This window comes from Halomonas sp. Cn5-12, from assembly GCF_021532545.1.
GTDB classification, from domain to species: domain Bacteria; phylum Pseudomonadota; class Gammaproteobacteria; order Pseudomonadales; family Halomonadaceae; genus Vreelandella; species Vreelandella aquamarina.
Genome location: NZ_JAKGAY010000027.1, coordinates 1 through 45,188 on the forward strand (window position 1 = coordinate 1; position 45,188 = coordinate 45,188).

Sequence of the window (45,188 nt, forward strand, 5' to 3'; positions counted from 1 at the left end):
GGATGCACCGGTTGACGGCGGGCTGAGGGCTCGCCGCGCCCAACCGGCCAGCAGGCAAGGCGTCAGAACCGCCTTGCAGAAGCTGAGGGGCAGGTTAAGAGCCACACAACAGCACCAACACCAACACAGGGGGGGTGAAGAACCCACGCCTCAGCTCATCCATTAACCTCAAGTCCGACAGACTGCTAGCAGTGGCTTTATCGCTTCTATCCCCAAATAGTCGTTACGCGGCTGAAGGACTTCTTCTAAAAGTGCCTTATGCTTAGTGGTTTCATCCATGAAGGTAGTCGCCTCTAATACAGCCGTCGATTAAGGCCAAAAGCATCACAGAAAGTGGTCTTATTGCTGAAGCGTTCGGACACATCCATTAATAATGCTGGTTGATCAGACATGAGCTCATTCCATAGAGCAGCTACGTAATGCCCTGCCTCATTGGGAGAGAGTGCATGGCACGCTTCCGCAGATAACGCGAAAAACAGAGCAACCGCATTTGTTTGTTGACTGGGCGGTGCTTCTACCAGTGTGACGCGCACCTTTTCACTGTCGCGAAAACGGTTTTTCGCTATATACAGGGCGTTCAGGTTGGCAAGACAAAATAGCGGATCGCCATGCGCGCTTCTCTTCGCTTCGTAAACCACCGGCGGGTGCTGCATGAGATAGGCCTTTAGCGCCTCATCAGTCATGTCCTGGATTTCCTCCAAAAAAGGGGGGCGAGCCAACAGCAGGCGGCGTACCTGGGGCGATAAATATCGGCTTACCTCGACACGCGACAGTGAGACCCTCCTTGAACCACACTCTTTTAGCATTAAGCCACCTGGTTTATTTGCATTGTGTAACGTCGTTAACTCTCTTAAGGCATCCCTTTTAGCCTTTCCTTACTATATGATTACCATGTTTTTTAATCGGCGCAACCCTTTGTATATGAAAAAGTTATGCGTGAATGTGCCATGGAGAAGCTTCGTTTATTAAGTTTAATGTGTTTTCATGGGTAATTGTCTTCAATTGCTTATTTGTTGATAGAGACTCCATGGGTAAATTGGCTATGTAAGTTGATTGAAGGGGTTGTTGTCTGCGGGAGTATGTTGTTAGGCCCCTCTTTATATAGTTGGCGTCAATTTAAACGTCTCCGTGTAGACTCCATTGAGAGCGTTTGAAATGTTTAAAGAATGTTTGGATTGGATGATGCACCTACCCCGCCTTTTTTGCACCGCGATAGTGCAAAAAAGGCGGGGTAGGTGCAAGCAGCGCACTTGTAAATTCGAACATGCGCCTTGTTATGACGCATTTTCCATTTGCATACCCCATTTAAGGGCGCATCAATCTGGTATGGGCTTGCACAGTCCGGGATTAAACACTCTGTAGCACATCACATTACAGCTGCAGGGGTGTCTATAGATCAGAGCCCAGGCGCCTTACACTTAACCCACCGTGACACCGCCACAGACGAAAAGCGTCTGACCAGTGATAAATCCACTATGTTCGTCGCAGAAGAAGCTTACTGCCTGGGCTACATCCTCAGGCTGGCCCATGCGTTTTAACGGAATATTTTCGACTATGCGTCGGGCACGCTCAGAATCGGGTGGATTGTTTTGCCAGAAAGCGCTTGTGGCAATAGGCCCAGGAGCAACGCAATTAACTGTAATACCGTGTTCAGCGAGTTCTAGGGCCCATGTTCTGGCCATAGATTGTAGCGCTCCTTTAGTGGCGCTATAGATGGTGCGCGCCTCTTTTCCAAGTACCACTCGGCTGGTATTCAGAACGATGCGCCCCTTGCCGTTCGCCTTCATATTAGGCAACAACGACTGTGTGCAGATCAGTGCCGAACGCACGTTCAGGTGCATCAATTTGTCGAAGTCTTCAAGCTGTGCTTCTTCAATCAGTGCCGGGGCAACAATGCCGACATTGTTGATCAGTCGTGTCACCTGAAAACGCTCGGAAATATCCAACATAACACGGCGAGTCGCATCGGCATCAGAAAGGTCGACTTGGTGGGAATCTGCTTGCAGTGATTGGGCTTCGGGTTCGACGATATCCACCACAACCACGCGATAACCATCTTTCTGTAAACGCAAGGCGATCGCCTGGCCGATGTTTCTCGCCCCGCCAGTCACCACAGCGCAGTGGATTTGATTTGCTTGGCTTTGAGCGGCGTCTTGACTCATTAGAGTTCCTCGGCATAGGCACGGTGATTGAGTATGAAGTTGGTAGGAAAGTCAGCCTCGCCGACAGTTCAGCGAGGCGATGGGGCTTAGTTATGTGTTGTCCTCACGTATTGAGGAGGGATGGCGGCATAGCGGTTTTACTTGGATATCCATGTAGGGGAACAAGGGTAAGCCGCTGATGACTTCTTGCAGTTCGTCGTTGTCATTGACGTCGAAGATGCTGACGTTGGCGTAACTGCCGGCGACTCGCCATAGATGGCGCCATTTACCCTGTCGTTGTAGCTCTTGTGAGTAGGCTTTCTCTCTTGCTTTGATGTCAGCCACTTGATCGGCCGGCATGTCGGGCGGGAGCTTTACTACCATTTCTACATGAAACAACATCGTATTTCTCCATTGTATTGTCGCGATAAGATTGTGCCTGCCCTAAAGGGTGTTCTTTCGGTTCAGGTAGGCCTGCCGCCAACGCACGATCTTGACCTCGTCGAATAGTGCCGCTTGGTGGAATGGGTCGCCCTCAATAAAACGCTCAGCTTCCTCTCGACTGTCCAGGTCGAGCAGGTAGATGCCGCCTGATGCCGTTTCACCGTCATCGGAGAGCTTGGCCCCGCAGGCCAGCAGAATATCCACGTTGGCATCCAGATATTCTAGATGTTGTTGACGTACCTCCAGGCGCAAGGCCTGGAGATCGGGCTTGTCGAAGGTCTCTATCAAAAAAGGCATTTGCAAACCTCAGTTAGTAAACGTGGTTAAGCGCTGAGGTAGCCCCAAATAAGCATGGCGCTGCCGTAGATGATTCCCAGGTAGATCAGGATCAACACCATATAGCCCATCACATCGCGCAACTTCAAACCGGAAATGGCCAGCACCGGAAGGATCCAAAACGGCTGGATCATGTTGCTCCACTGGTCGCCAATCTGCACGGCGAGCGCGGTGGCCGCTTGGGAAGCGCCGATTTCAGTGGCGGCTTGCACCATGACCGGCCCCTGGACTGCCCATTGACCGCCGCCGGATGGTGCCAGCAGGTTGATGATGGCACCGCTGATGAATGACCAAATAGGCAAGGTTTGGGCACTGGAGATATCAACGAAGATATTCGCAAACGAAACCACCAGGCCTGAGCTCACCAGAATTCCCATGATCCCCGCGTAGAAAGGGTACTGCACGATAATACCCGAGACGATGCGGATCCCGTCAGCCAGTGCGGCCAAGTAGTTGGCTGGTGATGCAAAAAGGAGTATCCCCAGGAACAGAAAGGCGAAGTTGACAGTGTTGAGGTTCAGCGAGCCTCCGTCGACTGTGTACAGCGCTATATACAGCATGCCCAGCAAGCCAATGCCGATACCTACCACCCGGCTACGATTCAAGCGCTCTGCAATGGTGACTTTCACGTCGCCGGGTAAGGGCGCTGCAGTAGGCTTTGCGACAGTGCTGGGGTCGATTTCAACGATATCCTTGTCCAGCTTGGGGTGCAGCCAAGCATTGAAGAAAGGCAAGGTGAGCAGAATCAGAGCACTGGTGATTAAGAGGATGGGCGAGAAAATCGTTTCGCTTAATGGGATCAGGCCGATGGCATCTTGAAGAAAATGCCCCTCAGTGGCGATTAGCAGCGGGACACTGCCTGACAGGCCGATGCCATAAAGGGCGAAACCCGAGTACGCCGCGGCGATCACAAGGGGGTAGTGTAAGCCTTTTACGTTGAGTGCCAGCTTCTGAGCCACGATACCGCCTATTACCAAGCCGAACCCCCAATTCAGCCAGCTGCCAATGCCGCCCACCAGGGTGGCGACGACAATCGCCATGAACGGTGTTTTGACGCGTGCGGCGAGGCGGTTGAGAGCACCATCCACCAAAGGCGTCTTGGCGAGGATATAGCCTGCCAGAAGGATGACCGTCATCTGCATGCTGAAGGCCAGCAGATCCCAGAAGCCATCGCCCCAGTAACGCACCGCATTCAGTGGGCTAGTGCCTTGAACTAGCACCGCCAGGAGCATAGTGAGTACGGTCAGGAGGATAGCGATGACCAGAGGATCAGGCATGTACCGGTTAACGAGCCTAGTGAAGAAATTAGCCAGCGCATTCATAGAAAGCGGCCTCTTATTGTAGGTATGTTGGTCATGGTTTATTGTGTGCGTATAGCGAACACAAGTTCGTAATGTGAGATTATATTTAACCTGCGAATCATTTTATTCAATGCGACATTTGTCTATGCCGTTTGAGATAAGTCGCCATTCCAGGCTAGGGGAGAGAGCTGATGCAAGAAAAAGCTTTGCGAGCAGTCGTGGTGGGTGCTGGCACCATGGGCACCACACTGGCTAAGTTGATGGCGGTGAATGGTGTCAAGGTCACCGTTGTGGATACCAATCCGCAAGTGTTGGAGACCAGCCGTCAGCGTTTAGCAACCCATGCGGCGACGACTTGCTTCGCTACGGATTTGAAGATGACGGAGGTCCCCGATTTCGTCATTGAGAGCGTGACCGAAAATGTCGAGGTCAAACAGAAGGTCGTGGCGCAAATCGAGGCCAGCGTGAATGACGCCACCATCATCATGACTAATACGTCGGGGATACCGATCGACGAAATAGGCAGTATCATGCGCGTTCCGCAACGCTTCGTGGGGACTCACTTCTTTAACCCCGCGGACATTGTGCCCACTGTGGAAGTCGTTCCCGGTAGCCACACAGAGGCTGAGACAGTGGAAAAGGCTTGCGGTTGGCTGACGCAGTTGGGAAAACGGCCAGCGGTGTTGAAGACTTGCGTGCCCGGTTTCGTTGCCAATCGGATCCAGCATGCGGTCATGCGTGAATGCCTCTCCCTGCTGGAGAAAGGCGTGGTAGAGACTGAAGCGCTGGATGACATCGTGCAGTACTCCATCGGTGTGCGGCTGGCTTTGAATGGCCCCTTGTGCCAGCGCGATCTCAACGGGCTGGACACACATCTGCATATTGCTCGATATCTCTATCCAGATCTCGATGCAAGTCAGCAGCCTGCAGCGCTTCTTGAAGAGTATGTAGCCAAGGGGCGTCTAGGTGCCAAGGTAGGGCGAGGATTTTACCGCTGGAGCGACGAGTCGCTTGCGCGTCACCAGGCGCATGAGCGGAGCAAACTGAAGCGCATCATTGAACTCGCTGCACAAGACTCACATGGAGATGAACCATGAATCAGCCGCGCTGGAAGAAACGTCCCGAAGGCAGCAATTGGGGAGATTTCGGGCCCAATGATCAATTGGGGCGTGTCAACTTGATCGGGACAGAGCAGGTCCTCAAAGGCGTCCAGGAAGTCCAGGAGGGCGTAACGTTCTGCTTATCTCTGCCCTTGGATATCCCCGGTGGGAAAGTACTGAATCCTCGCCGTTCACCACCGAAATTGACCCCGACGGCGCTTGATGAAGACCAGTACATCAACTTTCCCCTCTCCACTCATAACCCCAAGCTGAACGACATCATCAGTGACGACCAAGTCCAGCTATCGTTACAGTATTCCACTCAGTGGGACTCCTTGGCCCATGTGGGAGCTCTTTTTGATGGTGATGACGACGGCTCGCCTGAGCGGCGCTATTACAATGGCTACATGGCGGCGCAAGATGTGCTGGATTTAAGCGCAGAGCCTTCCCAGCGTCACGATTCCTATGCTAGACGCCTTGGCATTGAGACACTGGCCGCGCATGGCATGCAGGGCCGGGGTGTTTTAGTGGACCTGGTGCGAGCCTTCGGTTCGGGAAGAACGTTGATAGGGTACAGAGATCTGCTTGAGGCGCTGGAACAGCAGAGCGTAGTGTTGGAGCAAGGTGATATGCTGGTATTGCGCACAGGGTTTGCCGAAGCATTGCTAGACATGAAGGGAACTCCCCAGCCGGACGTTCTAAAAAACACTGGGGCAGTACTTGATGGCAGTGATCCGGCGCTACTTGAGTGGATTACCTCGAGTGGTATCGCGGCGATCTGTGCTGATAACTACGCGGTGGAGAACCTTGATCGCGAACTGGAACCTGACTGTTGCTCTAAACTTCCGCTGCATCTCCATTGCCTATTCAAGCTAGGTTTGCCCCTGGCCGAACTCTGGTACCTGAAAGACTTGGCAGATTGGCTACATAGTCGAGGGCGTAATCGTTTCTTACTGACGGCTCCACCTTTGCGCTTGCCAGGTGCGATTGGCTCACCGGTTACTCCAGTGGCAACTGTATAGGCGCTAATCACTAAAAAGCGTTTATGAATTAATTAAAATTTTAGCTTAAAAACTCTCTTCCAGAGAGTGAGTGTAGCGAACTAGCTCCAGTGTATTAGTTATTGCCCAAATAAAAAATTTACGATGTAAAACTAAAGTTGGATACCTGGCTTTCGCTCTTTCCAAGTAACCTGTGAACGTATTGCGAATAAATGTACGCATAGTAAACAATTATTAGATCAGGGGTAATTATGAACAAGCTACTCAATGTCCTAGCATTAGCCACCTGCGGTGTTGCTGCACTTTCCCTTTCGGTGTCTACTGCCCAGGCTCAAGACTGGCCCACTGACGACGTGCGTCTTATAGTTCCTTATGCGCCGGGTGGTACCACCGATGTGCTATCACGTCGTGTCGCTAACCTGCTACAGGAAGAACTCAATGCAAACGTTGTGGTGGAGAACCGACCTGGTGCCGGCTCTACGGTGGCTACGGGTCGTTTGGCTCGCGGCGGTCGAGACGTTGACCATACAATTATGATGGCTTCACCAGGTCACGCCATCGGTGCTGCCATTTACCCCAATCTTACCTATGATCCTGTCGAAGATTTTGTGTTCATTCAGAACTTGATCGACATTCCCAACGTCATGGTGGTTCCGGCTGATAGCCCCTATAACAACGTATTGGAGTTTGTCGAGGCAGCTAAAGAGCAGAATATGACCTTTAGCCACAGTGGTGTGGGAAGTTCTATACATATGTCAGGTGAGCTTTTCAAGACTCTGACCGGTACCAATATGACGGCAGTGCCTTTCGCTGGTAGTGGTGCAGCCCTACCTGCGCTATTGGGCGGAGATGTCGACGTCTCTTTCGAGAACATGCCCACTGTTTTCTCGCATATTCAGTCTGGTGATCTGAAAGCGCTGGCGGTTACTTCCGCTGAGCGCTCCGAGTACTTGCCCGACGTGCCGACCCTAGAAGAAATCGGTGAATATAACCTTGATCAGTTCACCACTACCGCTTGGTTTGGTCTGATTGCTCATGAGTCCTTTCCAGAAGAAGCTATGACGGTCATGCAAGAAGCACTGCAGGAAGTAATGAAGCGTGAAGAGTTTACTAGCTTCGTTGATCAGTTGGGCGCCGAGCCGGGCGCGGTTGCTGGTGACGAGTTCAAAGCGTTCATCGCTGAGGAAGTGGCCCGCTGGGATGAAGTAGCGGCTGAAGCGGGTATTCGCCAAGAATAATTCATTGTTGAATACACTGCATGATGAGGCGAGGGTTACACCCTCGCCTCAGTTGGTTTACTTCCGGAGCTTTTTACGTCGAGAGGGAACCCCCGATGACGAAGTCGCACTCTACTAGTGGCACGCTGATCAAAGATTCGTGGGATGTGGTCGCTGGGGTTATATTGCTGGGCTTTGCCCTGCTTCTACTGTTCTACCTAATTCCCAACTACATTGGCCAGCCGCCTATCATGCAGAATCCGATGATGTCGCCGCGTTGGCTGCCGACCATCGTTGGCTGGCTGCTGTTGGTGTTTTCTCTGCTAATGATCGTCCAGGGTGTATTAGTTGCTGATGATGCTGAGGATAGTGGGCGCCGCTTCGAGCGTGGTGCGTGGTTACGCTTTGTCCTGATGGTCGTGGCCCTGGTTGTCTACGCAGGTTTGTTCGAGATGTTGGGAGCGATAATTAGCGGGATCCTCGCCACCTTTATACTGTTCATTGCTCATCCAGTGCGTACTTTATGGGTCTACGGTCTAGCCATCGTCTTCCCTGTAGGCATCACGCTACTGTTTACCGAGGTCATGAACGTACCGCTGCCGATGTTGCCGTTCTGACCCAGCGGCCATCTCTCAAGATCTGGTGACTTATGGATAATATTACAGAAGTACTGCAGCTATTTCTGGCCACAGAGAATTTCGTGGCAATAGCTATAGGTGTGATTATTGGCGTGACCGTTGGCTCCATCCCGGGCCTCACTGCCACGATGGCAGTGGCGTTGGCGCTACCGTTTACTTTTTCAATGGAGCCGGTTGCGGCCATACTGTTGTTGGTAGGTATTTACAAGGGCGGTATGTATGGTGGTTCTATTACGGCGATCTTAATCCGTACACCTGGATCGCCTGCGTCGGCTTGTACATTACTAGATGGTTATCCGCTAGCTCAGCAGGGCGAGGCAAAGAAGGCGCTAAAGATGGCGCTCTACTCATCGGTAATCGCTGATTTTATATCTAACATTGCACTGATCTTTTTCGCCGCTTATTTGGCGAAAATCGCCCTTAATTTCGGCGCGCCGGAGTTCTTCTGGCTGATCTGCTTTTCATTGACCATCATTATATCCTTGGCCAGTGGATCAATGATCAAGGGTCTGATTGCGGCGTTTCTAGGCATCTTGCTTTCACTGGTCGGGCTGGATTCTGTGTTTGGTTCACAGCGGCTGACCTTTGGCAATTACAACTTGATGGACAGCATTTCGTTCATTCCTCTGTTAATCGGCCTTTTTGCAATACCAGAGATCATGGAGTTTTATCGTAAAAAGGTGGTGCCTCATATCCGGGCGAAGGCTAGCGGTGCCGGTGTGTCTTTCGTTGAGCTTAAACGCAGCCTTAAAAGCATCGTGCGCGGCAGCTTGATCGGTGTGATTATTGGTGCTATTCCGGGCACCGGTGCTACTGCTGCTGCCTTTATTTCTTATAGTGATGCCAAGCGTCGTTCGCCTCACCCAGAACGCTTTGGCAAAGGGGAGATAGAAGGTGTAGCTGCTTCTGAAGCGGGTAACAATGGTGTAGCAGGGGCCACACTGATCCCATTATTGTCGTTAGGTATCCCTGGTGATGTGATCACCGCCATTATCTTGGGCGCCTTCATGGTACATGGATTGACCCCGGGTCCACTCCTGTTCCAGGAAAATCTGCCGCTTATCTATGCCCTCTTCCTAGGTATCATGCTCAGTTCAGTGATCCTATTGTTCGTGGGTAGTGCAGCAATCCGCTACTTCTCCCTGATCGCGGATATCCCCAAGTCGATTCTGTTTCCTATCGTATTGATGTTCTGCATATACGGTGCTTATGCGGTCAATAACGACACATTCGATGTCTGGTTAATGTTGGCGTTTGGGCTTATGGGCTATGTGTTTAATCGTACGGGCATTCCGGCTGCCCCTTTCCTAATTGGTTTCATTTTGGGGCCGATGTTCGAGGACAACTTGCGACGATCACTGCTGATCGGTTCTAACGACCTGTCGATTTTCGTACGTGGCCCGATCACCTGGTTCTTTATTGCCCTAACAGTAGGCTCTATATTGCTGGCCATTTATCGCTTTATGTCTTCACGACACAAAACGAAACAAAGTGCCAATGAGTCAGAGGCGGGCACTTGACGCTGCGGGCCTTGCTATAAATGACGACTTTCCTTAAGCCCGCAGGGTGGGCTTAAGGCTCAAGTAAATCGAGCCGACTTCTTGGTGGGGGTCGGCTCGATTTATATCAGGGAGGTGGGGATAACCATGCATCTCGGCAGACATGAATCAGTTGCAAACGTCTGGTCTAGCCGTTTGCTCGCTGGTGTGGCAGTGCTGGCTGTAGTGCATTTATTGAGTGGTGTAACGTGGGCCGAAAGCTTGGCTCAACTTATGTTGACGGGCTTTCTAATGCTAGGCTGGCCGCGTTTCAGCTTCATGGCGCGCATGTTAGCTTTGGCCTGTGTCGTAGCTTCGTTCTTTGCTCTATGGAGGCTTCCTTCACCTTGGGCTGTGCTCCATGAGGCAGCAGGTGGCTTTGTATTCCTGGCGGCGTTCATGACGGCACTTGCGGTGCTTCGCCTGCCAGCTTACCGTTCAAAACTCATCCGTCGCTGCGGTCATAGCCTGCTGTTGCAGCCACCCACCTGGCGTTATCCGATCCTTTCATTGGGCTCCACCCTTTTCGGAATCGTGCTCAACTTCGGTGTGTTGAACTTGTTCATGTCGATGATCGACAAGTCCAACACTCTTGGCTCAGCTCAGGGGAGAGTGTGGCTGCAAGAGGTGCGTCGCCGACGCATGCTTCTGGCAACCTTGCGCGGTTTCACTCTGGCGCCGCTGGTTTCTCCTCTAGGTATCGGTGTCGCGGTCGTTTTGGCTAATCTTGAAACGCTGACCTGGGGTGAGCTCTTTCCCTACGTATTGTTGTCGGCCATCATTCTATTTCTGTTGGGCTGGGCCTGTGATCACGTTGCAGGGCCTCCCCCAAGAGCGCGGGTAGCGCTAGTCGCACGGCCCTCACTGATGCCGCTGGCAGCTTTTAGCTTGATGCTGCTTGCGTTAGTGATGCTGGTTTTTGCGCTTGCAACGGTGCTTTCGCTACGGTTGCCTCAGGCGGTTGTGATTGGTGTCCCTTTGGGAGCCTGGATTTGGCTGGCTTGGCAGTGTCGTGGCATTAGCTATGCGGGCGTTAGGCCCGCTACTGTCATGCTAGCCCGTCGCTTGCCTGAGGTGTTGGGTGGCATTGGTAATGAAGTCGTGGCGCTGGGCTCGGGGGCCTATCTCGGCTATCTCAGCGTGGCGCTGCTTGATCCTGCCCAACTGGGCGGGGTGGCCTTCTTGCTTGTTGCCCTTGGCAACTGGTTGCCGGCAGTCGTGCTCATGCTGATCGTTATTCTTGCCCAGGTCGGCGTTAATCCGATTATCAGTGTGACCTTCTTGACCAGTATGGTGGCCCAAGTGGGGCTGGAAAACGTGTCGTTGCCGCTGCTGGCGGCTGCGATGCTGTCGGGCTGGTCGTTGACGATGGTGTCGTCGCCGTTCACGGCCGCGATGATGATCATGTCACGTTTTACAGGGATGACGGCGGGACAGATCGGCCTGCGTTGGAATGGCGCATTTCTTGCGACATCGTTGATGATGGCCGCCGTCCTCTTTCGATTAGCAAGCTGAGGGGGTCAAGTACTTCGCTGGTTTCAAGCTCCGGCTTGTGCGCAAGTCCTTGCCAAATAGCTTAGCGGATCGGCAAGGGATCTTGGCACAAGTAGGGAGCGCTGTGTGTGCTTATTATTAGGCGTTGCGGATCATGTTACGCGAAATGATCACCTGCTGAATTTGAGTCGTCCCCTCATAGAGCCGGAACAGGCGCACATCACGGTAAAACCGCTCAACGGCATAGTCGCTGATATAGCCAGCGCCGCCATGAATCTGCACACCGCGGTCGGCCACACGGCTACACATTTCCGTTGCGAACATCTTGGCGCAAGAGGCCTCGGTACTGACGTTGTGGCCATCATCGCGCTGGCGAGCGGCATCGAGCACCATGCAGCGGGCAGCATAAATCTCGGCTTTGGAATCGGCCAGCATGCCTTGGATCAGCTGGAACTCGGCGATGGGGGTGCCAAATTGTTTGCGTTCCATGGCGAAGCGTAGAGAGTCCTCTAGGATTCGCTCAGCGGCGCCGACCGCAATGGCGGCAATGTGCAGGCGACCCTTGTCCAGAACCTTCATGGCGGTCTTGAACCCCACTCCTTCTTGCTTACCAATCAGTGCGTTGGTCGGTACCCGCACATTGTCGAAGATAACATCCGCAGTATGAGCGCCTTTTTGGCCCATCTTCTTATCGCGCTTACCGATAGTAATGCCGGGGGTATCGGCTTCTACGATGAATGCACTGATGCCCTTGGCACCCTTGATCTCGACATTCGTACGTGCCATGACGGTGAAGATGCCAGCATGTGGTGCATTCGTGATGTAGCGCTTGGTGCCGTTGATCAAGTAGTCATCGCCATCCTTCACCGCCGTTGTGCGCAGTGAGGCCGCATCCGAACCTGAGTCAGGCTCGGTTAGACAGAAGGAACTTATGATATCGCCGCTGGCTAGCTGGGGGAGGTAGTTGGCCTTCTGCTCATCGGTGCCGTCGACCAGGATGCCGATTGAGCCAATACCGTTGTTAGTGCCAATGAAAGAGCGGAAGGCGGGAGATGTCCGTCCAAGCTCGAACGCGATATTGACTTCTTCTTCCATGGTCACCCCAAGTCCACCGTACTCCTCGGGGATGGTGAGGCCGAAGAGCCCCATATCGCGCATTTGTGAAACGATGTCCTCGGGGATTTCATCGCTTTCAGCGACTTCTTCCTCACGTGGAATCAGCTCTTCTTGAACAAAATTACGGATGGAGTCGAGCAGGAGCTGCATCGTTTCCTGATCACGAATCATGTGCGTGCCTCTTGATATGAATTTGTACGTCGGAAAATGTGGTGTGGCTTATGAGATTTGGGTCTTTATATCGTTGACCAGTTGCACTAGCTGCGGCCCGATAGACTCTTCCAGCTTTTCACGTGATATCTGAAATTCGGGGCCACCACAATTGAACGCGATAACTCCAAGCTGAGGATGATGGAGGGGCACTGCAACGGCATTAACCTTGCGTTGCCATTCACCAATCGATAGGCAGTATCCGTGATCAGCGTAGTCTCGAAAAGCACGCTCCAATGATCTTCGAATGGCTGGCCACTCTGTAGGGTTCAAGTCCCGTAGGTGATTCATCATCACATCAGACTCTTGAGTGGGCATGGCAGCGAGACATGCGCGCCCCGCCGAACTCTGGTGGATGGGCAGGCGTGTACCGATCTGACGACGGATGGTAGAGCGAAGAGCACTCTGGACCACGTCGAGATAAACCATGTCTAGTCGGTCACGTGCAGACATAGCCACCGTTGCACCCACCTCGTTAGCAAGGTTTACCATCAAGGGTTGGGCAATCGCGCGAACTGGTAGGTTGGATATCATCGAATAGCCAAAGGACATGACGCCCACATCCAACTGGTATTTCCCACGTTGCAAAGGGCGCAGATAGCCCAGTCGAGCTAGCGTGTGGGTAAGCCTGCTGACGGTAGGGCGCGGCAAACCCGACTTCTTCGCTAGGTCAAGATTGCTAAGGGCGCTTTCGCTGGGCGTAAAGCAGCGTAATAGCTCAAGCCCTCTGGCCAGCGCCGTCACAAACTGCCGGTCCTCCTCCTGCTCGCCTGCTGTGTTCATCGGGTCCACCACGATCTGATAGTCACCCTGACTGTCTGTTGTCTTCACCGAGTTATGCTCCACTCGTGGCTTGCTTATTGAATCGATTTTGCGTTTACCGATGAAGATATGTCAAGTATGCGGACTAAAAGTCCGCAGTGCGGACTTTGGGTTTTAATGTCTTATGCAAGATATAAAAAACTTTTTTAGTATAAATATTTGATTAATAAGATTTTTATAGTAAGGCTGTTTTGGCCTAATTGACAGTTGTTCGATGAGCTGTGTAAAAATAACCTCATTAGCAAAACAAATGTTTGCAGTGCGGACATAATGACGAGGTTTATATGACGGACAAACAGTCGCCCGCCGAGGTCTATCTTGCTTCGCTTGATGATGGAGTGGCGGTGGTTCGAATCGATCGCCCAGATGCCAAGAATGCCCTCAACGGTGCTGTTCGGTGTCAGCTTGCCGAGATGTTTTTATCTTTAAGCCAAGATGACGAAGTTAGAGCCATCGTGCTGACGGGAGGTGAGCAGGTATTTGTAGCCGGTGCTGACGTGAAGGAGTTTGCCACTGCCTCTCCGACCGAAATGTATTTACGACACAATGAGCGCTTTTGGGAGCCGATCGCGCACTGCTTTAAGCCTGTCATAGCGGCGGTCAACGGATTCGCTTTAGGAGGAGGCTGTGAGCTTGCCATGCACTGCGACATCATCGTTGCTGGAGAGTCTGCTCAGTTCGGACAGCCGGAGGTCAAGCTTGGTTTGATGCCCGGCGCTGGTGGGACGCAACGATTGGTTCGAGCCGTCGGCAAATTTAAGGCCATGCGTATGCTGATGACCGGCTGCATGGTACCGGCCCCCGAGGCGTTTGGCATGGGTTTGGTAAGCGAGGTGGTGGCCGACGATCAAACGTTGGAACGCGCAAAGACACTGGCTAAAGAAATTGCTCGTTTGCCAGCACTGGCACTAGAGCACATTAAGGACACAGTTCTCACGGGCGAAGATTTGCCTTTGCAGAGTGCCTTGGTTCTTGAACGGAAAGCTTTCCAGATGCTTTTTGACACGGCGGACCAGAAGGAAGGGGCCGCTGCTTTTGTCGAGAAGCGCAAACCGAACTATCGAGGAGCGTCGTAATGGCGAGAGACGTGAACCGGCTAGGCATTGTCGGAACCGGCGTGATGGGGGCGGGGATCGCCCAAATTGCTGCCCAGTCTGGCCTGAATGTTGTGCTGTTTGACAAGAATGAAGGGGCAGCCCACAAGGCTCGTGATGGCCTAAAGGCAACGTTCGATAAACTAGTGGGGAAGGGCAAAATAACTCGGCAATCGGCTGAGGTAGCGTTATCTCATCTTTCTGTCGTCGAATCTTTGCCGGCTTTGGCAGATTGCGACGTGGTGATCGAGGCAATTGTTGAGGATCTGGGAATCAAGCAAGCGCTATTCGCTGATCTGGAAGCAATTGTTGACCGAGAGTGCATTCTGGCGACTAACACTTCTTCACTCTCGGTCACATCAATTGCCGCTGACTTGAATTGTCGTGATCGAGTGGCCGGTTTCCACTTCTTCAATCCCGTGCCGTTGATGAAGGTGATTGAGGTGGTCGGGGGCATCGATACTAATGAAGCTGTCGTCGACACGTTGCTTAAGCTGGCAACCCGACTCGGCCATACTGGCGTGCGTGCCCAAGACACCCCTGGCTTCATCGTCAACCACGCGGGACGTGCTTACAGCACAGAAGGTTTGAAAATTCTTGAGGAGCGAGTAGCGCCTATTGAGGATATCGACCGGATTCTTCGCGAAGAGGCTGGGTTCCGGATGGGGCCGCTTGAGCTTTTTGATCTCACCGGCCTGGATGTGTCCCATCCTGCGATGGAGGCGATCTTCACGCAGTTCTATCACGATCCGCGTTACCGTCCGTCTTATATATCCCGTCAGATGTTGAAAGGTAACCGCTTGGGCCGCAAGACGGGTGTTGGCTTTTATCGCTATGAAAAAGGACAAAAAGTCGAAGCGTCGACACCTCAGCCCGTGCCTGACATCGCTGACCTACCGCCCATCTGGGTGGGATGCGATGACACCGGCCTGCATACGCACGTGGCATCATTGTTAGCGTCGCTTGGCGGGCGAGTCGAGCAAACGGCTTCACCCTCGGAGGAAGCGCTCTGCATATTGCTGCCCTTTGGTGATGATGCAGTGAGTGCGAGTGCGTACTTCGGTACCGATCCAGAGCGCACTGTCTGTCTTGATGCGCTCATGGGCCTTGAGCGTCATCGTACGCTGATGGTGACGCCGGTCACCCGGCATGAAATGCGCGACGTAGCGCATGCGTTATTTGCTTCAGACGGTACCTACGTAACGGTGATCCGTGACAGCGTGGGATTTGTCTCTCAGCGGGTGCTTGCCGCAGTGGTGAACCTGGCCTGCGATATTGCCCAGCGTGAGATTGCCACGCCTGCCGATATCGATAATGCCGTCAGGCTCGGGCTCAACTATCCCCAAGGCCCGCTGGCGTGGGGAGATGCCCTAGAACCGAAACGGTTACTTGGCATACTCACGCGTATCCACGCATTGACGGGAGACCCACGGTATCGGCCAAGCCCTTGGCTGCGCCGTCGTGCCATGCTTGGTATATCTCTGTTGCATCCCTCATCGGGTGCTCGGTGATGTTGGAGAGGAATTATGTTGGTTCAAAAGAGAGGGGTGCTATGGGAGCGCTAACGGGAGTTCGTGTACTGGACTTGAGCCGGGTGTTGGCGGGTCCCTGGTGCAGCCAAGTGCTAGCGGATCTTGGTGCTGATGTTGTCAAGGTGGAGCGCATTGGGCGAGGGGATGACACTCGTGCCTGGGGCCCCCCCTACATGAAGAATGCTGACGGTAAAAATACTCAGGAAACCTCATACTATCAGTCCTCCAATCGCAATAAACGCTCGGTAGCTGTCAATATTGCTACCGAAAAAGGTCAGGAAATTGTACGTGCGCTCGCTGCCGAGAGCGACGTGCTGTTAGAGAATTTCAAAGCTGGCTCCTTAAAGAAATACGGGCTGGATTACGACTCACTTTCAAGCCTTAATCCGAGATTGGTCTATTGTTCCATTACGGGGTTTGGTCAGACGGGGCCCCGTGCGCAGGAGCCTGGCTATGATTTTATTATTCAGGGTATGGGCGGGTTGATGAGCATCACTGGTGAACGTGATGATGTTCAAGGTGGCGGCCCGCAGAAAGTAGGCGTGGCTGTCACCGATGTGATGACGGGCCTGTATTCGGTTATTGCTATACAGGCAGCGCTACTGGCTCGTGAAAAAACAGGGCGTGGTCAGCATTGCGATATGGCATTACTGGATGTACAGCTGGCTGCATTGGGTAATCAGAGCCAAAACTACCTAAGTACGGGCATATCACCTGGCCGCTACGGTAATGCGCATGCCAATATCGTGCCCTACAACTCGTTCCATGCAAGTGATAAGGATTTCATTATCGCCTGTGGCAACGACTCTCAGTTTGCCGCATTGTGCAATGCGATAGAACTGCCCGAATTGTCAGTGGATCCCCGGTTTTCAAAGAATGAAGATCGCGTCAGGAACAGAGCGGTAATTACTCAGATTCTATCGGACCATTTCAAGCGCGACACAGCGGACGCTTGGGTGAAGAGGATAAGTAAGGTCAAAGTGCCTGTCGGGCTAATCAATAACATTGCCGATGCATTGGCGGAGCCTCAAGTGGATGCTCGTGGCATGTTAGTCAACATCCCCCACCCCATGAATCCTGATTTCGAGATGGTTGGGAGCCCAATTAATCTTTCTGATACGCCAGTAGAGTATAAAAGGCCGGCACCACTGCTAGGGCAGGATACGAATGATGTGCTTACTGAATACCTTGGCCTTTCACCAGAGCAACTATCGCAATTTAAAAGTGACGGCGTCGTCGGTTAATCCACTTTTTATGTATATCACTAAGGATTTTTCATGAAAGTACTTGTCGCGGTGAAGCGCGTCATCGACTACAACGTCAAAATTCGTGTCAAAGCGGATTATTCTGATGTCGACCTTACCAACGTCAAAATGGCCATGAACCCCTTCTGCGAGATTGCCGTGGAAGAAGCGGTGCGCTTGAAAGAGAAGGGCGTTGCTACGGAAGTGGTCGCCGTGACGGTCGGTCCCAAAGCGGCCCAGGAACAGCTGCGCACCGCGCTGGCGCTGGGTGCGGATCGCGCCATTCATATTGAGACTGACGAGCGCGCAGAATCCCTGGCCGTGGCTAAGCTACTGGCCAAAGTGGTCGAAGAGGAACAGCCAGGGTTGGTAGTGTTGGGCAAGCAGGCCATCGATACCGACAACAACCAGACCGGCCAAATGCTCGCCGCGCTGACTGGCCTGCCCCAGGGCACCTTTGCCTCGGAAGTTGCGGTCGATGGTGACAAAGTCAACGTCACACGGGAAATCGACGGCGGTCTGCAAACCATCGCGCTGACGCTGCCCGCGATTGTCACTACCGACCTGCGCCTCAACGAGCCGCGCTACGCCAAGCTGCCCGACATCATGAAGGCCAAGAAAAAGCCACTGGATGTGAAAACCCCCGCCGACTTCGGCGTCGAGGTCGCTTCCAAGGTCAGTCTGCTCAAAGTAGAGTCGCCCGCCGAGCGCAAGGGCGGCGTCAAAGTCGCCTCGGTAGACGAGCTGATCGACAAACTGAAAAACGAAGCCAAGGTTCTTTAAGGTCGGCTATTTACAACCCGTACTTTGAGACAAGTTCTTTGAGATAAGCGCTTTGAAAGGAGCTGATTTTATGAGCATTTTGGTACTTGCCGACCTGCATGAAGGCCAGCTGGCCGGTGCGACGGCTTACGTGATTGCGGCCGCACAACAGATCGGCGGCGATATTGACGTTCTTGTTGCCGGTGAAGGCGTTCAAGCCGCGGCTGAGGCAGCCGCCAAACTCGACGGCGTAAGCAAGGTACGTGTCGCGGATAACGTCGTTTACGCCCACCAGCTGGCCGAGCCCATGGGCGCGCTGCTGGTCGAACTGGCCGATGGCTACACCCACGTGCTCGCTAGCGCCTCCACCACCGGCAAAAACGTGCTGCCGCGTCTGGCGGCCTTGAAAGATGTCAGCCAGCTTTCCGATGTGCTTGCCGTGGATAGCGCTGACACCTTCAAGCGCCCGATTTACGCCGGCAACGCCATTGCGACCGTCAAGAGCAACGACGTGCTAAAAGTCATCACCGTGCGTACTACCGGCTTTGATGCCGTGGGCGATGGTGGCAGCGCCACCATTGAAGCTGTTGATACCGTGGTTGACAACGCCCAGTCCAGTTTCGTCAAGCAGGAGCTTGCCGAGTCGGACCGCCCGGAGCTTGGCGGCGCCAAGGTGGTCATCTCTGGTGGCCGCGGCATGGGCAACGGTGATAACTTCAAGCTGCTTGACGGCATTGCCGACAAGCTAGGTGCGGCGATTGGGGCTTCGCGGGCGGCCGTTGACGCAGGCTTTGTCCCCAACGATATGCAGGTCGGCCAAACGGGTAAAATCGTCGCGCCGGATCTGTATATCGCCGTGGGCATCTCCGGTGCCATCCAGCATCTGGCGGGCATGAAGGACTCTAAGGTGATCGTCGCGATCAACAAGGACGACGAAGCGCCGATTTTCCAGTTCGCCGACTACGGCCTGGTAGGCGATCTGTTCGAGTTCCTACCAGAAATCGAAAGCAAAATTTAGCAGTGGCGCAGGAATTCGCGAGCGGCGATCAGCACCTCCTCCTGCTCGGACGTGAGGGTGGCCAGAAGGTTGTGACGCGTGTGTGGTCGGTCATGGACATCATCGCGGTACCGCCAGCGCCGTATGGTCGCGGGTGAAACGCCATACTGGCGTGCCAGCTCGCTATCCGTGATGCTGGAAGGCGCTGCCTGGATCTCGGCACGGATCTTCGGTGTCGTGGTCGCCTGCTTATGCAGCTTGATGTCCATGAACCTGCTCCCGAATGAATGTCTGTAGAAGCTCTCTGGCTGCCAGCAGAGGATAACTCCTATAGCTCATTTGATCATCCGAGACCCTACAGCTAGGTATTAACCGTTTGACGGATAAGTTGGGCTTTATCCTGTAATAAGGGCTTATAAATATTTAACAGCATTTCCATATCAACGCGTGCGGCGTTGGTGCTGATATTGATAGCGCCTATTAGCTTGTCATGGATGTCAAATACAGGAACGGCAACTGATCGCAGTCCAGAGTCTAACTCTTGATCAACTATCGAATAACCTTGTTGGCGTACCTCAACAATGCACCTCTTTAGCTCCTCTTTATCATTGATGGTTTTATCGGTATATCGCTTCAATGAAATGCGTTCCAAATAGGCATTTAGCTCTGATTCAGTTAATTGCGATAACAGTACGCGACCCATAGATGTATGCGCTGCTGGGAGGCGCGTACCTACTGATAAAGTAATCGCCATTAAGCGATGTGGTGCCGCAGAGCGTGCCACATAAATGACATCGTCTCCATCCAACACGCCAAGTGAAGATGACTCGCCACTTTGAGTTGTAATATCTTCCAGATATTGTTGTATGACGCTGCGGTAATTATTTGCTGAAAGGTATGCGTATCCTAGTTGAAGCACTCTAGGGGCGAGTTCAAAGTAACGCTGATGTTTACGCACATAGCCTAATGCGTTCAGCGTTAGCAAGAATCGGCGTGCTTTCGCTCGATTCATACCCGTGTGTGCAGCGACTTCGCTCAACGTCATTTTTGAATGGGAATCATCGAAGGCCATGATGACTTCCAAGCCACTAGCAAGTGCTGTTACGAAGTCACGGTCATCAGGTTTAAGCGTTTCTACCTGGGGCAAGTCTTCCATTATTGTGCTCTCATCCAGTGCATACATGGTCATGTGTTAATTTAGCATAATGTTCGAATACCGAACAATTGTGCTTTTGGGCTATCGATGCTTGTTGCATGTGCCCCTTCCTTATATACCTTGGTAGTAGGAAAGCGCAGGCAAAGTGTGCCTGTGTATGGTGTGTTTATAAATAACATATTGTTATTAAATGGGTTTTTGGTTTCTATAAGTTGATGTATTGACCCGTCTTTGCAGATATTAGCTCAACAGCAATTTGACCCGGTATGCATTCGACAGTAAGTTGTTCGTATAGAGAATCTATGTTCGTTTCGCGAACAAGTTATCCATAAGCAGACAACGATACGCTAAGAGGCATCCATTATGGCCGAGTTTCTCAGCTTGCATGATGCGGTAGCGCGCTACGTCCAAGACGGCGCCACCGTGACCATGGAAGGCTTTACCCACCTGATTCCGTTTGCCGCCGGTCACGAAGTGATCCGTCAGAAAAAGCGCGACCTGACGTTGATCCGCATGACCCCCGATATCATCTACGATCAGATGATTGGCGCGGGCTGCGCTAAAAAGGTGATTTTCTCCTGGGGCGGTAACCCTGGAGTGGGTTCGCTGCACCGCCTGCGCGATGCGGTTGAGAAAGGCTGGCCGCGCAAAATCGAGATTCTTGAGCATAGCCACGCAGCCATGGCCTGTGCCTTTGAAGCGGGTGCTGCGGGGTTACCACTGGCTGTTTTTCGTGGCTACATCGGCAGCGAACTGCCCAGTGTCAACGATCAAATCAAATTCATTGAGTGCCCTTTTACTGGGGAGCGCCTAGCGGCCGTACCGTCGGTGCGCCCGGATGTTTCGATCATTCACGCCCAGCGAGCGGATCGCCAGGGCAACGTGCTGGTAGAAGGGATTGTCGGCGTACAGAAAGAGGCAGTGCTCGCCGCCAAGCACAGCATCGTCACAGTGGAAGAGATTGTTGATGACCTAGGGGCTACCCCCAATGCCTGCGTGATTCCCAGCTGGGCCATCAGCACCGTCGCGGTGGCCGAGAAAGGCGCGCTGCCGTCTTACACCCACGGCTATTACGGTCGCAGCAACCGTTTCTATAAAGAGTGGGATGCCATCGCACGCGACCGCGATACCTTTACTCTGTGGCTCGATGAGAACGTTTACAGTAAAGAGGAGAATAACTAATGAGCCTTGAATATACCTCTTCTGAAATGATGTCGGTCACCGCGGCGCGGGCGCTGGAAAACGGCATGACCTGCTTTGTGGGCATCGGCCTGCCCTCGGAAGCTGCCAACCTGGCGCGGCTGACGCACGCTCCTGATGTGGTGCTGATTTATGAGTCCGGCACGCTGCAAACCAAACCCGATATTCTGCCGCTCTCCATTGGCGATGGTGAACTGTGCGAATCAGCATTGACCACCGTTGCAGTTCCGGAAATGTTCCGCTACTGGCTGCAGGGCGGCAAAGTGGACGTGGGCTTTTTAGGCACCGCGCAAATCGACCGCTTTGCTAACCTGAATACCACGCTCATCGGCGATTACAAAGCGCCCAAGGTGCGCCTGCCAGGCGGCGGCGGGGCGCCTGAAATCGCCACCAACGCGGGCGAAGTGTTTATCACCCTAAAGCACTCCAAGCGGGCGTTTGTGAAAGACGTCGACTTCGTCACCACACTCGGTTTTGGCCGCGACGGTAAAGGCCGCGATAACGTACCTAATATCGGCAAAGGCCCCACCCAGGTGATTACTGATCTATGTGTCATGAAGCCTGATGCCGAGACCAAAGAGCTAGTGGTGGTATCGCTGCATCCCGGAGTAACCCGCGATGAGGTGATTGACGCCACCGGCTGGGAAATCCGCTTTGCCGAGCAGCTTGAGAGCACGCCCGAGCCCAGCGAAAAAGAGCTGACGATTTTACGCGAGCTCAAAGCCCGCACTGAACGGGCCCACGCGGGCGAATAAGGAGTTGTTATGAGCATGAATAATGTCTATCTCTGCCATCCCCGCCGCACGGCTGTAGGCCGCTTTGGCGGCACTTTGGCTAGCGTGCGCCCTGATGATTTCGCCGCGTCGATTTTTAAAGCCGTATTAGCCGAAGCGCCAGATCTTGACCCAGCCGCTATTGAAGAAGTGTTCATGGGTTGCGCTAACCAGGCCGGTGAAGATAACCGCAACGTGGCTCGTATGTCGTCATTGCTAGCGGGGATTCCTACCTCGGTGCCCGGCACCACCATAAACCGTCTGTGCGGCTCAGGTATGGACGCCGTTGGCACGGCCTTTCGCGCCATTAAAGCTGGTGAGATGGAGCTAGCGCTGGCAGGCGGTGTGGAGTCCATGTCCCGTGCGCCCTACGTGATGGGCAAGGCCTATAGTGCCTTCGATCGCACTCAAAAAATCGAAGACACCACCATTGGCTGGCGCTTGGTCAACCCGCTGATGAAGAAAACCTACGGCATTGATTCCATGCCGGAAACGGCAGAAAACGTCGCCGAGCAGTTCGCTATCTCTCGTAAAGACCAGGACGCCTTTGCCCTGCGCTCCCAGCAGAAAGCCGCTGCCGCTCAAAAGGCGGGGCGCTTTGCCCAAGAGATCACCGCCATTGAGATCCCTCGTCGCAAGCAGGAGTCATTGATTTTTGACCAGGACGAGCACCTGCGGGAAACCACGCTTGAGAAGCTCGCTGGCCTACCGACGCCTTTCCGTGAGGGCGGCAGTGTAACCGCAGGCAATGCTTCTGGTGTCAACGACGGCGCAGCCGCCATGCTGGTGGCCAGCGAATCAGCCGTCAAACAGCACGGCCTGAAGCCAATGGCGAAAATCATCGGCATGGCCACGGCTGGCGTTGAGCCGCGCATCATGGGCTATGGGCCGGTACCGGCAGTGCAGAAACTACTCAAGCGCACTGGTATCGCCATGGATGATATTGATGTATTTGAGTTTAACGAAGCGTTCGCCGCCCAGGCGTTAGCGTGTATGCGCGACCTTGGCTTGGCTGACGATGACCCGCGCGTTAACCCGAACGGCGGCGCGATTGCCCTGGGGCACCCGCTGGGCATGTCCGGTGCCCGCCTATTGTTGACCGCCGCTCATGAGTTGCACAACAGCGGTAAGCGCTACGCGCTGTGTACCATGTGCGTTGGCGTAGGGCAGGGTATCGCTACGCTGATCGAACGGGTTTAACGGAGGCAGACATGGCTTTTCATACCATCAACGGTCGCAGCGTGGCCTACCGACTGCTCGGCGCGGAAGTGAACCCACTTATCGTGCTGGCCCATCCGCTGGGCATGAGTCAGGCGGTATGGGACGACATTATCCCCCTGCTTCTGTCTCGCTATCGAGTACTGACCTGGGATCTTCCCGGCCACGGCGCTAGCCAGGCGGTTAGCGGCGAGCAGATCACGCCCGCTGATTTAGCCGCTGAGGCTCTGGCATTGGCAGAACTGGCGGGCGCTGAGCGCTTTCACTTTGCCGGTACGTCCATTGGCGGTGTCGTCGGTCAGCAGTTGATTGCAGAGCATAGCGACCGCCTGCTCTCCGCTACGCTGACCAACACTGGCGCAGTGACCGGCAACCCGGATCAATGGAACACCCGCGCAGGCCGCGTGCGCCAGGAAGGCCTGGCGGCGATGTCTGAAGAGATTGTGCCGCGCTGGTTTGCACCAAAAGCGTTTGAGGCAAGCCTGGCGCTGAAAACGGGCTGGTGCACCCAGATGGGCCGTGGCGACGATGAGTCCTACGCCCAGCTGTGTGAAATGCTGGGCCGCGATACGTTCACCGGAAAACTAGCTTCTAAGAAAGTCAAAGTGCAGCTATTTGGTGGCAGTGAGGATATGGCCACCCCGCCCGCGACGCTAGAAGCCCTGGCGGCAGAACTTGATGGCGCGTCGCTGGAGGTTTTTGAAGGTGTTGGCCATGTGCCATCGGTGGAGGCGCCTGTGCTGTTCGCACAAAAGCTACTTTATTTACTCGCCGCCGATTGAGGCGATGAGGCTAATCAGTGGTGTTGCTTACATCACCTGCTTGCTGGCAATAAGGTAAGGTAGAAATAAGGTCGTGTGAACTCCACAACCGCCAATATGACCGATCAGCAGCGTAAAATGAAGTTGTGACTCAGCAGTTTTCACCTTTGACATCTCTATGGAGATTCCATAGAGATGTGCGTATCCTTCGATCAATTTCCCTGCACGGTCGAGAAACCCTCATACGTTCAGCTAGCAGCTGCGTGAGTAGGCGGTTACATTGCAAGGTTGCCCAATGTGGCCCCATATATAGGGTACCGATGAAGATTGTGAAAACCCTGAGTCGTCAAAATAATAGAACTCGTGCTCACCCTGGTACTGCCGCTGGAGTGAATTGATGAGGCCTTGGATGTTTCGGAAAACCGTCTCGTCACGCAGTGCAGTGAGTGTCGGATAGGCTTGAGTCTGAAGATATTTTGTTCAACGCTCGGCGAAGGGCTACCATGCTGACGTTCTTCCCCGTCTCTTCTTTAAAACTAGCCTGCAAGGACCGAGTCTGGTAAGGCTGTTTGGCGGTGAGTTCCTGCAATCTTTGATGATCGCTCTCGTCCAAAACAGGCGTGAGACCACTGCGAGGCTTATCAATCCATCCATCGAGGCCTGTTGCTTCCAATTGATTGAGCTACCGTGATGCGACGTTGTAGCGATCATCCCACGTTCGCCTGCCTTCACTTCAGTATCACACTCTTCACTGAATAAGTTTTGCACACCACGTTTCTGCTTAAAGTAAGCCAGGGTGCGGAAGAAGCAGTCTTCACACAGATGCACCTGGTAGCGTTCAGTCATCGTGTTGAGATTCATAGCCCCTGTGTGCTTGAAGTGTGAAGTAAGAAGATGTTCTCTTCGTTTGTGCTTCTGCCCGATAGTTTCTCAATGCTTTTATAAAGATCAAGCGTATAAAAATATTAATCGCGTTAAGCTTTTAATGGGGGGAATGAAGTAGTTGTTTGGCACAAAGCAATTATTAGTTGTTTAACTATAAACTAGCAGTGCGCCGTGTTACGTCAGTGAAAGTCACTGAGCTGGGTAATGTGTTCTACAAAACGCCGTACCTTAGCGAGTTCCCCCAAGTGTTCAGGGTAGACAAGATAATAAGCATTCTCACTGAATAGCCGATATGGCCAAGCAACTGTTAGTCGGCCACTTTCTAGTTCTTCATCGACGGTGAAGTGAGGAACCAGTGCGACCCCACCGCCTGCCATTGCCGTTCGCACCAGCATAGGAAAGGTCTCAAAGCGGGTGCCATGATAGCTACGGTCAGTGATGATCTCTTGGTTTGCAAACCAATGGTGCCATGCGTCAGGGCGTGTCGAGAGGTGAAGTAGCGGTAGTTGTGTTAAGTCATCCACTGACTGGATGGGGTGCCGAGCGAGTAATTCAGGGGAGGCAACCGCGACCATATCCTCATCAATAAGCTTATGACAAGCAAGGCTTGGCCAACTGCCATGCCCATAAAACAGAGCAATATCGATATCTTGCTGCTCAAGATCGAAATCTTTTACGCGGTCATGAAACTCCAAACTAATGCCTGGATTGGCGGCTAAAAAGGTGGGCAACTTATTGGCCAACCAGCGGCTACCGAAGCTAGGTAAGGTGGCGATTTTAAGAACCTCGCTATTACCGCTGTAGGTCATTATCGCTTGCGTCGACATCTCAATTTGAGTGAGCACTTTGCGTACGTCACTTAAAAAAATGGCCCCTTCTGGGGTTAGCAGCAGGCTACGTCGCACGCGACGAAATAGCTTGTGTTGCAAGGTGGCTTCGAGGTGCGCGACTTGTTTGCTGACAGCACTTTGGGTGAGGTTTAGCTCGTCTGCTGCGCGAGTAAAACTCATATGGCGTGCGGCTGCTTCAAAGCATTGCATAGCCGCCGTAGAAGGAAGATTGCGTGATGCCAAACCTGGCGCTCCTGATGACCTGAAAGCCGCCCCGGCGACTAAGCGCCAGGGGGAAGCTAGGCTTTTATAATGGCTCATTGGGCGAGCGTTGCAGCCTCCTGGGATTTATCAGGTCGGCGCGACTGAAGCCAGCCTACTGTCACCATGGCAAGCAAGCCTAAACCGCTGGTTAGCAACTCGGGAACCACCATGGCAAGCCCTGCGACTAACAGTACCAGACGCTCCCCGAAGAAGGAATCACGCACAAAGTAACCGAGTAGTGCGCTGCTGACGCCCATAATCCCTACGAGTGAAAAGAACAGCGCGCTTAAAAGACCTAGCAGCGTAGGTTCGACTAATACCAGCACAGGATTATAAATGAAGGCATAAGGAATAATAAACGCACCAATCGCCAATTTAACCGCCGTAAAGCCGGTCTTCATCGGGTTGGCTTGTGCAATGCCTGCACCCGCAAACGCGGCTAAACACACGGGAGGTGTAATATCGGCGATGATGCCGAAATAAAAGACAAACAAATGTACTGCCATTGGCGGAAGGCCGAACTCATTAATCAGTGCTGGTGCGGCAATGGTGGCGGTGACCACATAGTTTGCTGTTGTGGGTAATCCCATGCCCAAGACAATACAGGCAATCATTGTGAACAACAGCGCAAGTATCAAGACGCCGTCAGCTAAGCTAATAATGCCAGCAGCAAATTTTGACCCCATTCCTGTCATGCCTACCACGCCAGCGATAATGCCTGCGCAAGCGACCGCTGCGATCACTGGCAGTGCCACGCGCGCCCCTTTTTCAAAAATAACCAATATATCTTTTAACGAAGGGCGTGTTTCTTTGCGAGCCAAACTGACAGCAAACGCACATGCGATACCCAGTAGCGCTGCCCGTTGAGCGGTAAAGCCAACGCTAATAGTCGTAATAATGACGAGCAAAGGCAGCAACATGTAGCCTTTTGACAGTATCAGCTTACGCTTGCTGGGCAATTGATCTTTAGGAAGGCCGAGAATGCGATGACGTTTGGCTTCGAAATGCACCCCGATAAAAATACCCGCAAAATAGAGAATGGCGGGAATCAGCGCCGAGAACATGATTTCGCGGTAAGAGACGCCCACGTACTCCACCATGATAAAAGCCGCAGCACCCATTAAGGGCGGCATGATCTGCCCGCCGGTAGAGGCTGACGCTTCGACGGCTCCTGCTACCTCGGGCTTGAAGCGGGCATTTTTCATCATAGGAATGGTGAAAGAGCCAGAAGCCACGGTGTTGCCGATAGAGCTTCCCGAAATCATACCCTGAAGCGAGCTTGCTATAACGGCGGCTTTGCCAGCCCCACCCGTAAAGCGCCCGGTTAACGCAAAGGCTAAGTCATTAAAGAATCGGCCTACGCCGGTATGCATCAGAACAACGCCGAAAAACAAGAACAAGAAGATAAAGCGCGCCGATATTTGCAGGGGCGTACCAAAAACGCCGCTTTCCCTAAACCATAAGTAGGGAGACACCTGCTCAAGAGAGAAGCCGGGATGAGAAAGCAAAGGGCTAGGGATCAAGTTACCAAACAGCGCATAGAGAATTGCCAACGTAGCCATGACAACAATTGGCATACCAACAGTACGGCGAGTTGCTTCTAGTACAAACAGTACGCCGAGTGCGGCAATCGTTAGGTCAACGGCTGAATAGCCCGTAACCCTTGCACGCAGAACTTCTTCATAAAATAGGATTTTATAGTAGGCGGCAAAGGTGGCTACGAAGGCGAGTATTACGTCGTACCACGGCACGCCATTACGCCTGCCCGCACCGCGCGTTGCAGGGAATAAGATAAAGATCATCCCCAAGGCAAGCCCTAAGTGGACGGCACCTTGCTGCTGTGACGGTAGCGTACCAAAATAACCGGTATAGAGATGAAAGCAAGTCAGTGATACACCCATTAGGGTGATCAGCCAACCCCACTTGCCTAGCTGTAGTGCAGAACGTACTTGTGACTCACGATCATACTTTTCTAAAAGCGCTGCTTCGTCAGGAGTTTTTTTTTATCCACGATTAAACCTCATACATATAACGCCGCTGGCTTAGCCAGCGGCGAAAGGGGAACATCAATCGGTTAGATCACTTAGGCTGTCAATATTGGAGCGTTCACGGGTCACAATCTGAATGACTTCAGGGTAAATGTGTCCGATAAAGGCAACGTTATCAATCGCGCCACTTTCGAACTCTCCGCGTCCGGCAACGGCATCTTGTGCCGGTGCGTGTACGGTCATCCCGAGATCCATACCGTTATCACGAATGCTCACTAAGTTTTCGATTGAAGCGCCAGTTTCAATATTCGTGAAGTTATAGTTTTCCAGGTAACGGTTCCAAATGGTGGCCATCTCACCGCCTAGAGGGTAGTAAGTTCCGCCTTGGCTACCGGTACCTAAAATAAACTCTTCTTTGGCTTCAGTTTCGCCAAGCTCCGCAACCGGGTTATTTACGGTGAGGCCTTGCTCTTCGTAATATTTTTTAGCACCGGGGTGAATGGGGAGACCTTCTGAACCATTGAGTGCATTTTCAAGGGTAATGAACGCAGATTGGGAGTGCGTGTTTTCTTCAGCATGTTCATGCATTAAACGCGCTAGTTCATAACCCAGGTCTTCATCAATAGTATTTGTGTTACCAACTAAAATGGCATAAGCCGTAATAGTGTTTACATCTTCGCTTTGGAACGCATAACTATTAGCGGGAATCGTAAAGCGCTTATAGGCACTATTCTCTTCAATATAGTTGATAGCGTCATCGCTTAAACTAATTAGGCGCGCATCGCCGCTCGAGGCTTGTAAGTTCTCGATACTGCCAGAAGGTAAACCAAGAATACCGATAGAAATATCGATGTTGCCATCTTGCACACCATCGAGTGCAGCACCAAACCCTTCTTGATAGGTATTGTACTTATCGCTACCAATACCGTAGGCATCAAAAAGTAGTTGGGAAACGCCTTGAGTGGTACTGGCAGGGGGGCCAATAGCGATATTAGATTTGCTGTCGCCACCACAACCCGCCAACAGAAGAGTCGCACCTACGCCGCATAGCACTTTAGAAGTAATGTTTTCCATGTTAACTCCTGCTAATTAAATTATTTATAATAAAATTCTGCTTAGCAATTCTCGCAATCCGACCGTCTGGGGATCGATCAGTGAAAATGGCGCGAAAAAATAGCTGACTATTGTTCACGTATGCAGCCCGACAGACAAAAGAAATTAAGTTGTGTACGCATTCCATTTTGTCATACCAAAGGCTTTTAAGAAATCCTTAAGTAACCAGTGATTTGTGCTTTTTATCTGCATGGCCGGCGCGACGTTTTCTTTTTATAGTATTCCTGGTGGAATATGTGCTAGCAATGAGTGGGCTATGCTGAGCGGCGGATGATTATGCTTCTGATCATGTGTTCACACCTAATGCATTCCTGCTTGGCATGTATTTAGCGTTTTTTTTCGTTTGTGATCTGCCATATGAACCTGTTTGATAAGGGAACACATAGTCATTTCAGGAGCGTTTTCGACGATGGACCTTCCCAACGTCAGCAGTGCATTAGGCATCCTCCATCCCGTTTGCATTACTAAAGGGCGTAATGCAGAGGTATGGGATGAAGCGGGACAGCGTTATATCGACTTTATTGGCGGTATTGGTGTGCTTAACTTGGGGCATGGCCATCCAGCGGTGGTCGAGGCCGTCAAGGCTCAGGTCGATACCCTCATGCACTCAGCGTTTAATGCCTTGCCGCACCGTGGCTACCTCTCTGTCGTAGAGCGACTTGACCAGTTTGTGCCGGTTTCTTATCCGCTGGGATGCATGCTGACGAACAGTGGTGCGGAAGCGACAGAAAATGCTCTGAAAGTTGCCCGTGGTGTCACGGGTCGCCAGGGCGTGATTGCCTTTGACGATGCTTTCCATGGCCGCACCTTGGCCGCGCTCAATTTGAACGGCAAAGTTAAGCCCTACAAAGCCGGTTTAGGCGCGTTGCCTGGCCCGGTTTATCACCTGCCGTTTCCCAGCCAGGATAGTGGGATATCCGCCGAGCAGTCGCTGGCGGCCCTAGAGCGTGTATTTGACGTAGAAATTGCTCCCAGTGAAGTGGCGTGTGTCGTCGTTGAACCCATTCAAGGGGAAGGCGGTTTTCGCTTACTTTGCCCCCAGTTTGCTAAAGCGCTGCGGGCAATCTGCGATCAGCACGGTATTTTATTGATTTGTGACGAAATCCAATCAGGCTTCGGACGAACCGGTAAACGCTTTGGCTTCAGTCACCTAGGTATCGAGCCCGACCTGATTCTGTTAGGAAAAAGCATTGCCTCAGGTCTTCCTCTGGCCGCTTTGGTAGGGCGTAAAGAGTTAATGGATGCCTTACCCAAAGGCGCGTTGGGAGGCACCTATTCAGGCAATGCGGTTGCGTGTGCAGCTGCATTGGCAGTGATGGATATCATGCAAGACGAGGCGCTAAGCGAATGGGGCAATGCCCAAGAAGCGGCGATTGTAAATGCTTACCAGCGCTGGAAGGCCAGCGAGCGTTTTCCCATGCTAGGAGCCATGACCGGTGTTGGCGCGATGCGCGGTATCGTCTTTGAAGATACCGACAATGCCACGGGGGGAGAGCACTTAGCTAATCTATTGGCCGCGGGGCGCGATGCTGGCGTTTTGCTAATGCCCAGTGGCCGCAAGCGTAATGTCTTACGCTTATTGCCGCCATTGACCACTGAACCAGACGTCATGGCAGAAGGGCTAGGGCTCATCGAGCAGGCGCTGGAGACGCTCAAGGCATGATCGCAATGGTCAGCGAAGTGGCAGTGCGAAGTGGCTATGTGGCGTTTCTCGACGCCTTGCGCGCCTGTGGCTTCGAAGGCGAGATTGCCCCGGACGATGCCAACCGCACCGTGCTGGCAACGGATAACTCGATTTATCAGCGCTTGCCCCAAGCGGCGGTGTTTCCTAAGCATGCGGAAGACCTGGAACGCCTTGCCAAGCTGGCTGCCGAGCTGCCCCACCGCGATGTCGTGCTCACCCCTCGGGGCGGCGGCACCGGTACCAACGGCCAGTCGTTGACCGACGGTATCGTGGTGGACGTTTCCCGCCATATGAACCAGATCCTCGAGATCGATGTAGAGGCACGGCGGGTACGCGTTCAGGCGGGCGTGGTGAAGGATCAACTCAACGCGGCGCTGAAGCCTCATGGGCTGTTTTTTGCCCCGGAGCTATCCACCTCTAACCGCGCCACCATCGGCGGCATGATCTCCACCGATGCCAGCGGCCAGGGCAGCTGCGAATACGGTAAAACCCGTGACCATGTGCTGGAGCTGGATACGATTTTGCTGGGAGGTCAGCATCTGCATAGCCGCCCGCTTAGCGCGGACGAGGAGCAGCAGGCCGTTGCTCAACCCGGCATGCTCGGCCAGGTGCATACCACCGCGGCTGAGATTATCGACCAACATCGCGGGCTGATTGAGGCGAAATTTCCGCCGCTCAACCGCTGCTTAACCGGCTACGATCTGGCGCATTTGCGGGAAGCAGAAGGCCAACTGAACCTGAACAGCCTGCTGTGTGGCTCGGAAGGCACGCTGGGTTTTTTGAATGAAGCGGTACTCAATGTGCTGCCGATTCCCAAGCACGCCACCTTGGTCAATGTGCGTTACGCCAGCTTTATGGACGCGCTGCGCGATGCCAAGGCATTGATGACGACCAGCGCGCGCCCCACTTCGATTGAAACCATCGACGACACCGTGCTGCAGCTGGCCATGGAGGACTTTGTCTGGGACAGCGTGGCGACGTTTTTCCCCGCCACCGGCAGCACGCCAATTCGTGGCATTAACCTGATCGAGTTTAATGACGATGATCCTGAAGGCTTGGCAGAACGGGTGCAGGCGTTCACGGATCATTTGAGCCAAGACCCCACGGTAGAGCGTTTAGGCTATACCCTGGCGGAAGGCCGTCCGCAAATCCAAAAAGTTTACGCCATGCGCAAACGCTCGGTGGGCTTGCTGGGCAATGTGCAGGGCGAAAAGCGCCCACTTGCGTTTGTCGAAGATACCGCTGTACCACCAGAGCACTTGGCTGACTTTATTAGTGAGTTTCGCGCCGCACTGGATGCCCGCAAACTCTCCTACGGTATGTTTGGCCATGTCGATGCGGGGGTGCTGCACGTGCGCCCGGCGCTGGATATGAAAGATCCCGAACAGGAAAAACTGATTCGTGAGATTTCTGATCAAGTGGCTGACCTGACCCAGAAATACGGCGGGCTGTTATGGGGCGAGCATGGCAAAGGCGTGCGCTCGGAGTACGGCCCCAAATTCTTTGGCGAGCTGTATCCCAGCCTACAGCGCGTTAAAGCCGCGTTTGATCCGCATAACCAGCTAAACCCCGGCAAGATTGCATCGCCCGCTGAAGGCCGCGCATTAATCGCCAAAGACAGTGACCCTGAGCTATTAACGATTGATGGCGTCACCCTGCGCGGCCAGTTGGATCGCACCATTGATGAGCGGACGTGGCAGGCCTACGATGCAGCGGTGTACTGCAACGGCAATGGCGCCTGCTACAACTACGATGCTGATGACCCCATGTGCCCTTCCTGGAAGGCTACCCGCGACCGTGTGCATTCGCCTAAAGGCCGTGCCAGCTTAATGCGTGAGTGGCTGCGTCTGCAGTCCCAGGCTGGTATCGATGTAGTGGAAGAGTCGCGCAAAAAGAAAGCCGAAAACGGCTGGGGCTTTATCAAAAGCTTTCCGCTGCGCGTTGCCAATACGCTTAGCCGCAAGCAACATCACGACTATTCTCATCAAGTTTACGACGCCATGGCGGGCTGCTTGGCGTGTAAATCTTGCGCTGGCCAGTGCCCGATTAAGGTCAACGTGCCACAGTTCCGTTCGCAGTTTTTAGAGGTCTACCACGGCCGCTATTTACGCCCGCTGCGCGATTACATCATCGGTGGCACTGAGTTTATGCTGCCCACGCTTGCCAAGGTAGCGCCGCTGTATAACGCCCTACTCAGCCAGCGCTGGGTCGATAGCCTGATGCGTAAAGGGCTGGGAATGAGCGACTCCCCGCTGCTTTCCCGCGCCAGCGTGAAAAAGCAGCTGCGTGCCTGGGGCGTGGCTGAAGCTACACCCACCTCGCTTGCACTGCTGACTGACCAGCAGCGTGCCAACAGCGTGATCATTGTCCAGGATGCCTTCACCAGCCACTTTGAAGCCAAACTGGTGATGGACGTGGTGGAACTGCTGTCGCGACTGAATCTGCGGGTGTTCGTGATGCCATTTTCTGCCAACGGCAAACCGCTGCAAGTGCAGGGCTTTTTAGGCGCCTTTGAGCGCACGGCGGAAAAACAGGCCAAGCGCCTGCGGGCGCTGGCAGAGTTCGACGTACCCATGGTGGGGATCGACCCCGCCATAACGCTGACCTACCGCCAAGAGTACATCAAAGCCCTGGGGGCCGAACAAGTGCCCAACGTGCTGATGCTGCAAGAGTGGCTGGCCACGCGTATGAATACGCTAGCGCCTCACCCACTGAACCTAACCGACCCTGGCTTTAAGCTGCTGTCCCACTGCACCGAAAAGACCAACGCCCCAGGCAGCCCCAAAGCCTGGCAGCAGGTGTTTGCGGCATTTGGTTTAGAGCTGGCGTTAGCCACCACAGGGTGTTGCGGCATGTCGGGCACTTACGGGCATGAAACCCGTAACGTCGCAACTTCCAAAACCATTTATGCCCAATCCTGGCAGCCCCAGGTGGAAGCCGACGAAAACACGGGCAAGCTGCTCGCCACCGGCTACTCCTGCCGTAGCCAGGTGAAACGCTACTCAGCGCAAACATTACACCACCCGCTTCAGGCGCTGTTGGCGCTATTGACGCCGGTGTCTCATCCTTATCCCAACAATATGCAAGAGAGAGCAACGAAATGACTCAGCCGAGCCTTCTTTCAACCAACGAAGTGCGTGACCGTTTCTCTAAGGCAATGTCGGCCATGTATCAAGCCGAAGTGCCGCAGTACGGCACGCTGCTTGAACTTGTCGAGCGCGTTAACCAAGAAACACTTAGTCAACAGCCTGAACTGCATCGCCGCCTGGAAGCGCAGGGTGAGTTGGCCCGTTTGAGCGTAGAACGCCACGGGGCTATTCGTGTGGGAACTGCTGCAGAGCTTTCCATGCTGCGCCGCCTGTTTGCTGTGATGGGTATGTATCCGGTGGGTTATTACGACCTTTCAGAAGCGGGCGTGCCGGTTCATTCAACCGCCTTCCGGCCTATCGACGACGATGCGCTGGCGATGAACCCTTTCCGTGTTTTTACCTCGTTACTGCGTTTAGAACTGATTGAAAGTGAGGCTCTGCGCCAGCGTTCGGAAGAGATTCTAGCCAAGCGCGATATCTTCACCCCAGGGGCGCGCGAACTTATTGAGCGTCATGAAACCCAAGGTGGCTTAACCAGCGAAGAGGCCGACCAATTCGTCAAAGAAGCGCTGGAAACCTTCCGTTGGCACCAGGATGCGACGGTCGATCTGGAAACTTATCAGGCGCTCCATGATGAGCACCGTTTGATTGCCGATGTGGTGTGCTTCCGTGGGCCGCATATCAATCACCTGACGCCGCGTACTTTGGATATCGACGAAGCACAGCGCCGCATGCCGGAGATGGGTATGAACCCCAAAGCCGTCATTGAAGGGCCGCCGCGTCGTGAATGCCCCATTTTGCTGCGCCAGACCAGCTTTAAAGCATTGGAAGAATCAATCCGCTTTGCCGGCGACGCGCAAGGTACTCACACCGCTCGCTTTGGCGAAATTGAGCAGCGTGGAGTGGCGCTAACACCGAAAGGCCGTGCACTTTATGACCAGTTGCTTACTAAAGGCCGCAAGCAAACCGCAGGCTTGGATAACGATGCACACCAAACGGTTATGCAAAACGTCTTTGCCAAGCTCCCTGATAACGACGAAGCCATGCGCCGTGAGGGGTTAGCGTATTTTCACTATCATCTGACCGAGAAAGGCCAGGCCGCGGGTGATATTGGCAATGCCGATATGGATGCGTTAATCGCCCAGCGCTTAGTGGAAGCGCAGCCGATCACGTATGAAGACTTTCTGCCAGTGAGCGCAGCGGGGATTTTCCAGTCGAACTTGGGCGGTGCAGAGAGCGAAGCCTATGCCGGCAATGCTAATCGCGATGCCTTTGAAGCGGCGCTGGGCGCCCAGGTGACCGATGAGTTGGCGCTTTATGCTGAGCGCGAAAAGGCGTCTAAAGCGAAGGTGTTGGCGCGTTTAAAAGGCTAATCCCATCGTGTTTATAGAGATCGGCAATATAACAGCGTGAACCGGCCCTTGGGGCCGGTTTTTTGTCGAGCTTAAACAGAGGCTTGTGATGAGTAGCTGTGCGCTATAGCGTCTCCACTTCAAACGCTACGATCTGCCGCTGTACGCTGGAGAACTCCACGCCTATCAAGTGAATTGGTTTGCCGCTGGCACGGTGCTTGTCGGCGTAGCCTTTAGCTTTGATTTGTTCCAGCGCTTTTCCTTCGGGTAGCTGTTCCACCACTTTAAACTCAAACAGGTAAACATGGCCGCCAAAATCGACGCTCATATCCACTTTGCCGTGGTGGCTGGCATCTTCTACTGTCACATTCACGCCCAGTGCGGCGAAGTGGCTGTAAAAGACGCTCGCATAATGTCCTTCATATTGGGCGATAGGGTTGTTGCGGTACCAGTCGTGGGGTAAACCGGCATAAAGCGCTTTGAGGTGGGTTTCCAGGCCTGACAAGTCGTGCGCTTGCAAGGTGCGAAACAGCGTGAGCCGCTCCCGAGGAGGCGCTGGCACGCCCAGCACAGGTAGCAACGCTTGGTTAAGGCTGGTTTCCACCTCAAGGTTGGGGTAGCCCAAGGTGTAGAGCCAATAACCGGTCATCGGCTCCTCGACAGCATGCGCGGTCAGGTAGCCCGTTTGGAACAAGAGCGCTTCGGTGGCGATATGGTCGACATCAAAGCGGCCTAACAATTCGGCTTCTGTTTGCAGTTGGCTCAAGGCAGGAGTGAACACACCGCGTTTTTTTAGCAGTTCTACTAAAAACGTAGGGGTAGCGCTTTCAAACCAGTAAGGGGTGAATTTCCGCTCTTCTAACAAGAGCAATACATCAAACGGGTTGTAAACGCTGGGCACGTCTTGCCCGCCCCAGCGATAGCCGTTGTACCAGCGGCGAATCTCGTCACGGTCAAGCCCAGGCAGTTCAGGCGCAAACACCGTGTCCACATCGTGGTCGGTATAGCCACAGATAGCGGCATAGTCAGATGAGAGTGTGATATCGCGCAGATTGTTCAGCCCTGAAAACAGGCTGACTTTGCTGAACTTGGAAACGCCGGTCAGCAGTACAAAGTGCAGGTGGGGGTCGGCATCTTTCAGCACGCTATAGAGGTTTTTCAGACCTTCGCGCAGTTCGCGCGCCCTATCGCTATCGAGAATATTATCAAGGATGGGTTTATCGTACTCGTCGATCAGCACTACTACGCGTTGACCTTGAACACGATGCGCTTGCTCAATCAAGCTAGCAAAGTCGTCCGCAATACGCTTAGGAGGCGTCGACGTAATCTGCAGACGTGCACGCTGCTGCTGCAACTGATATCGAATGTTCGCATCTAGGTCCTCTCTGTCAGCCGCCACTCCATTGCCAAAGCTTAAACGCACCACCGGGTATCGCTGCTGCCAGTCCCACTTGTCGTGAATATATAACCCGTAAAATAGCGCTTCGCGGCCTTCAAATAGGCAGCCCAGGGTATCTAGCAGCAGGCTTTTGCCAAAGCGACGCGGGCGGGAGAGAAAATAGTATTTGTTTTGGTTCGCCAGCTTTTCAATGAACGGCGTTTTGTCGACGTAGTAATAGCCGCCTTCTCGGATATCCGAAAAAGTTTGAATGCCTATAGGCAGCTTACGACGATGAGAAGCTGGCATGCTGGCCTCCAATGCTGAACCGATGAAACACAGGACAGTTTAGCACGGTGGCGATAAGGGCAGGTGGCGCGTATGGAGCTGTGTTTTTTTGCATAGGTACTGCTGGCGTTCTACGCGTAGCCGAATCAATTAAAGGAGTCCGTAGTGCGCGGTGACCAGAGGTCAAATTTGGTAGAAAACAGGACACAGAAAAGTCACGGTATGTGCCAACGTTTTGGCAATGAAGGGCACAGAATGGCGTTAATGGGTGTGATAGAGAAGATTTGAAATGCATTGGCATGTTAATTAACTTGTTGTTTTAAATATTGTTTATTGGTTTTTTGACGGTGGGGAAGGGCGATGCTTGTGCGGCTTAAACTGGCCTCCGAAGCCGAAGCCGAAGCCGAAGCCGAAGCCGAAGCCGAAGCCGAAGCCGAAGCCGAAGCCGAAGCCGAAGCCGAAGCCGAAGCCGAAGCCGAAGCCGAAGCCGAAGCCGAAGCCGAAGCCGAAGCCGAAGGTCGCAGGTTCAATTCCTGCCGGGCGCGCCAAACATATCAAGGGCTTACGTTAACGCGTAAGCCCTTTTGTTTTGGTCAGTCAGCAGCTATAACCACGCTAGTAACCACAAACAGCAATCCAAAAGTGTTTTGAGTCGGCATTATTTTGTGTTGCGTTTTGTTGCCTTGGCTGTTGCGCTCCCTTTTTTAAGCTGGGGGAAGCACGGGAAGGCTAGCACTACGAAACTTTTGTAGTACCCGGCATTGGGGGATTTGTGAGTAGCTACGCTAGCCCGGCGGGGCATGCCTTCCTGGATCGCGCCCTGTACTTGCCCAAATCCTGGACACAGGACGCGTGAGCGTTGTCGGCGTGCGGGCATCCCTGATGACGTCGAATTTGCCAGCAAACCCGAGCTAGCTCGCCGGATGCTGGAGCGCGCGATGGATCAGGACATACCGGCCGCCTGGGTGACGGGGGATAGCGTCTATGGTGGTAACCGCAGCCTGCGTCTGTGGCTGGAGGAGCGCTCACAACCCTTTGTTTTAGAAGTGACTTGTAACGAATCCTTGTGGTGGCAGAGCTTCCACTACACGCGATCGGACGAGATCGCAGCGGCATTGCCGGATGACGCATGGCAGACCCTATCCGTTGGCTCAGGCAGCAAGGGCGAACGCTGGTACGACTGGGCGTTGACGCCGCTGGGGCCATTATCTTCTGATCCGACGCAGCCTCTCGACACCGGATGAGTAGGCCTATTATGTGGTCCATGCGCCCAGGGACTGGGTATCAATAGAGACGCTGGTTCGAGTCGCAGGTCAGCGCTGGAAAATCGAGCAAGGTTTTCAGACGGCCAAAGGGGAATGCGGTCTGGATGAGTATGAGGTGAGGCGCTGGGCCAGTTGGCATCGCCACATTACTTTGTCGCTGCTCGCCCACGCCTTGCTGGTGGCGATACGGCAAGCGAGTCACCAGCAAAAAAACTCGTACCAACAGGATTGAGTGGACACTCTCCGAGCTCAGGCGACTAATCGGGAGATGTCTATGGCAAGGACAACAGGCCCTGTCCCATGTGCTTCATTGGTCGGACTGGCGACGAAAGCACCAGTACCGGGCTTGGCGATGCCACTGTCGGCAGCAGCAAGCCCGGATGGCAATGCATGAACGATCACGGCAGTAGTTACGACTGAAGTACTAGACCCTGCACTTTCAAATATAATGCTTTTTCACTTCGGCAGGATAGCGAATGACCATGGCCATTGGGCAAAATATCTTGAAGCACTACATTGCATCCTATGGCTGGTGAGTTCATTTGGGAGAATATTCATTCATGCTTAGCCAACGAGCTTTGGCATATCTCAATGAGGTAGTGCGCCGCGGCTCTCTTCGGCGTGCGGCGGCGCATATCAATGTGGATGCATCGGCCATTAGCCGCCAATTGAAGGCTCTGGAAGAGGAGCTGGGCGTTATGTTGTGCGAACGTCACGGCAGTGGCATGCGCGCGACAGAAGCAGGCAGGCTGTTAATTCAGCATTACCATGCACAGCGTCTTTCGGAAGAGGCGGTGCTTTCCCAGCTCATGGCGATTCAGGAAATGGCCCGTGGCGAGGTTCGAATTGCCGTAGGGGAAGGCTTTATTGCCGATTTAATCGCAGCGCCCTTGGGGGCATTCATGTCGCGCTTTGCCGGCATCAATGTAGAAATCCGTATGGCGGGCGTAAACGAGGCGATGACGTTGGTGAAGGAGATGGAAGTAGATCTCGCGTTGCTATATGCACCGCCGGTTGACCCTCACATTCATTGCCATGTGGAAACCCGTCAGCCGCTAGATCTCATTGTGCCACCAGGGCATGAGCTAAGTAGCTTGTCTCGCCCAGCGACTTTGAGCGATATCGAGCAGTGGCCGTTGGCGTTAATGGATAACCCTTTTGGGATGCGTCAGATGGTCAACATGGTGGCTCACCAGGAGCGCCGCTACTTGGATGCACGTTTGCACACTAACTCGGTGGCCGTACTGAAGAATTTTGTGCGCTCGGGCATTGGTGTCACGTTTATGCCCGAGCTAACCGTCGCTGATGAGATCAGGCGTGGGGAGATTGTGGCGTTGCCCATGGCCTACCCAGTAATGAGCGGAGCCAGGGCACAGATTGTGAGTTTAGAAGGCCGCCAGCTCACGGTTGCCGCCACCACGTGCGTAGAGCATTTACGCACCGGTATGTGCTTTTTCTCTGCGGATGCGCCCCGGTTGTGTTAGCCGATTTGTCGCCGCCAGCGGTTTTCAATGGTGTCTAGTTCAGCAGGGCCATAGCAGGCTGCACTATGTCCGCCGTAGTGAGCCCAAAGCTGATCGCCAAAATCGAAGTGCCACCACTCGCTAGGTAGGTTGGTGAAGCCTTGTTGATGCATCGCATGGTAAAGCAAGCGGCGGTGGTCTCTTGCGCGTTGCTGGGCGGGCGTCAGCTTATTGAGTTGCTCAAAATGGTCAGTATGTGAGGCTGGGGTCGCTTCATCAAACAGCGTACCCATATCTAATGGTATACCGTCAGCATTGCATAGCGTGACATCCACTGCACCGCCCGTTAAATGGGGGCTGGGCGCGCCGGGGTCACGACTAGGCAGAGAAACAAACTCACGTGTACGGGTTAATAGCTCATCTTCGGTAGCGTTGGGGTGGCGGTGTTTAATCGCTTCATGCAGCGTATCGAACAAGTATTGCTGTACACGCCATGGCCGCCAGCCATCTAGTACCAGTAGTTTAATCCCTTCGGGTAAGCTTCTTGCCGCCGCTAGTAGGGCTAGATACACCCCTTCGCGTACAAAACATTCTGGGACTGCCCCTGGAATTCCTAGTCGTTGGTAGGCAGGAAACACCATGATGGGTGAAGGCGCTAGACTCATGGGCAGCAGGTGTTCATGACACTCTTTAATGGCGATGCGGCTAACGGTTGACCACTCAGGCGAGGGCAAACTAGGAATAGGCGCTAAGGCTGAAGTGGCTGAGGTTGTGGAGGCAGTGGGCATCATCATTATCCAAGAATTCGGGGCAGTACGAGCGTTAGAGACGGGAAGAAAATCAGTAGCAGCAATACCGCGATGGCGGTGAGTACAAAGGGCCAGATGGTCTTAAAGAGCGAGACTATTTCGATACGGCTCACCGCTGCCGCTACAAAGACGCAGGCACCCATAGGCGGTGTAATGAGTGCGATGGTGATATTGAGCGTAATAATCACCCCAAGGTGAACGGGATCAATACCTGCCATCATGGCAACCGGGGCAAAAATTGGAGTAAGTAGCATAAGCGCCGAGACTTCTTCCATAAACATGCCGGTTACAAAGGTAATGGCGCTGAGCAGCAAGAGGATGAGGATCGGACTTTCGGCATAAGGGGCGAGCAGAGAGACAAACTGCTGTGGCACCTGTGCGTAGGAGAGTAGCCAGCTAATGGTGGCCGAGGCCGCCATAATTAGAAAAATGGCGGAAGTAAGGCGAGCGGTGTCTTTGATGGCTTGCCAGCATTGTGTGAACTTTAAGCCGCCTAGCACAACGCCGCACATGGCTACATAAAGAGCGGTAAGTGCGCCAGACTCGGTAGGTGTGACCACGCCCAGGACAATGCCTGCCACAATAATCACCGGGGCAATTAAGGCGGGCATTGCTACGATGGTAGCGATACCAAGGGCTTTCGCGCTGGGCAACTGGCCGCTTTTAGGCATGCGTTTTTTCCAGGCGTACCAGGCACTCATCCCCATAAATGCCACCCCTAACAACAGGCCGGGTATCACACCTGCGAGAAACAGATCGCCTACCGAGGTGTTGGTGAGCGAGGCGTACAAAATCATAAAAATGCTGGGGGGGATAATGGGGCCGATCAGTGAGCTACCGGCCGTGAGTCCCGCGGCAAAGGCGCGCGAATAACCCTCTTTTTCCATAGCGGGCACCAAGAGGGAGCCAAGGGCGGAGGTGTCAGCTACTGCGGAGCCATTTACCCCGGCAAAAAAGATGCTCGATACTACGTTCACATGGCCCATTCCGCCGCGCATGTGTCCCACGAGTAAGCGTGCGAGCCCCATGAGGCGCTCGGTTAGGCCACTCACATTCATCAAATTACCAGCGAGAATAAACAGCGGAATCGCCATGAGCGAGAAGGCATTGATGCCGCCAAAAAATTGCTGCGGCATCATGCGTGGGATCATGGCCGGGTCGACAAACATAAAGCCGACCAGTGCGGTGGTTAATAAAGCGATAAAGAGCGGTAGGCCGAAGAGTACATGAATAAGAAACACACCAAGCATTGTCATAATCATTGGGAGTGCTCCTCGGGATGAGTCTCTTCAACGCCTTGCTCGGTTAGCGTTGGCAATGGTGCTGGGCCATACCAGAACACGTGCCATGCCAGCAAGGTAAACCCTATGGGCATCGACATGACTGGTATTGTGCGACTAACCCCTAGGCCAGACGTCGTGAACATGCCTACTGACTGTGCATAGTGGTAGCTCACCCAGGTACCTCCTAAAGCGATACCAAGTGTGAGTAGCCATTGATACAGGTTGAGTAGGCGCGCAAGAGGTCTCGGGAGTAGGCGTTCTATCAATGCCACACGCATATGACTGCCCTCTATCCACACCGCTCCTGCGGCAATCATCACAGTGCCAATAATGAGAAAGCGTGAGAGTTCATCGGTCCATATTGGTGCGCCGCCCACGAAATAGCGCATGAAAACGCCATAAAGAATGACGCCCAAATTGGTAAGTAAAAGAGCGGCAGCCACCGTGAGGGAAAGCGGGCGAGTGATCGCCAGCATGCGAGTTTGAAGCGCGTGCATGAGAGTCTTATCCGCAAGGTGAGGAAGGTAATGACAGAGCCGGGCGTATCCGGCCCTGTCTAACGCAATGAATGATGAACAGGCTTAGTCCAGCAGGTCACTCATACCTGCATCTTCCAGCGCCATATCAATCCAGCGTTGATCAATATTGCGCTCTTTTAGCCACTCTAAGTAGGCGGGTTGGCCAATATCTCTAAAGGCGGTTAGGTCTTCTTCAGAAGGGCGAATCACTTCCATACCTTGCTCTTCTAAGTAAGCAATACGCTCTTCCACCTGGGACTCGTTATGTTCTCGCGCTTGTTGGTTCGCTTCTGTTACCGCTTCCATAAAGGCGTTACGGGTTTCTTCCTCCCAGCTTTCCATCATTTGACTGTTGCCTACCAGAAATTGGTTAGAGTACTGGATGTTGGCCAGCGTCAAATAGTCCTGCACTTCATAGAGGCTGCCCAAAATGATGTACATGGGTGGGTTCATTTGGCCATCGGCAACCCCCGTGCGTAGGGCCATATATACTTCTGTCCACGGGATAGGCGTGCCAGAGGCACCGAAGGATTCGTAAAGCGCTACTTGGCTTGGATCCATCGCGCGGAAACGTAACCCTTTGAAATCATCTGGGTGTGAGATGGGTTTTTCATCATTGGTGAATGCGAGGAAGCCACCTTCTTCCACCACTGCCAGCATTTCAATACCGGCGCGCTCTTTGACAACGTTCTCTACTTCTTCCCAGTAGCTACCCTCATCAAAGAATGTACGAGCAGCTTCAAAGTCATCAAACAAGAACGGGATAGCGCTGACGAAGATTTCATCGGCAATAGGTGATACGCCCGCAAACGAGGCAATGTTCAACATGGGCGAGCTCATGGTTTGTTCCATGCGCTCTTGCTCTTCCCCAAGGGTGCTATTCGGGAATAAACGCAGCTGAATATCGCCATCGGTTTTTTCTTCGACCAGCGTTTTTAGGTTTTCTGCAAACACATGTACAGCGTTTTTGTCGGGATCGGGGGCACCGTTATAGCCTAGGTTGATGGTCGTCTGCGCCATGGCTTGGCTTGCCATTAACGCGCTACCGGTAAGGCATGCTGCAGCAAGTGTTTTCATTGAAACGAGAGGGAAGTTAAGTGTCATTATGATCTCCTGTGGCCTCTTAAACGCCAACCAAGGCGCTATTCATTGAGTTACTTTTTTTGTGATATGGCGCGATAGCCAACTGGCGTTGCATCACTCGGTTGTGTTTTGGTTGTTATTCTTCAGCTTCACTAGCAGCCTAGAGGTTGCTGTGTTGACTATGCAATACTGAATGTGTTGTTTTTATTGCAGCATCAGTGAAGCCTACTTCGTCATCAAAAGATGGTGCATCTAAAGCATTTCCAGCGCAGGTAAAAGAGCTTTCCTCAATGACCTTACTCGACAAACGCGCCTTCTATCTCTTGGAGGTCAGCAGCTGCGGCGGTATTCGCGCGGCGGCGGAGCATTTGCATACCAACCCGTCGGTGGTGAGCCGTCAGATCCGATCGTTGGAGCAGGCGCTGGGCATGGCGTTGCTGGAGCGTCAGGGGCGGCATGTCATGCTCACGGAGGCGGGGCAGTTGGTGGTGGATGGCTTTTTGGCCCAGCGGCGGCTGAACTCTGAGCTGGGCGATACGCTGTCGCGGCTTCGTAACTTGCAGGCCGGGAAGGTGGTGGTGTCGGTGGGCGATGGCTTTGTGGATAGCTTTATCAACCATGTGATGAAGCGGGTCTCTGAGCACTATCCGGACGTACTCATTGAGATCAAAACCGGCATTTACTATCCTCGCGAACCCCATGAGATGGTGGCCAGCGACGAGGTGGATATTGCCATTACCTATGGGCCGATCTCTGACCCACGTTTGGTGGTGCACTCGTTTGAGCGGGGGCCGCTGTGTGCGCTCGTGGCACCTTCCCATGCGTTGGCCAAACATGAGCGCGTGAGCGTGGCGGAACTGCTGCAGCATAAGCTAATTTTTCTGCCCGATGTGTCGGGCTCTCAGCAGTTTGTGAATGCGCTATTTGGCGCAGCGGGGCAGCCTGCCACACCGGCGTATCGCTGTAATTTGCACTCTGTCTCGCGGCGTATGGCGAGCGCGGGCATTGGGGTGTCGTTTATGACGGCGGCTGCTGCACGCAGCGAGATTGAGGCGGGGCTACTGAAAGCAATCCCGATTGATCACCCCATGGCGGCCAGCAGCCAGGGCAACTTGGTAAAGCGTGTCGGCAGAAGGCTCTCGCCCGCTGCCGACTATTTGTGGAAGTTGATGATGGCGATGCAGTAGCGCTAGTTCGCCATCATGTAAACACCCGGGCCAATGGGCCAACCCATCATCAGCCAGAACATCAGAAACGCCGACCACGCCAGCAAGAAGCCCATGGCAAGGGGCAGCATAGTGGCAATCAGCGTGCCCAGCCCCATGTCCGGTTTGTAGCGCTGCATGTACACCAGTGCTACCGAAAAGTAGGGGCTCATGGGCGAGATGATGTTGGTGCTGGAATCCCCAATACGGAACATCGCCAGCACGAAGGCAGGGTCGAAATCGATCATCATCAGCATGGGTACAAACACAGGAGCCATCAGCGCCCACTGAGCCGAGCCGCTAGTCATAAAGACGTTCAGCACCGCACTCATAGCGATAAACGCCCCGACGAGGGGAAGCCCGGTAAAGCCGGTGCTTTGCAGCACGTTCGAGCCTTCAATGGCGATAAACTGGCCAAGCTCCGACCAGCGGAAGTAGGCAATAAACTGCGAGATCGCGAAGAACAGCACTAGCAGTCTGTCGGACTTGAGGTTAATGGATGAGCTGAGGCGTGGGTTCTTCACCCCCCCTTGTGTTGGTGTTGGTGTTGGTGCTGTTGTGTGGCTCTTAACCTGCCCCTCAGCTTCTGCAAGGCG

40 protein-coding genes and 2 pseudogenes are annotated in these 45,188 nt (G+C 53.5%); 23 read left to right on the forward strand and 19 right to left on the reverse strand.

The features are described from left to right. Positions 1-293 precede the first annotated feature (293 nt). From L1249_RS13355 to L1249_RS13375, 5 genes are all read right to left on the reverse strand, one after another. Entirely contained in the window at positions 294-683 is a 390-nt protein-coding gene (locus L1249_RS13355) for a hypothetical protein (RefSeq protein ID WP_137095214.1), read from the reverse strand. A gap of 735 nt (positions 684-1,418) precedes the next feature. Then, positions 1,419-2,162, reverse strand: coding sequence for an SDR family NAD(P)-dependent oxidoreductase (locus L1249_RS13360; protein ID WP_054641543.1), 744 nt, complete (start codon positions 2,160-2,162; stop codon positions 1,419-1,421). Between the two features lie 90 nt (positions 2,163-2,252). After that, entirely contained in the window at positions 2,253-2,543 is a 291-nt protein-coding gene (gene catC, locus L1249_RS13365) for a muconolactone Delta-isomerase (RefSeq protein WP_054641542.1), read from the reverse strand. 42 nt (positions 2,544-2,585) lie between these two features. Next, complete coding sequence (locus L1249_RS13370) at positions 2,586-2,882, reverse strand: YciI family protein (protein WP_054641541.1); 297 nt, start codon at positions 2,880-2,882, stop codon at positions 2,586-2,588. 26 nt (positions 2,883-2,908) lie between these two features. Beyond that, the gene (locus tag L1249_RS13375) at positions 2,909-4,243 is read right to left on the reverse strand and encodes a short-chain fatty acid transporter (RefSeq protein WP_074211358.1); all 1,335 of its coding nucleotides are present in this window, start codon (positions 4,241-4,243) and stop codon (positions 2,909-2,911) included. A 170-nt stretch (positions 4,244-4,413) separates the two neighbouring features. On the opposite strand from L1249_RS13375, the gene L1249_RS13380 reads away from it, so the two are divergent. From L1249_RS13380 to L1249_RS13405, 6 genes are all read left to right on the forward strand, one after another. Next, on the forward strand, positions 4,414-5,319 hold the full coding sequence (locus L1249_RS13380) for a 3-hydroxyacyl-CoA dehydrogenase NAD-binding domain-containing protein (protein WP_054641540.1): 906 nt from the start codon (positions 4,414-4,416) through the stop codon (positions 5,317-5,319). Continuing rightward, a complete protein-coding gene (locus tag L1249_RS13385; RefSeq protein WP_074211359.1) occupies positions 5,316-6,344 on the forward strand; it encodes a cyclase family protein in 1,029 nt (342 codons plus the stop codon). Before L1249_RS13380 ends, L1249_RS13385 begins: the two co-directional genes overlap by 4 nt. A gap of 230 nt (positions 6,345-6,574) precedes the next feature. After that, entirely contained in the window at positions 6,575-7,561 is a 987-nt protein-coding gene (locus L1249_RS13390; RefSeq protein ID WP_054645260.1) for a Bug family tripartite tricarboxylate transporter substrate binding protein, read from the forward strand. A gap of 95 nt (positions 7,562-7,656) precedes the next feature. Beyond that, positions 7,657-8,157: a tripartite tricarboxylate transporter TctB family protein gene (locus L1249_RS13395; protein WP_054641539.1), complete on the forward strand. Its 501-nt coding sequence runs from the start codon at positions 7,657-7,659 to the stop codon at positions 8,155-8,157. 32 nt (positions 8,158-8,189) lie between these two features. Then, entirely contained in the window at positions 8,190-9,698 is a 1,509-nt protein-coding gene (locus L1249_RS13400; protein WP_054645259.1) for a tripartite tricarboxylate transporter permease, read from the forward strand. Between the two features lie 84 nt (positions 9,699-9,782). Next, a complete protein-coding gene (locus L1249_RS13405; RefSeq protein ID WP_235253637.1) occupies positions 9,783-11,231 on the forward strand; it encodes a hypothetical protein in 1,449 nt (482 codons plus the stop codon). Positions 11,232-11,348: 117 nt separating this feature from the next. On the opposite strand, the gene L1249_RS13410 is transcribed toward L1249_RS13405, so the two are convergent. Then, the gene (locus tag L1249_RS13410) at positions 11,349-12,497 is read right to left on the reverse strand and encodes an acyl-CoA dehydrogenase family protein (RefSeq protein ID WP_054645257.1); all 1,149 of its coding nucleotides are present in this window, start codon (positions 12,495-12,497) and stop codon (positions 11,349-11,351) included. Between the two features lie 48 nt (positions 12,498-12,545). Beyond that, positions 12,546-13,367 (reverse strand): IclR family transcriptional regulator, encoded by an 822-nt coding sequence (locus L1249_RS13415; protein ID WP_228168991.1) that lies wholly within the window; start codon positions 13,365-13,367, stop codon positions 12,546-12,548. 275 nt (positions 13,368-13,642) lie between these two features. Between L1249_RS13415 and L1249_RS13420 the strand changes: the two genes are divergently transcribed. The 5 genes from L1249_RS13420 to L1249_RS13440 all read left to right on the forward strand — a co-directional run bounded on the left by L1249_RS13420 (position 13,643) and on the right by L1249_RS13440 (position 19,008). Beyond that, positions 13,643-14,434 (forward strand): enoyl-CoA hydratase, encoded by a 792-nt coding sequence (locus L1249_RS13420; protein ID WP_054645255.1) that lies wholly within the window; start codon positions 13,643-13,645, stop codon positions 14,432-14,434. Next, entirely contained in the window at positions 14,434-15,963 is a 1,530-nt protein-coding gene (locus L1249_RS13425) for a 3-hydroxyacyl-CoA dehydrogenase (protein WP_054641538.1), read from the forward strand. The genes L1249_RS13420 and L1249_RS13425 overlap by 1 nt, the downstream gene beginning before the upstream one ends. Before the next feature lie 41 nt (positions 15,964-16,004). After that, positions 16,005-17,228 carry a CaiB/BaiF CoA transferase family protein gene (locus L1249_RS13430; protein ID WP_137094761.1) on the forward strand — a complete coding sequence of 408 codons (1,224 nt, stop codon included), beginning with the start codon at positions 16,005-16,007 and terminating at the stop codon, positions 17,226-17,228. A 33-nt stretch (positions 17,229-17,261) separates the two neighbouring features. Then, positions 17,262-18,011 carry an electron transfer flavoprotein subunit beta/FixA family protein gene (locus L1249_RS13435; protein ID WP_074211365.1) on the forward strand — a complete coding sequence of 250 codons (750 nt, stop codon included), beginning with the start codon at positions 17,262-17,264 and terminating at the stop codon, positions 18,009-18,011. A 70-nt stretch (positions 18,012-18,081) separates the two neighbouring features. Further along, entirely contained in the window at positions 18,082-19,008 is a 927-nt protein-coding gene (locus tag L1249_RS13440) for an electron transfer flavoprotein subunit alpha/FixB family protein (RefSeq protein ID WP_172515055.1), read from the forward strand. Between the two features lie 5 nt (positions 19,009-19,013). Here the strand turns inward: L1249_RS13440 and L1249_RS13445 are convergent. Both L1249_RS13445 and L1249_RS13450 read right to left on the reverse strand, forming a co-directional pair. Further along, positions 19,014-19,256: pseudogene (locus L1249_RS13445) on the reverse strand (IS481 family transposase); the annotation flags it as partial. Positions 19,257-19,348: 92 nt separating this feature from the next. Further along, the gene (locus tag L1249_RS13450; protein WP_228168990.1) at positions 19,349-20,143 is read right to left on the reverse strand and encodes an IclR family transcriptional regulator domain-containing protein; all 795 of its coding nucleotides are present in this window, start codon (positions 20,141-20,143) and stop codon (positions 19,349-19,351) included. A gap of 363 nt (positions 20,144-20,506) precedes the next feature. Between L1249_RS13450 and L1249_RS13455 the strand changes: the two genes are divergently transcribed. The 4 genes from L1249_RS13455 to L1249_RS13470 are packed head-to-tail and all read left to right on the forward strand — an operon-like array spanning position 20,507 to position 24,116. After that, positions 20,507-21,325: a CoA transferase subunit A gene (locus tag L1249_RS13455; RefSeq protein WP_228168989.1), complete on the forward strand. Its 819-nt coding sequence runs from the start codon at positions 20,507-20,509 to the stop codon at positions 21,323-21,325. After that, a complete protein-coding gene (locus L1249_RS13460) occupies positions 21,325-22,098 on the forward strand; it encodes a CoA-transferase subunit beta (protein ID WP_054641536.1) in 774 nt (257 codons plus the stop codon). Before L1249_RS13455 ends, L1249_RS13460 begins: the two co-directional genes overlap by 1 nt. 15 nt (positions 22,099-22,113) lie before the next feature. Continuing rightward, positions 22,114-23,316, forward strand: coding sequence for a 3-oxoadipyl-CoA thiolase (pcaF, locus tag L1249_RS13465; RefSeq protein WP_054641544.1), 1,203 nt, complete (start codon positions 22,114-22,116; stop codon positions 23,314-23,316). A gap of 11 nt (positions 23,317-23,327) precedes the next feature. Continuing rightward, positions 23,328-24,116 (forward strand): alpha/beta fold hydrolase, encoded by a 789-nt coding sequence (locus L1249_RS13470; protein WP_228168988.1) that lies wholly within the window; start codon positions 23,328-23,330, stop codon positions 24,114-24,116. A gap of 234 nt (positions 24,117-24,350) precedes the next feature. Here L1249_RS13470 and L1249_RS13475 read toward each other — a convergent pair. From L1249_RS13475 to L1249_RS13490, 4 genes and pseudogenes are all read right to left on the reverse strand, one after another. Further along, a pseudogene (locus tag L1249_RS13475) lies at positions 24,351-24,777 on the reverse strand (IS630-like element ISHsp2 family transposase); the annotation flags it as partial. 382 nt (positions 24,778-25,159) lie between these two features. Beyond that, positions 25,160-26,053, reverse strand: coding sequence for a LysR substrate-binding domain-containing protein (locus L1249_RS13480; protein ID WP_054641047.1), 894 nt, complete (start codon positions 26,051-26,053; stop codon positions 25,160-25,162). A gap of 74 nt (positions 26,054-26,127) precedes the next feature. After that, a complete protein-coding gene (locus L1249_RS13485; protein ID WP_266100146.1) occupies positions 26,128-27,987 on the reverse strand; it encodes a TRAP transporter permease in 1,860 nt (619 codons plus the stop codon). 153 nt (positions 27,988-28,140) lie between these two features. Further along, positions 28,141-29,136 (reverse strand): TAXI family TRAP transporter solute-binding subunit, encoded by a 996-nt coding sequence (locus tag L1249_RS13490; RefSeq protein WP_054641046.1) that lies wholly within the window; start codon positions 29,134-29,136, stop codon positions 28,141-28,143. A 448-nt stretch (positions 29,137-29,584) separates the two neighbouring features. Here L1249_RS13490 and L1249_RS13495 point away from each other — a divergent pair, with 448 nt between their 5' ends. Genes L1249_RS13495 through hglS form a run of 3 tightly spaced genes read left to right on the forward strand, consistent with a single transcriptional unit; the run spans position 29,585 to position 35,321 of the window. Then, complete coding sequence (locus tag L1249_RS13495) at positions 29,585-30,838, forward strand: 2-aminoadipate transaminase (protein WP_228168987.1); 1,254 nt, start codon at positions 29,585-29,587, stop codon at positions 30,836-30,838. After that, the gene (gene ydiJ / locus L1249_RS13500; protein ID WP_228168986.1) at positions 30,835-33,963 is read left to right on the forward strand and encodes a D-2-hydroxyglutarate dehydrogenase YdiJ; all 3,129 of its coding nucleotides are present in this window, start codon (positions 30,835-30,837) and stop codon (positions 33,961-33,963) included. The genes L1249_RS13495 and ydiJ overlap by 4 nt, the downstream gene beginning before the upstream one ends. Then, on the forward strand, positions 33,960-35,321 hold the full coding sequence (gene hglS, locus L1249_RS13505; protein WP_228168985.1) for a 2-oxoadipate dioxygenase/decarboxylase HglS: 1,362 nt from the start codon (positions 33,960-33,962) through the stop codon (positions 35,319-35,321). Before ydiJ ends, hglS begins: the two co-directional genes overlap by 4 nt. A gap of 103 nt (positions 35,322-35,424) precedes the next feature. Here hglS and L1249_RS13510 read toward each other — a convergent pair whose 3' ends face one another. After that, positions 35,425-36,987, reverse strand: a complete 1,563-nt coding sequence (locus tag L1249_RS13510; RefSeq protein WP_054645045.1) for an ATP-binding protein — start codon at positions 36,985-36,987, stop codon at positions 35,425-35,427. Between the two features lie 339 nt (positions 36,988-37,326). Between L1249_RS13510 and L1249_RS13515 the strand changes: the two genes are divergently transcribed. The 4 genes from L1249_RS13515 (at position 37,327) to L1249_RS13530 (ending at position 39,715) form a co-directional block, all read left to right on the forward strand. Beyond that, positions 37,327-37,617: a hypothetical protein gene (locus L1249_RS13515; protein ID WP_235253634.1), complete on the forward strand. Its 291-nt coding sequence runs from the start codon at positions 37,327-37,329 to the stop codon at positions 37,615-37,617. A gap of 149 nt (positions 37,618-37,766) precedes the next feature. Next, complete coding sequence (locus L1249_RS13520; protein WP_228168983.1) at positions 37,767-38,210, forward strand: transposase; 444 nt, start codon at positions 37,767-37,769, stop codon at positions 38,208-38,210. Positions 38,211-38,223: 13 nt separating this feature from the next. Then, the gene (locus L1249_RS17705; RefSeq protein ID WP_353734472.1) at positions 38,224-38,463 is read left to right on the forward strand and encodes a transposase; all 240 of its coding nucleotides are present in this window, start codon (positions 38,224-38,226) and stop codon (positions 38,461-38,463) included. Positions 38,464-38,791: 328 nt separating this feature from the next. After that, positions 38,792-39,715, forward strand: a complete 924-nt coding sequence (locus tag L1249_RS13530; protein ID WP_054641043.1) for a LysR family transcriptional regulator — start codon at positions 38,792-38,794, stop codon at positions 39,713-39,715. Here the strand turns inward: L1249_RS13530 and L1249_RS13535 are convergent. The 4 genes from L1249_RS13535 to dctP form a co-directional block, all read right to left on the reverse strand. Then, positions 39,712-40,482: a M15 family metallopeptidase gene (locus L1249_RS13535; RefSeq protein WP_228168981.1), complete on the reverse strand. Its 771-nt coding sequence runs from the start codon at positions 40,480-40,482 to the stop codon at positions 39,712-39,714. The two genes, L1249_RS13530 and L1249_RS13535, sit on opposite strands and share 4 nt — an antisense overlap. Before the next feature lie 5 nt (positions 40,483-40,487). Continuing rightward, on the reverse strand, positions 40,488-41,765 hold the full coding sequence (locus L1249_RS13540; protein WP_228168980.1) for a TRAP transporter large permease: 1,278 nt from the start codon (positions 41,763-41,765) through the stop codon (positions 40,488-40,490). Further along, positions 41,762-42,283: a TRAP transporter small permease gene (locus tag L1249_RS13545; RefSeq protein ID WP_054641042.1), complete on the reverse strand. Its 522-nt coding sequence runs from the start codon at positions 42,281-42,283 to the stop codon at positions 41,762-41,764. The genes L1249_RS13540 and L1249_RS13545 overlap by 4 nt, the downstream gene beginning before the upstream one ends. An 84-nt stretch (positions 42,284-42,367) precedes the next feature. Continuing rightward, positions 42,368-43,408, reverse strand: a complete 1,041-nt coding sequence (gene dctP / locus L1249_RS13550; protein ID WP_228168979.1) for a TRAP transporter substrate-binding protein DctP — start codon at positions 43,406-43,408, stop codon at positions 42,368-42,370. Between the two features lie 269 nt (positions 43,409-43,677). Between dctP and L1249_RS13555 the strand changes: the two genes are divergently transcribed. Next, positions 43,678-44,574 (forward strand): LysR family transcriptional regulator, encoded by an 897-nt coding sequence (locus tag L1249_RS13555; protein ID WP_228168978.1) that lies wholly within the window; start codon positions 43,678-43,680, stop codon positions 44,572-44,574. A gap of 2 nt (positions 44,575-44,576) precedes the next feature. Here the strand turns inward: L1249_RS13555 and L1249_RS13560 are convergent. Continuing rightward, on the reverse strand, positions 44,577-45,188 hold a 612-nt coding region (locus tag L1249_RS13560; protein ID WP_235253636.1), incomplete at its 5' end, for an AbgT family transporter.

Bases quoted from the DNA above. Each gene is read 5' to 3' on its own strand.
- ydiJ (WP_228168986.1), top strand. From the start codon at position 30,835: ATGATCGCAATGGTCAGCGAAGTGGCAGTGCGAAGTGGCTATGTGGCG.
- L1249_RS13490 (WP_054641046.1), bottom strand. From the start codon at position 29,136: ATGGAAAACATTACTTCTAAAGTGCTATGCGGCGTAGGTGCGACTCTT.
- L1249_RS13390 (WP_054645260.1), top strand. From the start codon at position 6,575: ATGAACAAGCTACTCAATGTCCTAGCATTAGCCACCTGCGGTGTTGCT.
- L1249_RS13460 (WP_054641536.1), top strand. From the start codon at position 21,325: ATGAGCCTTGAATATACCTCTTCTGAAATGATGTCGGTCACCGCGGCG.
- L1249_RS13385 (WP_074211359.1), top strand. From the start codon at position 5,316: ATGAATCAGCCGCGCTGGAAGAAACGTCCCGAAGGCAGCAATTGGGGA.
- L1249_RS13540 (WP_228168980.1), bottom strand. From the start codon at position 41,765: ATGATTATGACAATGCTTGGTGTGTTTCTTATTCATGTACTCTTCGGC.
- catC (WP_054641542.1), bottom strand. From the start codon at position 2,543: ATGTTGTTTCATGTAGAAATGGTAGTAAAGCTCCCGCCCGACATGCCG.
- L1249_RS13355 (WP_137095214.1), bottom strand. From the start codon at position 683: ATGACTGATGAGGCGCTAAAGGCCTATCTCATGCAGCACCCGCCGGTG.
- L1249_RS13425 (WP_054641538.1), top strand. From the start codon at position 14,434: ATGGCGAGAGACGTGAACCGGCTAGGCATTGTCGGAACCGGCGTGATG.
- pcaF (WP_054641544.1), top strand. From the start codon at position 22,114: ATGAATAATGTCTATCTCTGCCATCCCCGCCGCACGGCTGTAGGCCGC.
- L1249_RS13530 (WP_054641043.1), top strand. From the start codon at position 38,792: ATGCTTAGCCAACGAGCTTTGGCATATCTCAATGAGGTAGTGCGCCGC.
- L1249_RS13545 (WP_054641042.1), bottom strand. From the start codon at position 42,283: ATGCACGCGCTTCAAACTCGCATGCTGGCGATCACTCGCCCGCTTTCC.
- L1249_RS13450 (WP_228168990.1), bottom strand. From the start codon at position 20,143: ATGGAAGACTTGCCCCAGGTAGAAACGCTTAAACCTGATGACCGTGAC.
- L1249_RS13400 (WP_054645259.1), top strand. From the start codon at position 8,190: ATGGATAATATTACAGAAGTACTGCAGCTATTTCTGGCCACAGAGAAT.
- L1249_RS13360 (WP_054641543.1), bottom strand. From the start codon at position 2,162: ATGAGTCAAGACGCCGCTCAAAGCCAAGCAAATCAAATCCACTGCGCT.
- dctP (WP_228168979.1), bottom strand. From the start codon at position 43,408: ATGACACTTAACTTCCCTCTCGTTTCAATGAAAACACTTGCTGCAGCA.
- L1249_RS13555 (WP_228168978.1), top strand. From the start codon at position 43,678: ATGACCTTACTCGACAAACGCGCCTTCTATCTCTTGGAGGTCAGCAGC.
- L1249_RS13420 (WP_054645255.1), top strand. From the start codon at position 13,643: ATGACGGACAAACAGTCGCCCGCCGAGGTCTATCTTGCTTCGCTTGAT.
- L1249_RS13535 (WP_228168981.1), bottom strand. From the start codon at position 40,482: ATGCCCACTGCCTCCACAACCTCAGCCACTTCAGCCTTAGCGCCTATT.
- L1249_RS13510 (WP_054645045.1), bottom strand. From the start codon at position 36,987: ATGCCAGCTTCTCATCGTCGTAAGCTGCCTATAGGCATTCAAACTTTT.
- L1249_RS13410 (WP_054645257.1), bottom strand. From the start codon at position 12,497: ATGATTCGTGATCAGGAAACGATGCAGCTCCTGCTCGACTCCATCCGT.
- L1249_RS13520 (WP_228168983.1), top strand. From the start codon at position 37,767: ATGCCTTCCTGGATCGCGCCCTGTACTTGCCCAAATCCTGGACACAGG.
- L1249_RS13440 (WP_172515055.1), top strand. From the start codon at position 18,082: ATGAGCATTTTGGTACTTGCCGACCTGCATGAAGGCCAGCTGGCCGGT.
- L1249_RS13495 (WP_228168987.1), top strand. From the start codon at position 29,585: ATGGACCTTCCCAACGTCAGCAGTGCATTAGGCATCCTCCATCCCGTT.
- L1249_RS13455 (WP_228168989.1), top strand. From the start codon at position 20,507: ATGGCCGAGTTTCTCAGCTTGCATGATGCGGTAGCGCGCTACGTCCAA.
- L1249_RS13430 (WP_137094761.1), top strand. From the start codon at position 16,005: ATGGGAGCGCTAACGGGAGTTCGTGTACTGGACTTGAGCCGGGTGTTG.
- L1249_RS13375 (WP_074211358.1), bottom strand. From the start codon at position 4,243: ATGAATGCGCTGGCTAATTTCTTCACTAGGCTCGTTAACCGGTACATG.
- L1249_RS13515 (WP_235253634.1), top strand. From the start codon at position 37,327: ATGCTTGTGCGGCTTAAACTGGCCTCCGAAGCCGAAGCCGAAGCCGAA.
- L1249_RS13380 (WP_054641540.1), top strand. From the start codon at position 4,414: ATGCAAGAAAAAGCTTTGCGAGCAGTCGTGGTGGGTGCTGGCACCATG.
- L1249_RS13370 (WP_054641541.1), bottom strand. From the start codon at position 2,882: ATGCCTTTTTTGATAGAGACCTTCGACAAGCCCGATCTCCAGGCCTTG.
- L1249_RS13435 (WP_074211365.1), top strand. From the start codon at position 17,262: ATGAAAGTACTTGTCGCGGTGAAGCGCGTCATCGACTACAACGTCAAA.
- L1249_RS13470 (WP_228168988.1), top strand. From the start codon at position 23,328: ATGGCTTTTCATACCATCAACGGTCGCAGCGTGGCCTACCGACTGCTC.
- hglS (WP_228168985.1), top strand. From the start codon at position 33,960: ATGACTCAGCCGAGCCTTCTTTCAACCAACGAAGTGCGTGACCGTTTC.
- L1249_RS13395 (WP_054641539.1), top strand. From the start codon at position 7,657: ATGACGAAGTCGCACTCTACTAGTGGCACGCTGATCAAAGATTCGTGG.